Annotated in this window: 41 protein-coding genes (2 of these 41 only partly in view); 19 read left to right on the forward strand and 22 right to left on the reverse strand. The window is 65.0% G+C overall.

Annotated features, from left to right (window positions below; genetic code table 11):
• From ACK2SD_RS22130 to putP, 7 genes are all read right to left on the reverse strand, one after another.
• Positions 1-600, reverse strand: the 5' portion of a protein-coding gene (locus tag ACK2SD_RS22130) for a glycosyltransferase (RefSeq protein WP_412460848.1). It extends 357 nt beyond the left edge of the window; only the first 600 of its 957 coding nucleotides appear in the window; the start codon lies at positions 598-600; its stop codon lies beyond the left edge, outside the window.
• Entirely contained in the window at positions 597-2,048 is a 1,452-nt protein-coding gene (locus tag ACK2SD_RS22135) for a PIG-L deacetylase family protein (protein WP_412460849.1), read from the reverse strand. Before ACK2SD_RS22135 ends, ACK2SD_RS22130 begins: the two co-directional genes overlap by 4 nt.
• Complete coding sequence (locus ACK2SD_RS22140; protein WP_412460850.1) at positions 2,045-2,941, reverse strand: GNAT family N-acetyltransferase; 897 nt, start codon at positions 2,939-2,941, stop codon at positions 2,045-2,047. Before ACK2SD_RS22140 ends, ACK2SD_RS22135 begins: the two co-directional genes overlap by 4 nt.
• A complete protein-coding gene (locus tag ACK2SD_RS22145; RefSeq protein ID WP_412460851.1) occupies positions 2,941-4,071 on the reverse strand; it encodes a glycosyltransferase in 1,131 nt (376 codons plus the stop codon). The genes ACK2SD_RS22140 and ACK2SD_RS22145 overlap by 1 nt, the downstream gene beginning before the upstream one ends.
• Positions 4,055-5,812, reverse strand: coding sequence for a carbamoyltransferase (locus ACK2SD_RS22150; RefSeq protein ID WP_029612817.1), 1,758 nt, complete (start codon positions 5,810-5,812; stop codon positions 4,055-4,057). Before ACK2SD_RS22150 ends, ACK2SD_RS22145 begins: the two co-directional genes overlap by 17 nt.
• Positions 5,813-5,921: 109 nt before the next feature.
• The gene (locus ACK2SD_RS22155; RefSeq protein WP_412460852.1) at positions 5,922-6,758 is read right to left on the reverse strand and encodes a 23S rRNA (adenine(2030)-N(6))-methyltransferase RlmJ; all 837 of its coding nucleotides are present in this window, start codon (positions 6,756-6,758) and stop codon (positions 5,922-5,924) included.
• A 105-nt stretch (positions 6,759-6,863) separates the two neighbouring features.
• Complete coding sequence (gene putP, locus ACK2SD_RS22160; protein WP_412460853.1) at positions 6,864-8,342, reverse strand: sodium/proline symporter PutP; 1,479 nt, start codon at positions 8,340-8,342, stop codon at positions 6,864-6,866.
• 356 nt (positions 8,343-8,698) lie between these two features.
• On the opposite strand from putP, the gene putA reads away from it, so the two are divergent.
• Positions 8,699-12,649 (forward strand): trifunctional transcriptional regulator/proline dehydrogenase/L-glutamate gamma-semialdehyde dehydrogenase, encoded by a 3,951-nt coding sequence (putA, locus tag ACK2SD_RS22165; RefSeq protein WP_412460854.1) that lies wholly within the window; start codon positions 8,699-8,701, stop codon positions 12,647-12,649.
• A 72-nt stretch (positions 12,650-12,721) separates the two neighbouring features.
• Here the strand turns inward: putA and ACK2SD_RS22170 are convergent, their stop codons facing one another.
• Positions 12,722-15,655, reverse strand: coding sequence for an RHS repeat-associated core domain-containing protein (locus tag ACK2SD_RS22170; protein ID WP_412460855.1), 2,934 nt, complete (start codon positions 15,653-15,655; stop codon positions 12,722-12,724).
• A 204-nt stretch (positions 15,656-15,859) separates the two neighbouring features.
• On the opposite strand from ACK2SD_RS22170, the gene ACK2SD_RS22175 reads away from it, so the two are divergent.
• From ACK2SD_RS22175 to yccS, 7 genes are all read left to right on the forward strand, one after another.
• Positions 15,860-17,662, forward strand: coding sequence for an acyl-CoA dehydrogenase (locus ACK2SD_RS22175; protein WP_295486748.1), 1,803 nt, complete (start codon positions 15,860-15,862; stop codon positions 17,660-17,662).
• A gap of 30 nt (positions 17,663-17,692) precedes the next feature.
• Positions 17,693-19,135 carry a TldD/PmbA family protein gene (locus ACK2SD_RS22180; protein WP_412460856.1) on the forward strand — a complete coding sequence of 481 codons (1,443 nt, stop codon included), beginning with the start codon at positions 17,693-17,695 and terminating at the stop codon, positions 19,133-19,135.
• Entirely contained in the window at positions 19,135-20,466 is a 1,332-nt protein-coding gene (locus ACK2SD_RS22185; protein WP_295486742.1) for a TldD/PmbA family protein, read from the forward strand. The genes ACK2SD_RS22180 and ACK2SD_RS22185 overlap by 1 nt, the downstream gene beginning before the upstream one ends.
• A gap of 70 nt (positions 20,467-20,536) precedes the next feature.
• Entirely contained in the window at positions 20,537-21,964 is a 1,428-nt protein-coding gene (gene mdtD / locus ACK2SD_RS22190) for a multidrug transporter subunit MdtD (protein ID WP_295486740.1), read from the forward strand.
• A 111-nt stretch (positions 21,965-22,075) separates the two neighbouring features.
• Complete coding sequence (dbpA, locus tag ACK2SD_RS22195) at positions 22,076-23,413, forward strand: ATP-dependent RNA helicase DbpA (protein WP_304484463.1); 1,338 nt, start codon at positions 22,076-22,078, stop codon at positions 23,411-23,413.
• A 44-nt stretch (positions 23,414-23,457) separates the two neighbouring features.
• On the forward strand, positions 23,458-24,639 hold the full coding sequence (locus ACK2SD_RS22200; RefSeq protein ID WP_412460857.1) for an NAD(P)/FAD-dependent oxidoreductase: 1,182 nt from the start codon (positions 23,458-23,460) through the stop codon (positions 24,637-24,639).
• A gap of 117 nt (positions 24,640-24,756) precedes the next feature.
• A complete protein-coding gene (yccS, locus tag ACK2SD_RS22205; RefSeq protein WP_304484429.1) occupies positions 24,757-26,940 on the forward strand; it encodes a YccS family putative transporter in 2,184 nt (727 codons plus the stop codon).
• 12 nt (positions 26,941-26,952) lie between these two features.
• Here yccS and ACK2SD_RS22210 read toward each other — a convergent pair whose 3' ends face one another.
• The 3 genes from ACK2SD_RS22210 to ACK2SD_RS22220 all read right to left on the reverse strand — a co-directional run bounded on the left by ACK2SD_RS22210 (position 26,953) and on the right by ACK2SD_RS22220 (position 28,658).
• The gene (locus ACK2SD_RS22210; protein ID WP_412460858.1) at positions 26,953-27,690 is read right to left on the reverse strand and encodes a substrate-binding periplasmic protein; all 738 of its coding nucleotides are present in this window, start codon (positions 27,688-27,690) and stop codon (positions 26,953-26,955) included.
• Between the two features lie 159 nt (positions 27,691-27,849).
• Positions 27,850-28,146, reverse strand: a complete 297-nt coding sequence (locus tag ACK2SD_RS22215; protein ID WP_039582792.1) for a winged helix-turn-helix domain-containing protein — start codon at positions 28,144-28,146, stop codon at positions 27,850-27,852.
• Positions 28,147-28,157: 11 nt separating this feature from the next.
• Entirely contained in the window at positions 28,158-28,658 is a 501-nt protein-coding gene (locus ACK2SD_RS22220; RefSeq protein ID WP_029614202.1) for a M48 family metallopeptidase, read from the reverse strand.
• Between the two features lie 105 nt (positions 28,659-28,763).
• On the opposite strand from ACK2SD_RS22220, the gene ACK2SD_RS22225 reads away from it, so the two are divergent.
• The 8 genes from ACK2SD_RS22225 to ACK2SD_RS22260 all read left to right on the forward strand — a co-directional run bounded on the left by ACK2SD_RS22225 (position 28,764) and on the right by ACK2SD_RS22260 (position 38,142).
• The gene (locus ACK2SD_RS22225; RefSeq protein ID WP_412462354.1) at positions 28,764-29,669 is read left to right on the forward strand and encodes an AraC family transcriptional regulator; all 906 of its coding nucleotides are present in this window, start codon (positions 28,764-28,766) and stop codon (positions 29,667-29,669) included.
• Positions 29,670-29,850: 181 nt separating this feature from the next.
• A complete protein-coding gene (locus ACK2SD_RS22230; protein WP_412460859.1) occupies positions 29,851-31,161 on the forward strand; it encodes an ABC transporter substrate-binding protein in 1,311 nt (436 codons plus the stop codon).
• 76 nt (positions 31,162-31,237) lie between these two features.
• A complete protein-coding gene (locus ACK2SD_RS22235; RefSeq protein ID WP_039582788.1) occupies positions 31,238-32,161 on the forward strand; it encodes a carbohydrate ABC transporter permease in 924 nt (307 codons plus the stop codon).
• 10 nt (positions 32,162-32,171) lie between these two features.
• Positions 32,172-33,005 carry a carbohydrate ABC transporter permease gene (locus ACK2SD_RS22240; protein ID WP_412460860.1) on the forward strand — a complete coding sequence of 278 codons (834 nt, stop codon included), beginning with the start codon at positions 32,172-32,174 and terminating at the stop codon, positions 33,003-33,005.
• Between the two features lie 70 nt (positions 33,006-33,075).
• Entirely contained in the window at positions 33,076-34,182 is a 1,107-nt protein-coding gene (locus ACK2SD_RS22245; RefSeq protein WP_412460861.1) for an ABC transporter ATP-binding protein, read from the forward strand.
• A gap of 11 nt (positions 34,183-34,193) precedes the next feature.
• Positions 34,194-35,669, forward strand: a complete 1,476-nt coding sequence (locus ACK2SD_RS22250; protein WP_412460862.1) for a mannitol dehydrogenase family protein — start codon at positions 34,194-34,196, stop codon at positions 35,667-35,669.
• A gap of 14 nt (positions 35,670-35,683) precedes the next feature.
• Positions 35,684-37,174 carry a xylulokinase gene (gene xylB / locus ACK2SD_RS22255; RefSeq protein WP_412460863.1) on the forward strand — a complete coding sequence of 497 codons (1,491 nt, stop codon included), beginning with the start codon at positions 35,684-35,686 and terminating at the stop codon, positions 37,172-37,174.
• Between the two features lie 35 nt (positions 37,175-37,209).
• Positions 37,210-38,142 carry a carbohydrate kinase family protein gene (locus tag ACK2SD_RS22260; protein ID WP_412460864.1) on the forward strand — a complete coding sequence of 311 codons (933 nt, stop codon included), beginning with the start codon at positions 37,210-37,212 and terminating at the stop codon, positions 38,140-38,142.
• A gap of 15 nt (positions 38,143-38,157) precedes the next feature.
• Here ACK2SD_RS22260 and ACK2SD_RS22265 read toward each other — a convergent pair whose 3' ends face one another.
• From ACK2SD_RS22265 to ACK2SD_RS22275, 3 genes are all read right to left on the reverse strand, one after another.
• Positions 38,158-40,944, reverse strand: a complete 2,787-nt coding sequence (locus ACK2SD_RS22265; protein WP_412460865.1) for an RHS repeat-associated core domain-containing protein — start codon at positions 40,942-40,944, stop codon at positions 38,158-38,160.
• Between the two features lie 76 nt (positions 40,945-41,020).
• On the reverse strand, positions 41,021-43,162 hold the full coding sequence (locus ACK2SD_RS22270; protein WP_412460866.1) for a putative bifunctional diguanylate cyclase/phosphodiesterase: 2,142 nt from the start codon (positions 43,160-43,162) through the stop codon (positions 41,021-41,023).
• 287 nt (positions 43,163-43,449) lie between these two features.
• Entirely contained in the window at positions 43,450-44,634 is a 1,185-nt protein-coding gene (locus ACK2SD_RS22275) for an aspartate aminotransferase family protein (RefSeq protein ID WP_412460867.1), read from the reverse strand.
• 209 nt (positions 44,635-44,843) lie between these two features.
• On the opposite strand from ACK2SD_RS22275, the gene ACK2SD_RS22280 reads away from it, so the two are divergent.
• A complete protein-coding gene (locus ACK2SD_RS22280; protein WP_295486705.1) occupies positions 44,844-45,749 on the forward strand; it encodes a LysR family transcriptional regulator in 906 nt (301 codons plus the stop codon).
• A 283-nt stretch (positions 45,750-46,032) separates the two neighbouring features.
• On the opposite strand, the gene ACK2SD_RS22285 is transcribed toward ACK2SD_RS22280, so the two are convergent.
• The 8 genes from ACK2SD_RS22285 to tkt all read right to left on the reverse strand — a co-directional run bounded on the left by ACK2SD_RS22285 (position 46,033) and on the right by tkt (position 55,620).
• Entirely contained in the window at positions 46,033-47,811 is a 1,779-nt protein-coding gene (locus ACK2SD_RS22285; protein WP_412460868.1) for an acyl-CoA dehydrogenase C-terminal domain-containing protein, read from the reverse strand.
• 122 nt (positions 47,812-47,933) lie between these two features.
• Entirely contained in the window at positions 47,934-49,217 is a 1,284-nt protein-coding gene (locus tag ACK2SD_RS22290; RefSeq protein WP_412460869.1) for a diguanylate cyclase, read from the reverse strand.
• Positions 49,218-49,402: 185 nt separating this feature from the next.
• On the reverse strand, positions 49,403-50,467 hold the full coding sequence (gene fba, locus ACK2SD_RS22295) for a class II fructose-bisphosphate aldolase (protein ID WP_029614535.1): 1,065 nt from the start codon (positions 50,465-50,467) through the stop codon (positions 49,403-49,405).
• A gap of 100 nt (positions 50,468-50,567) precedes the next feature.
• On the reverse strand, positions 50,568-50,894 hold the full coding sequence (locus tag ACK2SD_RS22300; RefSeq protein WP_029614536.1) for an MliC family protein: 327 nt from the start codon (positions 50,892-50,894) through the stop codon (positions 50,568-50,570).
• An 86-nt stretch (positions 50,895-50,980) separates the two neighbouring features.
• Positions 50,981-51,199: a hypothetical protein gene (locus ACK2SD_RS22305; protein ID WP_039583343.1), complete on the reverse strand. Its 219-nt coding sequence runs from the start codon at positions 51,197-51,199 to the stop codon at positions 50,981-50,983.
• A gap of 33 nt (positions 51,200-51,232) precedes the next feature.
• Entirely contained in the window at positions 51,233-52,396 is a 1,164-nt protein-coding gene (locus tag ACK2SD_RS22310) for a phosphoglycerate kinase (RefSeq protein ID WP_412460870.1), read from the reverse strand.
• Complete coding sequence (gene epd / locus ACK2SD_RS22315; RefSeq protein ID WP_039582772.1) at positions 52,393-53,469, reverse strand: erythrose-4-phosphate dehydrogenase; 1,077 nt, start codon at positions 53,467-53,469, stop codon at positions 52,393-52,395. Before epd ends, ACK2SD_RS22310 begins: the two co-directional genes overlap by 4 nt.
• Positions 53,470-53,622: 153 nt before the next feature.
• On the reverse strand, positions 53,623-55,620 hold the full coding sequence (tkt, locus tag ACK2SD_RS22320) for a transketolase (protein ID WP_412460871.1): 1,998 nt from the start codon (positions 55,618-55,620) through the stop codon (positions 53,623-53,625).
• Between the two features lie 260 nt (positions 55,621-55,880).
• Between tkt and ACK2SD_RS22325 the strand changes: the two genes are divergently transcribed.
• Together ACK2SD_RS22325 and metK are read left to right on the forward strand one after the other, a co-directional pair.
• Positions 55,881-56,879 (forward strand): ArsR/SmtB family transcription factor, encoded by a 999-nt coding sequence (locus tag ACK2SD_RS22325; RefSeq protein ID WP_116887424.1) that lies wholly within the window; start codon positions 55,881-55,883, stop codon positions 56,877-56,879.
• A gap of 12 nt (positions 56,880-56,891) precedes the next feature.
• Positions 56,892-57,671 carry the 5' portion of a methionine adenosyltransferase gene (metK, locus tag ACK2SD_RS22330; RefSeq protein ID WP_029614541.1) on the forward strand. The gene runs 411 nt beyond the window's last position, so 780 of the gene's 1,191 nt are visible here — the first part of the coding sequence; it begins with the start codon at positions 56,892-56,894; its stop codon lies off the right edge, out of view.

A 57,671-nucleotide genomic window follows, 5' to 3' on the forward strand; every position in this document is an offset into this window, starting at 1 on the left:
GAAAAAACGGATGCGGTTCAGCGTATTGCAATAATCCTCGCCCGACTTGGTGCGCGTGACCACGAGGTTTTCCACTTGCCCCAACTCCTCGAGCAAGGCTTTGCGACCGCTGTAGGCCACACTGGCGGTACTGCCGACAAACGCCAGCTCGATGTCGCGTGGCTGGCCTCGGTCCGTCAGCAAACGCTCATCGTAACCCTTGGGTACGAAGACTGCATCGAAGCCCTCCTGGCGCAGCCGCTCGCTGACCGTGAAGCCGGAGCTGATCACCCGTGCCCATGGCAATTTACGGTAATGCGCGCTGAAGGCGCCCGTGTACTTGCAGGGGATGTAGTTCTGATAGGCATCGTGTTCCAGTATGACCAGGTTCGGCAGAGTGCGGATGAACGCCACTTGGCGGATTTCCTGCTTGAATCGCAGGAAAAACACGATCCGGTCATAACGCGTGACATCCACTTCGCGCTTGAAGTAACGCCGCAGGTTGCGCTGCTCGTCGCTCGACAGCCAGCGCAGATCACAGTCGCAGTTGGCAACGACACCGTCGTACAACCGGTCGAGAATCGCACGTTGCTCCTTCTGGACCAGAAACAGCACTCTCATTTCATGCCTCGCACACGCCTATCATCATGATCGATCATCCCTGCCCCTAGCTCGCGACGCCAGAACAGCTCATGCCTACGTACAGCCTTGCGGAAGAACTCATTGTCTCCATAAGGTGACCAACGACGCCCCACCAGCCAGCGCTGGATCAACCTGCGTATGCGCCGCTTCAAGGGCGTCGGAGGTTGTAGGTCATGCATCATTGCCAGCGCCATGGCCTTGTCACGCTGAGTCGAAAGATCCAGCACAAGCGTGCAGGGCGTCCAGGGCTCGTCGGCCTGAAGCTGCGGCGGCAGGGCTACGCCATCGCCGCTGTCGCCCATAGGCCAGCGATCGTTGTCGTGCAGGTGATTGGCGTAACACAGCAGCGTCTGCGGCTGCCAGGCGCATCCCTGCAACGCCTCGAAAACCGCTGCCTGCGCGCAGATGTGATCAGGATGTGGATCGAGGTGAGGGTGCGGCATCACCACTACCTCAGGTCGAGCCACCTCCATGAGCGTGCGAAGATCAGCGAGCAGGTTGTTCCAAGTCGGTGCACCATCGGCGTCAGCCGGTAGCGCAAGAGTATTGAAGCGGCGCAATGGACGGATGTCGGTCATCTGCGCCTCACGCGAACCTACCGGCTCGCAGGGTGCGGCGCGCATGGCCGCGAGCTGCAGACAAAAGTAGCCGAGCTGAACGCAGCGCGCCTCTGGCACGCCGGCCCACCGCGGCACGGCGATGCTGTCCCAGGCACGCAGACGACCTTTGAGCCGCGCTGCCTCCGTTACGCTCAAGCCCATGCGCTGGTAGTGTTCGGCTTCGATCTCACCCGCTGTCAAGGTGACGACCCACGCTTCTTCGGCCTGGCTATACAGGCCGTAGGCTGCAAGTTCGGCATCATCGGCATGGGGAGCGATCACCATGACGCGTCGGCGACGTAACTCGACCGCCGGTATCACCCACAGCCGCGGCTGGCCATGCAGCCGACAATAGCGACCTTTAATGCGAAGACGCCCCTCGCGCAAAGGCGCGGCCAGCCCCGTGAGCGTCAGCATGCGCACCCCGCCGACACCGCGCTCGAAGGTCTGACGGTCGCCCTGGGTGTCTGTCGTCAGCTCGACACGAGGGTCAAGGATGCGTCCAAGCCAGCTCGACCTCAAGCGAACCTCGAGGATCAGCGTGTCTTGGTCGTCGAACGGCGTATCGCTCTTGAGCGCCCCATGGTCGAGGTGGACGACCGCTTCCTGGGCGTGCGGGCCGAAGTCGAAGACATAGTCATCGCCAGGCGCGTAGAACAGGTGATCGGCAAACCAGGCCTCGTGGGCCACCCACAGCAGCGGCAGCAGCAGCACCGGCAACCACCAGGCGACGAGCACGCCCGCCAGCAGCAAGGCCAGCAGCGTCACCAGCAAGCCGATACGCTTGTTGCGGCGATGGCGCTTGAGCAACTGCTGCTTGCGGCTCATGACTGGTACACCGGCACCGGATGACACCAGCGCTCCTTGTATTCCCGGTCGGCCCGACCGAAGGAAAAGCGCAGGGCTTTGCCGCGCGCCTTGGCGTCTTCCCAGGCGGCCTGGGTGTTGAGGAAGCTGAGCACGCTACCGGGGCTGAACGCCTTAGTTTCAGGATCGACCCCGCCATTGACGTACTCGACGCTGACCCATTGCGGTGACTCGACACGATACACCAGCTGGATGGCGATCGGAGCCGAGTCGAGGAACAGCACCGAACCGATCAGCAGCTCGCGCAAGCGCTCGATCACTTCGGCCATGTGCGCAGCACCCGTGGCGGGGAAGCCCCAACGACGCTGGAACAGATCGCAGTACATGGCGGCGATGTCGCTGGCACTGAACTCGCTAATCGGCCGCACCACCCCGCCCGCCTCTTCCAGCAGGCGCAGCTCGCGACGCTGGTTGTAGCGAAACTTCTTCGACAGGTCTTCGTGCGGGCGCGCCAGGGCCAGTTGCTCGGTCTGCGCGTTGAGGCCGTCGAAGCGACCGTGATTGAGCTCGGACAAGTAACGCCCGGCATGGCGCAGCGGTGCAGCGGCATCGTCAGCGGCGGGCAGGATGATTTCGGCATTGCCCAGGTCGAACAGGCCCTTCTTGCCGTGGCGCTTGAGCACATCTTTGGACAGCGCCAGGTGCCGGCCCCAGGTCGGCACTGCCGCCACGAGTTCGCCGTCACGTTCCCAGCCCAGGTAACGCACGGGAATCTGTGCCAGGTCGGCCAGTTGCTCGAGCACCAGCGGATGACTGGCGACACTGCCACCAAAGCGTTGCCAGGCCTGGGCATAAGCGTTCGCGTCGATGGCGGTCCAGCCGCGTTCGCGCCAGGCGCGCAGATGATTGAGCATCAGACCCGCGCCTCCAGCGCTCGTACCTGGGGCAGTTGCCAGAACACCTGACGCACGGCCTCATCGGAGAATCGCTCATGCAAACGCTGCAGCATCAGGGTGGCGCATTCGCGGCGCTGCTCGTGGCTCAGACCGGCCATGTGCTGCAGCCCCTGGGCCAATTGCCCGGCATCGCCCAGCGCGAACAGCACGCCCACGCCCTCGACCACCTCGCGCGCACCCCCGCAAGCGGTGGCCAGCACCGGCACGCCAGCCACCATGGCCTCCAGCAGGACCATGCCGAATGGCTCATGGTCGGAACTCAGGGCGAACACGTCGAAGGCTTGGAAGTAGCGACGGGCATCGGCCACTTGGCCGAGGAAATCGACGCGCTCGGCAATGCCCAGTTCGGCGGCCAGCGCCTTGAGCGAGTCTTCCAGACGACCCTTGCCCAGCAGCGCCAGTCGAGCGTTCCCGGGCAATCCCGGCAAGGCTTGGGCGAAGCCGCGCAGCAAGGTGGCCTGGTCCTTGTCCGGGTGCAGGCGGCCGACATTGCCGACGATCCACGCCTGAGCGTCCAGCCCCAAGGCACGCCGCGCCTCGTCACGCGGCAGCAGTGCAGCCTGCAGCGCCTCGACGTCGATGCGGTTGTAAAGCGTCTGGATACGCTCGGCTGGCCAGCCGGGCAGACAGCGGCGCATGTCGTCACGCACCGCGTCGGACACGCCCAGCAGGCTGAGGCGCTTGCGCGCCAGGTTGGCAAACAGGCGACGGCCCTGGCGTTGATAGTCGCCGAAGGCATGGTGCACGCCAATCACCGGCAGCGCAGTGCCCAAAAGCGCCACATAGAGGGGCTTGAAGCGGTGGGCGATGCAGAAACTGAACGTGCGTTCTCGGGCGATTCGACGCAAGGCCGCGATGGCGCCAAGCTTGAGCCCGCGCACGGCCTTGGAGCTGAATTCGAGAAACAGCACTTCATCGCCACCACAGCCGGCAGCCACCTGGGGGTCGGCCTTGCCGGTGAGGAACACCGTGGTGACCTTGTAGCCCCGGCCTTCGAACAGGCTGGCGTACTGACGGGCACAATCGAGGAACGGCCCGTCGTAGCCGTGGCAGAACTGCAGGACCCGCAGGTCAGAGCGGCTGGTCATACGCCGCCGCGCCGTCCTTGACCACCAGGATGTCTTCCATGATCAGGTATTGCAGGTCCGAGCCGAAGAACATGTTCAGCGCGTCGGTCGGCGAGCAGATCATCGGCTCGCCACGACGGTTGAGCGAGGTGTTCAGCGACACACCGTTGCCGGTGAGGTCTTCGAGCGCCTTCATCATGTCGTAGTAGCGCGGGTTGTACTCGCGCTTGAGCACCTGGGCCCGCGAGGTGCCGTCTTCGTGGACCACTTCCGGCACACGGGTCTTCCACTCCTCGGCCACCTCGAAGGTGAAGGTCATGAACGGGGCCGGGTGGTCGATCTTGATCATCTGCGGCGCGACGGTGTCGAGCATCGACGGGCAGAAGGGTCTCCAGCGCTCGCGGAACTTGATCTGCTCGTTGATCCGGTTGGCGACGTTCGGCACGCTCGGGCAGCCGATGATCGAACGACCGCCCAGGGCACGCGGACCGAATTCCATACGGCCTTGGAACCAGGCCACCGGGTTGCCATCGACCATGATCTGCGCGATGCGCTGAGGCATGTCGTTGAGCTTGCGCCACTTCGGCGCACTGGGATGGCGCGCGCAGGCGGCGATGACGTCCTCGTTGGAGTACGCAGGGCCGAGGTAGACGTGTTCCATCTTCTCGACCGGCACACCACGGGCGTGCGACACGTAGGCGGCGGCACCGACCGCCGTGCCGGCATCGCCGGACGCAGGCTGGACGAACAGCTCCTTGAGGTCCGGGCGAGCGATGATCTTCTGGTTAAGCTTGACGTTCAGCGCGCAGCCACCGGCAAAGGCCAGCTTGCCGGTTTCCTTGAGGATATCGCCCAGGTAATGGTCGATCATCTGCAGGGCCAGCTTCTCGAACAGGGCCTGCATGCTGGCGGCGTAGTGGATGTAGGGCTCGTCGGCGATGTCGCCTTCGCGCTTGGGACCGAGCCACTCGATCAGCTTGGGCGAGAAGTAGAAGCCCTTGCCCTTCTCTTTATAGCGGCGCAGACCGATGACGTTGGCGTACTCGGTGTTGATCACCAGTTCGCCATTCTCGAAGCTGGCCAGACGGGAGAAATCGTACTTGCTGGCGTCGCCGTACGGCGCCATGCCCATCACCTTGAACTCGCCGTCGAGCATCTCGAAACCGAGGAACTCGGTGATCGCGCCGTACAGGCCGCCCAGCGAATCCGGATCGAAGAACTCCTTGATCTTGTGGATCTTGCCGTTCTCGCCGTAGCCGAAGAAGGTGGTGGCGTACTCGCCCTTGCCGTCGATGCCGAGGATCGCGGTCTTTTCCTTGAAGCCCGAGCAGTGGTAGGCGCTGGAGGCGTGGGCCAGGTGGTGCTCGACCGGCTCGATCTTGATCTTCTTCGGATCGAAGCCCAACTGCTCCAGGCACCAGACGATCTTCTTGCGGTAGCGCTTGTAGCGACGGTTGCCCATGAGGATAGCGTCGAGGGCGCGGTCCGGGGCGTACCAGTAGCGCTTGGCGTAGTGCCAACGGGCCTTGCCGAACAGGCTGATGGGGGCGAACGGAATGGCCACCACGTCCACGTCGGACGGCTTGATGCCGGCCTGCTCCAGGCAGAACTTCGCCGATTCATACGGCATGCGGTTCTTCGCATGCTTGTCACGCACGAAGCGCTCTTCTTCGGCGGCGGCAACCAGTTTGCCGTCGATGTACAAGGCTGCGGAAGGGTCATGGCTGAGGGCGCCGGACAGGCCAAGAATCGTCAATGCCAAGGGACTCGCCTCTTCATTCGATATGAGATGCGCCAGGGGCCGGGTGGGCGGCTGGCGACCAAAGCGCGCGATTATAGCGCAAACAACCTGTATCGCACGGCTGCGCCTGCTACTCGGCGATCAGCCAGTCCATGCGCCAACTACCAGCACTCTGTGCCAGCTCCTTGGCCAGCCACGGCAGCAGCTCGCGCAGCTCGTCTTCCAGGCCCCACGGCGGGTTGGCGATGGCCAGGCCAGAACCGTTCAGGCCCTGCGGGCTGTCCTGATGATGCACGTACAACTCGACCCGCAGCAGCTTGGGCGCGCCGGTACTGGTGAGGTCTTGGTAGAAGCGGGTCAGCGAGCGCTGGTCCTTGATCGGGTACCAGATGGCCGCGACGGTCTGACGCATGCGCCCGATCGCCTCCTTCACCGCCTGGGTGCAGCGTTTGAGCTCATCGGCCTGTTCGAACGGCGGGTCGATCAGCATGATCGCGCGCTTTTCCTGCACCGGCAGCAAGGCCCGCGGCACGTGCCAGCCTTCGCCCAGGTGCACGGTGACGCGCGGGTCTTTCTTCATGTTGTCCTTGAGCAGCGGCCCATCCTCGGGGTGCTTCTCGTTGAGCAGGGCGCGATCCTGCTGGCGCATCAGGCGCCGCGCCAGTTCCGGCGAGCCGGGGTAGAAGCGCAGTTCGCCGTCCGGATTCAGGCGGCGGATGATGCGCAGGTAGTCGTCGGTCAGCGCTGGCAGGTCGTCGCGGCCCCAGAGTCGCGCTACCCCTTCCAGGTACTCGCCGGTGCGCGTCGCCTGATCGCCCTGCAGGTCGTACAGACCGAGGCCGGCATGGGTGTCGAGGTAGGCGAACGGCTGCTCCTTGCGCGACATCAGGGCGATGAGGCGGGTCAGCACGATGTGCTTGAAGACGTCGGCGTGGTTGCCGGCATGGAAGGCGTGACGATAGTTCATGTGGGCTCCTGAGGAACCGGCAAGTTTACCTTGTCGGGCCGACGGCGTCAGGTGCGGTGGTCGGCGCTGGCCGAGTCGCGGGCAAGCCCGCGCTCGGCCTGTCGCTTACTTGTCGGCGTGGTAGGCCGCGTCAGCCGTCTCGAACCGCGAAACCATGCTGGCGCTCGGACGCCCCAGCTTGCTCACCACGACGATCGCGACGGTGGCAAACAGGAAGCCCGGAATGATCTCGTACAGCCCCAGCCCGACGTAGTTCTTCCACAGGATCACGGTCAGCGCACCGACCACGATACCCGCCAGCGCGCCATTACGGGTCATGCCCTTCCACAGCACCGACAGTAGCACCACCGGGCCGAACGCCGCGCCGAAGCCCGCCCAGGCGTAGGCGACCAGGCCCAGCACGCGGTTGTCCGGGTTGGCGGCCAGAGCGATGGCGATCAGCGCCACGGCCAGCACCATCAGGCGACCGACCCAAACCAGCTCGGCCTGCGAAGCGCCCTTGCGCAGGAAGGCTTTGTAGAAGTCCTCGGTCAGCGCACTGGAGCACACCAGCAATTGGCAGCTCAAGGTGCTCATCACTGCAGCGAGAATGGCCGACAGCAGCACCCCGGCGATCCACGGGTTGAACAGGATCTTCGCCAGCTCGATGAAGACCCGCTCATGGTTTTCGGTCACCGGCCCGGCCAGGCCGGGATTGGCCGAGAAGTAGGCGATGCCGAAGAAGCCCACCGCGCAGGTGCCGGCCAGGCACAGGATCATCCAGGTCATGGAGATGCGTCGGGCGTTGGCGATGGACTTCACCGAGTCGGCCGCCATGAAACGCGCCAGGATGTGCGGCTGGCCGAAATAGCCCAGCCCCCAGCCCATCAGCGAAATGATGCCGATGAAGGTGGCGCCGCGGAACATGTCGAAGTTGGCCGGGTTCTGCGCTTCGATGGCCAGCAGGGTGGTGTCGAAGCCGCCGGTGGAGATCAGCACGATGATCGGCGTGAGGATCAGCGCGAAGATCATCAGCGTGGCCTGCACGGTATCGGTCCAGCTCACCGCCAGGAAACCACCGACGAAGGTGTAGGCAATGGTCGCTGCTGCACCGGCCCACAACGCCGTCTCGTAGGACATGCCGAAGGTGCTTTCGAACAGGCGGGCGCCGGCGACGATGCCGGAAGCGCAGTAGATGGTGAAGAACACCAGGATGACGATGGCCGAGATCACCCGCAGCAGGCCGCTGGTGTCTTCGAAACGGCTGGAGAAGAAGTCCGGCAGGGTCAGCGCATCGCCATTGTGTTCGGTCTGTACACGCAGTCGACCGGCGACGAACAGCCAGTTGAGGTAGGCGCCGACGGTCAGGCCGATGGCGATCCAGGCCTCGGACAAGCCCGACAGGTAGATGGCGCCCGGCAGCCCCATCAGCAACCAGCCACTCATGTCCGAAGCACCGGCCGACAAGGCGGTGACCACGCTGCCGAGACTGCGGCCGCCGAGAATGTAGTCGGAAAGATTCTTGGTCGAGCGATAGGCGGCGAAGCCGATCAGCACCATTGCTGCGATGTAGACCACGAAGGTGATCGTGATTGGATTGCCCATGGTTATGTCCTGGCGTTGTTGTTATCTCTGGCAACCGCACACGAGAAAGCGGTTGCACCCAGGCGGCGCATCCTATGCAACAACCTTCATCAGGTGCAACCACTTTTCATTTGCAAGTTGCACCCATAAATGCATTTTCAGATAAAACCGCTTTTTTGCTACTTTTTGCGACAAAAAGCAGGGTTTTAAGACGTTAAGGCAGCAAAAATGGACTACAGAAGATTCCTTTAGAGACCGCCGGACGAGTTGCACCTTTTTCAGAAAAAATTCGGGTTGCACCCGGTTGCACCTGCAAACGCCGCCCGCTAATCTTGCCGCCAGCTTAGCCACTCCCGTGGCAATAACGAGGATAAGAAATGGCGACGACCACCCTTGGGGTCAAACTCGACGACCCGACCCGTGAACGACTCAAAGCGGCTGCGCAGTCCATCGACCGCACCCCGCACTGGTTGATCAAGCAGGCGATCTTCAACTACCTGGAGAAGCTCGAGGGTGGTGCCAACCCCAACGACATCGACGGCCTGGCCGCCAGCAATGGCGACGATGCCGGCGACGTGCCGACCGACCACGCGCACCAATGCTTCCTCGAGTTCGCCGAGAGCATCCTGCCGCAATCGGTGCTGCGCGCGGCCATCACCGCCGCCTACCGCCGTCCCGAGCAGGAAGTGGTACCGATGCTGCTGGAGCAAGCGCGCCTGAGCGCCCCGCTGGCCGAGGCCACCAACAAGATGGCTGCGGGGCTTGCCGACAAGCTGCGCCATCAGAAAAGCGCCAGCGGCCGTGCCGGCATCGTCCAAGGCCTGCTGCAGGAGTTCTCCCTGTCGTCCCAGGAAGGCGTGGCCCTGATGTGCTTGGCCGAGGCCTTGCTGCGCATCCCGGACAAAGGCACCCGCGATGCGCTGATCCGCGACAAGATCAGCACCGGCAACTGGCAACCGCACCTGGGCAACAGCCCGTCGCTGTTCGTCAACGCCGCCACCTGGGGCCTGCTGCTCACCGGCCGGCTGGTGTCCACCCACAACGAGTCCGGCCTGAGTTCTTCGCTCACCCGCATCATCGGCAAGAGCGGCGAGCCGATGATTCGCAAGGGCGTCGACATGGCCATGCGCCTGATGGGCGAGCAGTTCGTCACCGGCGAGACCATCGCCGAGGCCCTGGCCAACGCCAGCCGCTTCGAATCCAAGGGCTTCCGTTACAGCTACGACATGCTCGGCGAAGCCGCGCTCACCGAGCACGACGCGCAGAAGTACCTGGCCTCCTACGAGCAGGCGATTCATTCGATCGGCAAGGCGTCCAACGGGCGCGGCATCTATGAAGGCCCGGGCATCTCGATCAAGCTCTCGGCGCTGCACCCGCGCTACAGCCGTGCGCAGTACGAACGCGTCATGGGCGAACTGTACCCGCGGCTGCTGTCGTTGACCTTGCTGGCCAAGCAGTACGACATCGGTCTGAACATCGACGCCGAAGAAGCCGACCGTCTGGAGCTGTCGCTGGACCTGCTCGAACGCCTGTGCTTCGAGCCGTCGCTGGCGGGTTGGAACGGCATCGGCTTCGTCATCCAGGCGTATCAGAAACGCTGCCCCTATGTGATCGACGCCATCATCGACCTGGCCAAGCGCAGCCGCCACCGCCTGATGATCCGCCTGGTCAAGGGCGCCTACTGGGACAGCGAGATCAAGCGCGCCCAGGTCGAAGGCCTGGAGGGCTACCCGGTCTACACCCGCAAGGTCTATACCGATGTCTCCTATATCGCCTGCGCGCGCAAGCTGCTGTCGGTGCCGGAAGCCATCTACCCCCAGTTCGCCACCCACAACGCCCACACCCTGTCGGCCATCTACCACATCGCGGGTCAGAACTATTACCCAGGACAGTACGAATTCCAGTGCCTGCATGGCATGGGCGAGCCGCTGTACGAGCAGGTGGTCGGCAAGATCGCCGACGGCAAGCTGAACCGTCCGTGCCGCGTCTACGCGCCGGTCGGCACCCACGAAACCCTGTTGGCCTACCTGGTGCGGCGACTGCTGGAAAATGGCGCGAACACCTCGTTCGTCAACCGCATCGCCGATCATTCCATTTCCATCCAGGAGTTGGTCGCCGACCCGGTGCTGAGCATCGAACGCATGGCCACCCAGGAAGGCAACGTCGGCCTGCCGCACCCGCGCATCCCGCTGCCGCGTGAGCTGTATGGCAGCGAGCGGGCCAACTCGGCCGGCATCGACATGGCCAACGAGCACCGCCTGGCTTCGCTGTCCTGCGCCCTGCTGGCCACCGCGCACACCGACTGGAATGCTTCGCCCCTGCTGGCCTGCACGGCCAGCGAAGGTGCCGTCGAGGCCGTGCTCAATCCCGCCGACCACCGCGACGTGGTGGGTCATGTGCAGGAGGCCAGCGTCGCCGACGTCGACAACGCCATCCAGTGCGCGCTGAACGCCGCCCCGATCTGGCAGGCCACCCCGCCGGCCGAGCGCGCGGCGATCCTGGAGCGCACTGCCGACCTGATGGAAGCCGAGATCCAACCGCTGATGGGCCTGCTCATCCGCGAGGCCGGCAAGACCTTCGCCAACGCCATCGCCGAAGTGCGCGAGGCCGTGGACTTCCTGCGTTACTACGCGGTGCAGGCGCGCACCGACTTCAGCAACGACGCCTGCCGCCCCTTGGGCCCGGTGGTGTGCATCAGCCCGTGGAACTTCCCGCTGGCGATCTTCACCGGCCAGGTGGCGGCGGCGCTGGCCGCTGGCAACCCGGTCCTGGCCAAGCCCGCCGAACAGACCCCACTGATCGCCGCCCAGGCCGTGCGCCTGCTGCTCGAAGCGGGCATTCCCGAGGGCGTGCTGCAGTTACTGCCAGGGCGCGGCGAAACCGTCGGTGCCGGTCTGGTCGGCGACGAGCGGGTCAAAGGCGTGATGTTCACCGGCTCCACCGAAGTGGCGCGCCTGCTGCAACGCAATGTCGCCGGGCGCCTCGACGCCCAGGGTCGACCGATTCCGCTGATCGCCGAAACCGGCGGGCAGAACGCGATGATCGTCGACTCCTCGGCGCTCACCGAACAGGTGGTGATCGACGTGGTGTCCTCGGCCTTCGACAGCGCCGGCCAGCGCTGCTCGGCCCTGCGCGTGCTGTGCCTGCAAGAGGACTGCGCCGACCGGGTCATCGAAATGCTCAAAGGCGCCATGGCGCAGAACCGCATGGGCAACCCCGAGCGCCTGTCGGTGGACATCGGCCCGGTGATCGACGCCGAGGCCAAAGCCGGCATCGAGAAGCACATCCAGGCCATGCGCGAGAAGGGCCGCAGCGTCTATCAGGTGGCCCTGGCCGAGGGCGAGGAATGCAAGCGTGGCACCTTCGTCATGCCGACCCTGATCGAACTGGAGAGCTTCGACGAGCTCAAGCGCGAAATCTTCGGCCCGGTGCTGCACGTGGTGCGCTACAACCGCAAGCACATCGACCAACTGATCGAACAGATCAACGCCTCTGGCTACGGCCTGACACTGGGCGTACACACCCGCATCGACGAAACCATCGCCAAGGTGGTGGACAAGGTCAATGCCGGCAACATGTACGTCAACCGCAACATCGTCGGCGCCGTGGTCGGCGTGCAACCGTTCGGCGGTGAAGGCCTGTCCGGCACCGGTCCCAAGGCCGGTGGTCCGTTGTACCTGTACCGGTTGCTGTCGACCCGCCCGGCCGACGCCATCGCCCGGCACTTCCAGCGTACCGACGCACACGGCAAGGCCGACAACGCGCTGCACGAGCAACTGCTCAAACCACTGCACGCACTCAAGACCTGGGCGTCCAGCCACCAGCCTGAGCTGGTCGCCCTGTGCGAGCAGTACGTCGAGCAGTCGCAGAGCGGCATTACCCGTGTGCTGCCTGGCCCCACCGGCGAGCGCAACACCTACAGCGTGCTGCCCCGCGAGCACGTGCTGTGCCTGGCCGACAACGAAGCCGACCTGCTGACGCAGTTCGCAGCGGTGCTGGCGGTCGGCAGCTCAGCGCTGTGCAGCGATGGCGAGCCGGCCAAGGGCCTGCGCAGCCGCCTGCCGAAAGAGCTGCAAGGCAAGCTCAGACTGGTGGCCGACTGGACCAAGGATGACGTGGCATTCGACGCCGTCATCCACCACGGTCACTCCGACCAGCTCCGCGCAGTGTGCCAGCAGGTGGCCAAGCGTGCCGGTGCCATCGTCGGCGTGCACGGGTTGTCCAGCGGTGACCAGCAGATCGCCCTGGAGCGGCTGGTGATCGAGCGGGCGGTCAGCGTGAATACGGCTGCGGCGGGCGGTAACGCGAGCTTGATGACCATCGGCTGAGGCCGAGCGTGTCGATGAAAGCAGGCGCGTCTCGGGCGCGCCTGCTTTCGTTTGGCCACCGTTCAAGCCTGCTCACTGTTTGCTGGACGATCGCCAGAATTTTATCTTTGAGGCAAGTGAACGTTTGGTACTGACGGGCGCGACGGGAGTTACGTAGGAAATCTGCAACTTCTGAATCGTCGGATGTGCGTCCTGATAGTGGTAGGTAATCTCATTGCTCTGAGTTTCTACCCGCAATGCCGTCATCTGTTCGGTAGTCAAGCTCAGATCGGCCTCCAGTTGCTCGGTACTCGTGTACTTGAGGCTGAAGATCTGCCGCGAGGTGATGGTGAGCGACCTGTCACCTGAAGAAGGCTTTCGAATGATGTGCTCAGGCTCAGCGCCGGGAGCCTGCACCCAAGACGCACGGAACTGATTCTGCTCATCGAACGCGCCGCCAGCCGGTTCGATGCCATAACTCAAAACGGCCAACTCGGCTGCGTGGGCTTGATGAGCAATCGTCGAAATGATCCCTTTCTGTTGCCGGGTAAAAAGCTGATCGATGGTGTGTCTCACCAACGGTGTCTCCTGATCCCCCTCGATCACGGTGTAGACACTACGATGCAAGTCCTTGGCAAATTGCTCGGTGACGCCAAGCGTCCTCGCAAGCTCGGCATCGGGGCCGAGACGTTCACGTCCATCGTCGCCCACCGCACCAATCTCTCGCTCAGAAGCCATGGGCTGATAGGCGGGTACCTCCTGCTGCCAGAACACCTTCAACCTCAATCGCCCCGGCGAATGCTCACTGACATTGCCAATGAACGCTGTCCCTTCCTTCAAACTCTTGAAGATATCCGGAAACTCGATGACCTTGTCCAAGGCGGCAAAGGTGGGTCCGAACTCGCTCTCGAAACTCTGCAAGCCGTCGGGGTCTCGGCGGGTAACAGGGTTGTTGCGCACCATGCAGTAGAGATTGAAACCATCCACCGGACCTGCCGGATCGGCGCTCAACCACCGGCCGCTCCACGGCTGGTAGTAGCGATGCCCATAGTAATAAAGCCCGGTCGAATCTCGCTCTTTGCCGGCATGACGCACCGTCTTGTAGGACGCTTCAAGACGATTGCGAGCCAGACAGAACGCCGTACCACCATAGGGGTAATAGTCTTCGTGGCTGATCAGGCGGCCGTCGCCGTCGATTTCCAGGAGGCTGCTGCCCAAGGGGGTGTCGTAGCTGTAGCGCAACTGATCGTTCTGCAGGCCGTCAGGAACATCGTTGCTCCAGTGCAGCAGCCGGACCTGGGCGTACCCGCCCTCTCCGACCGTCAGGGTCTGCAGCGTTTCTTCGACACGCGCACCACTGTCGGTACGACGCCACTCAAGTCCCGGCAAGTAGATGACGCGCTGCCTGCGCCGGCAGGCTCCGGCCCACTGTGTGTGGAGCTTCATGACGCGTTTGCCGTCACTGTCGTAGCGGTAGTGCTCGCTGTCGTGCTGATCCGCCGTTTCGCGCTGCATCGAAATCACCTGGCGTAGTTCGCCGCTCGACGTCCAGCACAATGGCTGATGAGGCAACAGCAGGGCCTGCTGCCCGCTCGCGGTGAATGAAGCCTCGGCCTCTACCGGGGAGCTCGCCATTGTGTCGAGTACCGCGCGATTACTGCGGTCACTGACCATCATGTCAACGGCGTAGCAATGGTTGCTGGCAGGCGCGAGGTGCACCATCCGGGTCAAATTGCCAGCCGCATCATAGGTGAAGTCACGGGTGTAACGAGTCAGGAGCGTCTGGTCACCTCCGCCAACCTGGCTGCCGGTGGGCGTTCCCGGCGTAGCCTCGCCCTCGGCGCGCTCGCGCCCCGAAGCGCTGACCAATTGATAGAGACTGTCGTAGCGAAAGCGCTTTTGCGGTTCGACCTTCTGGTTTCGCCAGAAGCTGGCAGCGTCGGTCAGATCCTGTTCGCCTAACAGGTTACCGACCGGATCGAAGGTGTAGCGCACCTCCTGCAACACCTTCACCCCTCGCGCATGGCCGGCTGGCCGCTCGATGCGCCGGCCGGACTGACGTCGTGTGGTGGGTTCGTAAAAGTACTGGGTCGATACACCGTTACCGTGGCGCTCACACGCTTTGGCGCCACAGGCCAGGTAACTCAGCGAGCGCACGATTTCGCGTTCCGGCGCCCCTTTGCGGGTCAGCCACGCGGCCTTGAGGTGACCCGCAATGTCGCAAGCCACGCGCTGCCGGTTTCCGGCGGCATCGGTGACACTTGAAACGGCTGCGCAGGCATCCACCACCGCGCACGTCGTGTAGGCGAACTCGACCGATTCCAGCGCCCGGTCCCAGTCACTGGCCGTCTCCCCTTGCCAGTGCGCAGTGGTCTGCTCATCATCACCGTGCTCAAGAAGCCGCCGCGTGAACGCAATAGGTGTGCCGGTAAGGGCAGCCCCCTCGAGCAGCGCAAGTCCAGCACCGTCATAACGGCCGACACACCGCCCCGCCAGGTTCAGCGCACGTTTCGATGCACTGCCATCGGCGTAGACGAACCGCTGGACGATGCGCGGATCTGCGCCCCCTTGGGTATCGGTGATACTCACCGGCCGCCCGGGCAAACCGGCAGGTTCATAGGCCAGGCTACGCACGACCACCTGGCCGTAGTCGTCGTGCCCGCCTGCATCGCAGGCGATCGCACTGAACCGTACCAGGGGGCGACCGTTGACATCGGCGAGGGCCACAGCAATGCCGGCGTCAGCATGCTCAGCGCGCACTGGCCTGCCGACAAGATCGTTGAGGAAGGTGAAATTCGCCAAGCCCCTTTCAGCCAAGCGTGGATCGACACTGCGTTGCAGATAACCCCGGCGATCATAACCGTGACGGGTGACGCGCTGATCGGTCCGTTCCAAGGTCAGGGGGTGCCGATGATAGGCCAGCTCCCGGACGGTCAGTCTCCCTGCAAAGACTTGTACTCGGGGCGTGTTGTGGGCAACCAGTGGCGCAGAGCAGGTCATCGAGCGTCCTCCAATCTTCATACGCATCCGCGCCAATCTCAACCACGGTGTGCTTTGCATACTAGCGTCGCAAAACCTCGGCGGCACCTGGCAGAACTGTCAGTCCCCGCAGCACCACCTGACCCAGCACCGCCATCGTGCTTTTGAAGCGCTATCACCCACATCCATTAGCCTGTGCGGTAACAGTCACCGCCACTAGACTCGGCGCATCCCGATTCCAGGAATGCCGCCATGTCCGAGCAACTCCTCAGCAGCCGCAACCTTGCGTTCGAACTCTATGAAGTCCTCGATGCCGAGGCCCTGACCGCCCGCCCGCGTTTCGCCGAGCACAACCGCGAAACCTTCGACGCCGCGCTGGGCACTGCGCGCAGCCTGGCGGAAAAGTACTTCGCCCCGCACAACCGCAAAGGCGACGAGCACGAACCGCGCTATGTGGACGGCCGGGCTGAGTTGATCGCGGAGGTCAAACCCGCCGTGCAGGCGTTTCTCGACGCGGGCTTGCTCAATGCCAACCGCGACTTCGACGTCGGCGGCATGCAGTTGCCGAGCCTGGTCTCGCAAGCCTGCTTCGCCCACTTTCAGGCCGCCAACGCCGGCACCACCGCCTACCCGTTCCTGACCATGGGCGCGGCCAACCTGATCGAAAGCTTCGGCGACGAAACGCAGAAGCGGTTGTTCCTGCAACCGATGATCGACGGCCGCTTCTTCGGCACCATGGCCCTCACCGAACCCCATGCCGGCTCGTCGCTGGCAGACATCCGCACCCGCGCCGAGCCCGTTGGCGACGGCAGCTACCGGCTCAAGGGCAACAAGATCTTCATCTCCGCCGGCGACCACGAGTTATCGGAGAACATCGTGCACATGGTCCTGGCCAAGCTGCCGGACGCCCCGGCCGGGGTGAAGGGCATTTCCCTGTTCATCGTGCCCAAGTACCGGGTCGATGCCGACGGTCGCCTCGGCGCGCGCAACGACGTGACGCTGGCCGGGCTGTTCCACAAGATGGGCTGGCGCGGCACCACCTCCACGGCGCTGAACTTCGGCGATAACGGCCAGTGCATTGGCTATTTGGTCGGCCAGCCGCACCAAGGCCTGGCCTACATGTTCCAGATGATGAACGAGGCGCGCATCGGCGTCGGCATGGGCGCGGTGATGCTCGGCTACGCCGGCTACCTGTACTCGCTGGACTATGCTCGCCAGCGCCCCCAGGGCCGTCAGGTGGACAACAAAGACCCGCACAGCCCGCCGGTGCCGATCATTGAGCATGCCGACGTGCGGCGCATGCTGCTGATGCAGAAGGCCTACGTGGAAGGCGCCTTCGACCTGGGGCTGTACGCCGCGCGGCTGTTCGACGACACCCACACCGCGCCCGATGCAACCACTCGCGAGCAGGCCCAGCAACTGCTCGACCTGCTCACCCCCATCGTCAAATCCTGGCCATCGGCGTTCTGCCTCAAGGCCAACGAACTGGCGATCCAGATCCTCGGCGGCCACGGCTACACCCGCGACTATCCGGTGGAGCAGTACTACCGCGACAACCGCCTGAACCCGATCCACGAGGGCACCGAGGGTATCCAGTCGCTCGACCTGCTGGGGCGCAAGCTGGCGCAGAACGGCGGTGCCGGGCTCAAGCACCTGATCCGCCTGATGGCCGCCACCGCCGAACGTGCCAGCCATCACCCCAACCTGGATGCGCTGCGCCAGCCGCTGGAGCAGTTGGTCAATCGCTTGCAGGCCGCAACCCTGGCCCTGCTCGGCGATCTGGCCCAGGGCAAGGCGGCGGCTGCGCTGGCCAATTCTGCGCTGTACCTCAAGGTGTTCGGTCACTGCGTGATCGGCTGGCGCTGGTTGGAGCAGGCGATCCATGCCGAGCTTGGGTTGCTCAAGGAAGTTGAAGCCGATCGCGATTTCTATCAGGGCAAATTGCAAGCGGCGCGTTATTTTCTGATCTGGGAGGTGCCAGGCTGCCATACTGAGCTCGCCTTGCTCGAGGCACGTGACGACACGTGCCTGGGCATGCACGAGGGGTGGTTCTAGGGGGAGCCACCGTGTACCGGAGGTTCTTGCATGTTCGATTCCAGCGCCCTGCTGCGCCAGCGCTTCGCCGGGCTGCGCAGCACGGCCGACGTCTTTTCGCTGCGCCACGTCAAGCAAGCGCACCAATCGCTGTCGGTGCGGCGTAACGTCGCCGAGCCACCGTCGTTCAGCCAGGACGAGGGCGCCATGCTCAGCGTTCGGCTCAACGGCGTGGAAGCCTACGCGGCCACCGCCGACCTGTCGCAAGCCGGACTGCAACGTGCGCTGGAGCAGGCCGAGGCCCTGGCCCAGCAGATCGCCGGCCACCACCTGCTCGATCTGCGCCAGCAGCCGGTGCCCAGCCAACGTCACGACCACGTCTCGCCCAACTTCGAGCAGGCCCTGCCCAACCTGGCCGACTGCCTTGAGCTGCTGGCCGCCGAATCGGCCAGCGTGCCCAAGGACGCACGCCTGGTGGACTGGCAGGCAAGCCTGGGCATCACCCTCGTCGAGCAGACCTACCTGAACTCGGCCGGTGCGCAGTTGCGCCATGCGCAGCGCTTCGTCTTCCCCGGCTTGGGGGTCACCGCCAGCGATGGCCAGGACAGCCAGAGCCGCACCCTGGGCCGGGAGAACTTCGGCCAACAGGGCGGCTTCGAGGTCATCGAACGCTGCGGCCTGGTAGGCGCGGCCCGACGCGTGGCCGACGAGGCCCTGCAGTTGCTGCTGGCGCCCAACACCCCCAGCGGCGTGCGCGACCTGCTGTTGATGCCCGACCAGATGATGCTGCAGATCCACGAGTCCATCGGCCACCCCTTGGAGATGGACCGCATCCTCGGTGACGAGCGCAATTACGCCGGCACCAGCTTCGTCAAGGCCAGCGACTTCGGCCATCTGCAATATGGCTCGGCGCTGCTCAACGTCACCTTCGACCCGACCCTGCCAGAAGAGCTGGCCAGCTACAGCTTCGACGACGACGGCACACCCGCCAGCAAGCAGTTCCTGATTCGCCAGGGCACGCTGTTGCGGCCGCTGGGCGGCGCCCTCTCGCAACTGCGCTCCGGCCTCGACGGCGTGGCCAACAGCCGTGCCTGCGGCTGGAACCGCGCCCCCATCGACCGCATGGCCAACCTCAACATCGAACCGGGCGAGCACTCGCTGGAGCAACTCATCGCGGGCATCGAGCACGGCATCCTCATGCGTACCAACCGTTCCTGGTCCATCGACGACGCGCGCAACAAGTTCCAGTTCGGCTGCGAATGGGGCCAACTCATCGAGCACGGCCAACTCAAGGGCGTGGTCAAGAACCCCAACTACCGCGGCATCTCCGCGCAGTTCTGGCGCAACCTCTCGGCGGTGGGCGACCGCAGCACCTTCCAGGTGCTCGGCACCCCGAACTGCGGCAAGGGCGAGCCCAACCAGGTCATCCGCGTCGGCCACGCCTCGCCGGCCTGCGTGTTCCGCCAGATCGACGTATTCGGAGGAGACGCCTGATGAGCACTTCGTATCGACATCGCTTCGAGCACCTGCACGGCGCCCTGCGCGACGCCGTGCATCCCGGCGAGCAGTTCACCCTTGGCTACAGCGCCGAACAGTCGCGTTTCGTGCGCTTCAACCAGGCCAAGGTGCGTCAGGCCGGCGATGTCAGCCAGGCCAGTGCGAGCCTGCGCCTGGTGCGTGACGGCCGTCAGGCCGAGCAGCAGTTCACCCTGGGCGACGACCCGCAACTCGACCGCCAACGCCTGCACGACGCGCTGGCGCAACTGCGCCAGACCTTGCCGCTGCTGCCCGCCGATCCCTACCTGAAACTGGACGAGCGCGCCTGGCACAGCCACAGCGTGCAAGAGGAGCCCCTGCCCGACTTCGACGAAGTGCTGGCGCTGATCGAGCAGCAGGCCGGCGACCTGGACCTGGTCGGCATCTATGCCGCCGGTCCCCTCTGCCGGGGCTTCGCCAGTTCCTATGGCGCCTTCGGCTGGCACCAGGCCAACAGCTTCAATTTCGACTGGAGCCTGTTCCACGCCAACGGCCAGGCGGTGAAAGCCAACTATGCCGGCCAGGCCTGGAGCGCCGAGGCCTTTGCCACGCGCCTGCGGCTGGCGCGCGAGCAACTGCAGCACCTGGGTCGCCCGGCCATCACCCTCGAACCCGGCAGCTACCGCGCCTACCTGGCCCCCGCGGCCATGGACGAGATCGCCGGCATGCTGGGCTGGGGCGGCTTTTCAGCCCAGGCCCTGGCCACTGGCAACAGCCCGCTGCAACGCCTGTACAACGGCGATGCCCGGCTCAGCCCGCTGGTGAGCGTCGCCGAACAGGTCAGCGGCTCGCTGAGCCCAGCGTTCTCCGACGAAGGCTCGCCCCGCCAAGACCTGACCCTGATTGGCGAAGGCCGCGCCCTCGAGCGCCTGACCAGCGCGCGCAGCGCCGCCGAATTCGCCCTGCTGGCCAACGGTGCCGACAGTTACGAGGCGCCCTGCGCGCTGAGCCTGGCCCCCGGATCGCTGGCCACGGCGGACATCCTGGAACACCTCGGCACTGGCCTGTACATCAGCAACCTGTGGTACCTGAACTACTCCGACCTGCCCGCCGCGCGCATGACCGGCCTGACCCGCTTCGCCACCTTCTGGGTAGAGGACGGGCAGATCCAGGGACCGGTGAGCACCATGCGCTTCGACGACAGCCTGTACAACCTGCTGGGCGACCGTCTGGAAGCGCTGACCTGCGAGCGCGAGCTGATCCTGTCCACCAGCACCTACGGACAGCGGCAGACCGGATCGAGTCATTTGCCCGGCGCGCTGGTCAGAGGACTGACATTGACATTGTGATTGGCCCTGCCGGCCCTATCGCCACCGCGATCGATCCGCGCCAGGGCCGGCACAGGCAGAAGAGGACGTCATGCCCGAACGCGCCCCGCTCGACCCCACCACCGCCCGCTGGCTCCCCTGGGTGGTGGCCATCGCTTTCTTCATGCAGTCGCTCGACGGCACCATCCTCAACACCGCGCTGCCCGCCATGGCCCGCTCGCTGGCCGAAGACCCGTTGCGCATGCAGGGCGTGATCATCGCCTACATGCTCACCGTGGCCCTGCTGATCCCCGCCTCCGGCTGGATCGCCGACCGCTTCGGCACCAAGCGCATCTTCTTCGGCGCGATCCTGCTGTTCAGCGTCGGCTCGCTGCTGTGCGCGGCGGCCAACAGCCTGGGCTTTCTGATCTTCGCGCGGGTCATCCAGGGTCTGGGCGGTGCGCTGATGCTGCCGGTCGGGCGCCTGGTGGTGCTGCGCGCCTACCCGCGCTCGGAACTGGTGCGGATCATGAGCTTCATCACCATCCCCGGCCTGCTTGGGCCGCTGCTCGGCCCGACCGTCGGCGGCTGGCTGGTGGAAATCCTCAGTTGGCACTGGATCTTCCTGCTCAACCTGCCGGTTGGCGCGCTGGGCTGCTATGCGGTGTGGAAATTCATCCCGGACCTGCGCGGCAGCGAGCGCACCACCTTCGACGGCCCAGGCTTCCTGCTGTTCGGCGCGGCGATGGTGCTGATCACCATCGCCATGGAAGGCCTGGGCGAACTGCACCTGCCGCACCTGCGGGTGATGTTGTTGCTGTTCGCCGGCATGGCCTGCCTGGCCGCTTACTGGCTGCGCGCCGGACGCGACCCCGAGCCGCTGTTCTCGCCCAGCCTGTTCCGCGTGCGCACCTTCGCCATCGGCATCCTCGGCAACCTGTTCGCCCGCCTGGGCAGCGGCGCCTTGCCCTTCCTGGTGCCGCTGCTGCTGCAAGTGGCGCTGGGCTACTCGCCGGCGCAGGCGGGCATGAGCATGATCCCGCTGGCGGCCGCAGCGATGCTGGCCAAGTCGGTGGCACGTCCGCTGATCGAGCGCCTGGGCTACCGCATCATCCTCACCGGCAACACCCTGCTGCTCGGCGTGATGCTGGCCAGCCTCGGCCTGGTCGACGAGCAGACGCCGTACTGGCTGCTGCTGGTGCAACTGGGCGTGTTGGGCGCGGTGAACTCGCTGCAGTTCACGGCCATGAACACCGTGACCCTGATCGACCTGGACGATGTCAGCGCCAGCAGCGGCAACAGCCTGCTGTCGGTGGTCGCGCAACTGTCGCTGAGTCTGGGCGTGGCCTGCGCCGGCGCCCTGCTCGGTGGTTTCACGGCCTCGGGCAACGCTGACGGCGTGGAAACCACCTTGGGGGCGTTCCAGCTCACCTTCCTGACCATCGGTTTGATGGCGATGCTGGCTGCGGCGATCTTCCTGCAGCTTTCGCCGACAGACGGCCGGCGTACCCGTCGTCCGGAAGAGCACGTGGAAACGTAGGGGGAATCGCCATGGGCTGGTAGACTGTGCGGCATTTTTCGCTTCGCACCGCAGGCCAGTCCCGTGACCACCGACTCCACCGCTTTCGCTTCCCTGCCGCTGTCCGCCGCCATGCTGGCCAATCTGGATGCCCTGGGTTATGCCGCGATGACCCCGATCCAGGCGCAGAGCCTGCCGGTCATCCTCAAGGGCCAGGACCTGATCGCCCAGGCCAAGACCGGCAGCGGCAAGACCGCCGCCTTCGGCATCGGCCTGCTCAACCCGATCAACCCGCGCTACTTCGGCTGCCAGGCGCTGGTGCTGTGCCCCACCCGCGAGCTCGCCGACCAGGTGGCCAAGGAACTGCGCCGCCTGGCCAGGGCCGAGGACAACATCAAGATCCTCACCCTGTGCGGCGGCGTCTCGCTCGGCCCGCAGATCGCCTCGCTGGAACACGGCGCGCACATCATCGTCGGCACCCCAGGGCGCATCCAGCAGCACCTGGACAAGGGCACCCTGGACCTCAAGGGCCTCAACACCCTGGTGCTGGACGAAGCCGACCGCATGCTCGACATGGGCTTCTTCGACGCCATCGCCGCGATCATCGGCAAGACCCCCTCGCGGCGCCAGACCCTGCTGTTCTCGGCCACCTACCCAGCCGGCATCGAGCAACTGGCCGCCGACTTCATGCGCGCGCCGCAGCAGGTCAAGGTCGAGAGCCAGCACAGCGACAGCCAGATCGAGCAGCGCTTCATCGAGATCGATCCACAGCAGCGCCTGGAGGCGGTCACCCGCGTGCTCGGTCACTACCGTCCGCAGTCGTGCGTGGCGTTCTGCTTCACCAAGCAGCAGTGCGAAGACCTGGTCATCCACCTGACCGCCAAGGGCATCGTCGCCCAGGCCCTGCACGGCGACCTGGAACAGCGCGACCGCGATCAGGTGCTGACGATGTTCGCCAACCGCAGCAGCTCGGTGCTGGTGGCCACCGATGTGGCCGCGCGCGGCCTGGACATCGATGGCCTGGACCTGGTGATCAATGTCGAACTGGCGCGCGACGCCGAGATTCACGTGCACCGCGTCGGACGTACCGGCCGCGCCGGTGAGAAAGGGATGGCGATCAGCCTGGTGGCGCCGGCCGAAGGCCATCGCGCCCAGGCCATCGAAGACTTGCAGAAGCGCCCGCTGCGCTGGGAACCGCTGGATGGCCTCAAGCACAAGGGTGGCGAGCCCCTGCTGCCGCCGATGACCACCCTGTGCATCGGTGCCGGGCGCAAGGACAAGCTGCGCCCAGGCGACATCCTCGGTGCGCTGACCGGCGACGCCGGGCTGCCGGGCAAGCAAGTGGGCAAGATCGCCATCTTCGACTTCGTCGCCTTCGTGGCGGTGGAGCGGGCGGTGGCCAAGCAGGCGATGCAGCGGCTCAACAGCGGCAAGATCAAGGGCCGCGCGCTCAAGGTCCGCATCATCTAACCCCCTTGGCAAGCTCCCTTTTCGACTCCAGACAGGTTCACACCGTGCACTCCACCGACGTGATCATCATTGGCGCTGGCGCCGCCGGCCTGATGTGCGCACACCTCAGCGCGCGCCGCGGTCGCCGCGTGCTGCTGCTCGACCATGCCAACAAGCCCGGCAAGAAGATCCTCATGTCCGGCGGCGGGCGCTGCAACTTCACCAATATGTACACCGAGCCGGCCAACTTCCTGTCGCAGAACCCGCACTTCTGCAAGTCGGCCCTGGCCCGCTACACCCAGTGGGACTTCATCGAACTGGTGGCCCGCCACGGCGTGCCGTACCACGAGAAGAAGCTCGGCCAACTGTTCTGCGACAACAAGTCCAGCGACATCCTCGACATGCTCCTGGCCGAGTGCGACGCCGCCGGTGCCGAGCTGCGCATGAACACGCAGATCGAACGGATCGACAAGACCGACGACGGCTACCGCCTGCACACCAGCGCCGGACCGTTCGCCTGCCAGTCGCTGGTGATCGCCACCGGCGGCCTGTCGATCCCGACCTTGGGCGCCACCGGCTTCGGTTACCAGGTCGCCCGCCAGTTCGGCCACACCCTGCTGCCGACGCGCGCTGCGCTGGTGCCGTTCACCGTCACCGAGCCCCAACTCAAGGCACTGTGCAGCGAGCTGTCCGGCACCTCGCTGGACTGCATCGCCCAGTGCAATGGCGTGAGCTTTCGCGAAAACCTGCTGTTCACCCACCGTGGCCTGAGCGGCCCGGCGATCCTGCAGATTTCCTCGTACTGGGAAAGCGGCGACACCGTCGAGCTCAACCTGCTGCCCGACCACGACGCGCTGCAATGGCTGCAACAACAGCAGGCCGAGCGCCCCAACAGCGAGCTCAAGACCGTGCTGGCCGAGGTATTCACCCGCAAGCTGGCGAACTTGCTGGCCGAGCAGTGGTTCGTCTCCAGGCCGTTGAAGCAGTACACCCCGGCGGAACTGGCGCAGATCGCCGAAAAGCTGTCGGCCTGGCAGGTGGTGCCGGCCGGCACCGAGGGCTATCGCACGGCGGAAGTGACCCTGGGCGGCGTGGACACCCGCGAAGTGTCGTCCAAGACCCTGGAGTCGTTGAAGAGTCCGGGGCTGTACTTCATTGGTGAGGTGCTGGATGTCAGCGGCCACCTGGGCGGCTTCAATTTCCAGTGGGCCTGGGCCTCGGCCAACGCCGCGGCGCAGTTCGTCTGAGGTAGAATCCGCTGCGCACGGAACGGTTATTGCTGGATCGTGCAAGGCTACTTCCGGGGCCGCTGTGCGGCCCCGAACCCGATCAGAACTCCCTCTCGCTCACAGCCCAGGGCCACTATGTCATCGAGTTCGTTGCGCCATTCATTGCGTCGCCTGTGGGGCCAGGACAAGTTCAGCTACGCCATCCGGGTGACCATCGCCCTGACCGGCTCCATGGCCTGGTGCTGGTACCACAACGAGATGAGCCTGCTCATCCCGCTGTTCCTGGGCATCATCGCCAGCGCCTTGGCCGAGACCGACGACGGTTGGCAAGGCCGCCTCAGCGCCCTGGCCGTGACCCTGGTGTGCTTCGCCATCGCCGCCCTGGCGGTCGAGCTGCTGTTCCCCTACCCCTGGATCTTCGTCGTCTCGCTGGCCCTGGCCGCCTTCGGCCTGACCATGCTCGGCGCCCTGGGCGAGCGCTATGGCGCGATCGCCTCGGCGACCTTGATCCTGTCGGTGTACACCATGATCGGCGTCGACCAGCGCGGCGGCCAGGTCAGCGACTTCTGGCACGAACCCTTGCTGCTGGTGGCCGGCGCGGCCTGGTACGGCCTGCTCTCGGTGCTGTGGCAGGCGCTGTTCTCCAACCAGCCGGTGCAGCAGAGCCTGGCCAAGCTGTTCTTCGAGTTGGGCAGCTACCTCAAGCTCAAGGCCAGCCTGTTCGAGCCGGTGCGCACCCTGGATGTCGAAGCCACGCGCCTGGAGCTGGCCAAGCAGAATGGCCGGGTGGTCGCGGCGCTGAACACCGCCAAGGAAATCATCCTGCACCGGGTTGGCAACAGCCAGCCCAACTCCAAGGTCAGCCGCTACCTGAAACTGTACTTCCTGGCCCAGGACATCCATGAGCGGGTCAGCGCCTCGCACTACCCTTACAACGCCCTGAGCGAGACGTTCTTCCACAGCGACGTGATGTTCCGCTGCCAACGCCTGCTGCGCAAACAGGGCTCCTCCTGTCAGGAACTGGCCCGTTCGATCCGCCTGCGCCAGCCGTTCGTGCTCGCCAGCGGCTACCCCGAGGCCCTGGAAGACCTCAACGCCTCGCTGGAGTACCTGCGCCAGCAGAACAACCCGGCCTGGCGCGGCCTGTTGCGCTCGCTGCGCGCCCTGGCGGCGAACCTGGCGACCCTCGATCGCCTGCTCGGTGCGGCGAGCAACCCCGACAGCCTGGTCGCCGCCAGCGACAGCAGCCTGCTGGACCGCTCGCCGCGCACCTTCAAGGAAGTCTGGAAACGCCTGCGCACCCAGCTCACCCCCACCTCGCTGCTGTTCCGCCATGCCTTGCGCCTGCCGCTGGCACTGTCGATCGGCTACGGCATGGTGCACCTGATCCACCCCACACAGGGCTACTGGATCATCCTCACCACGCTGTTCGTCTGCCAGCCCAACTACGGCGCGACCCGACGCAAGCTGGTGCAGCGGATCTTCGGCACCGCCATCGGCCTGACGGTGGGCTGGGCGCTGTTCGACCTGTTCCCCAACCCGGTGGTGCAATCGCTGTTCGCGGTGGTGGCCGGTGTGGTGTTCTTCGTCAACCGCACCACCCGCTACACCTTGGCCACGGCGGCGATCACGCTGATGGTGCTGTTCTGCTTCAACCAGATCGGCGATGGCTACGGGCTGTTCCTGCCGCGCCTGTTCGATACCCTGGTCGGCAGCCTGATCGCCATCCTCGCGGTGTTCCTGTTCCTGCCCGACTGGCAGGGACGGCGCCTGAACAAGGTGCTGGCCAACACCCTGAGCTGCGCCAGCGAGTACCTGCGCCAGATCATGCAGCAGTACGCCGTGGGCAAGAGCGACGACCTGGCCTACCGCCTGGCCCGCCGTAACGCGCACAACGCCGACGCGGCGCTGTCGACCACGCTGTCGAACATGCTCATGGAGCCCGGGCACTTTCGCAAGGAAGCCGACGTGGGCTTCCGCTTCCTGGTGCTCTCGCACACCCTGCTCAGCTACCTGTCGGGCCTCGGCGCGCACCGCGACACGGCATTGCCCGCCGAGGTGCACGAGCAGTTGATCGATGGCGTGGGCAGCAGCCTGGCGCGCAGCCTCGACGAGATCGCCAGCGGCCTGGCGGCGCGCTCGCCGGTGGCCATCCACAGCGACGCGGAGGAGGCCCTGGCCCAGCAACTGGAGCAGATGCCCGAAGAGCTGGACGAGCACCAGCGCCTGGTGCAGTCGCAACTGGCGTTGATCTGCAGGCAATTGGGACCGCTGCGCACGCTGGCGGCGCATTTGATCAAGGACAGCGAGCCGGCCTGAGGTGCCGGCGCGTCAGAAGCCGTACTGGCGCATGATCCGCGCGTAGCTGCCATCGGCCTTCATCGCCTGGATCGCGCGGTCGAAACCCTGGACGATCTGGTCATGCTGCGGGTTCTTCAGGCTGACCAGTATGTGCAGGCTGTTCTCGCCCAGGGGCTGGGCGACGAAGTCCACCTGCCCGCGCACCTCGGGCGGCTCGTGTTGCAGCAGGTAGCGCGCCACCAGTTCGTCTTCCACCGCCAGGTCGACCCGGCCGGCAGCCAGCATGCGGATGGCCGACGAGAAGCTGCGCACCGGCACCTTGTCGAGTCGGCTGTCGCTGTCGAAGGCCGGGGAATAGGCATAGTCACGCACCACGGCGATGCTGTAGGGGTACAGGTCGGCCAACTGGGTGAAGCTGAAGGGTCGATCCTTGCGCCCGAGCAGGCGGATGCGGTTGCTCAGGTAAGGGCTGGAGAATTCACCGAGTTGGGTACGCGATTCGGTGTACCAGGCGTTGATCAGCACGTCGTAGCGGCCCTCGCCCACGCCCATCAGCGCCCTGGCCCACGGCACTTCCTCGAATTCGCTGGCATACCCGGCGCGCGCCAGCGCCGCGCTGACCAGACCGGTCGCCAGGCCGCCGCCGGGCAAGCTGCTGTCGGAGAACGGCGGCCATTTATCGGCCACCAGGCGCAACGTCGGCTGGGCCACGGCAGGTGCCATCGCCAACACCGCGATCAACCCCACAACGCCAAGCAGTGAGCGCATGCACAGTACCTCTCGCGGTCTGGAGGGATCGCAGCCGATGGCTCGAGGGTACACAAAGCCGACCGCCGACGGCAGCAGGCAATAATGTCATTTAGCCTCTATTTTGGCCGAATCGCTGAGCGGCGCTGGCGCTGCGCGACGGCGAACGCTGCTCGCGCCTCAGGGATAGCCCAGCACCTGACGGATGTGCGCCAGATGGGCTTCGATCCACTGTTTGTCGATCGCCCCCCAGTCGCGGATGCGGTACTGCCCGGCATGGTTGCGCGCGCCGCTTAGCTGCTCGAATTCACAGACGATGTCCAGGTCGGCCAGGGCGGTGAGGGTGTCCTGCGCGGTGCGCCGGGGCATGCCGGTGGCCTCCATCAGTGCCGGCACGCTGGTCGCGGTCTGGCTGTCGATCAGCCAGGCGACGTACAGCCGGCGGTAGAAACTGCTCTTGGTCTTGCTTACGTCCATGCTCGGGAGCCTCAGGCGATACCCGGCAGTTCACGCCAGGTCAGGTAGACACGCAGGTCGAATTCCAGCTGATGGTAGTCCGGCTCCATGTGCTGGCACAGTTGGTAGAACGCCTTGCTGTGGTCGCGCTCGCGCAGGTGGGCCAGTTCGTGGACCACGATCATGCGCAAGAACTGCGGCGCTGCGTCCTTGAACAGCGACGCAATGCGGATTTCCTTCTTGGCCTTGAGCTTGCCGCCCTGCACCCGGGTCACCGCGGTGTTCAGCCCCAGGGCGCGGTGGGTGAGGTCCAGGCGATTGTCATAGAGCACCTTGTCCAGCGGCGGCGCGCTGCGCAGGAACTGCTGGCGCAGGTCCTGGGCGTAGAGGTACAGCGCCTTGTCGTTCTGCACGTCGTGGCGCTGCGCATAGCGCTGCTGCAGGTAGTCGCCCAGGCGATCGCGGGCGATCAGTTGGCGGACCTGTTCCTGCAGATGCGGCGGGTAGGCTTGCAAGTAGCGTAGGGGCGTCATGGCCGGGGAGTTTACCCAATCGCCGCGTCCCTGTGTGCGTGCTGCCAGCGCTCGGCGCCATTGTTGGCTACGATGATCCCTTCATCCCCGCTCGAAGCACTGACCATGCCCAAAGCCAGTAAAGTCATCGACCCCTCCTACGAACTGATGGACGACCATGAAGGCCACTCGCTGATCTACCGCCAGCATGGCTTTCCCAGCCCGCTGGTGCGCTGGCATTTCCACAAGGAATACGAGCTGCACCTGATCGTCGCCAGCGCCGGCAAGGTGTTCATCGGCGACTACATCGGCAACTTCGCGCCCGGCACCCTGTTCCTCACCGGCCCCAACCTGCCGCACAACTGGATCAGCCAGGTGACTGCCGACGAGGTGGTGGACACCCGCGACATGCTGGTCAATTTCACCGAAGAGGTGCTCGAACACGGCAGCCAGGTGTTCTCCGAGCTGAACCAGTTGGCGCCCCTGCTGGCCCGCGCCAGCTACGGCATCGAGTTCCGCGACCCGGTGCTGATCGACCAGAGCCGGCTGTTGCTGCAATGCATCGCCGACAGCCGGGGCATGGCCCGCCTGGGATACTTTTTTATCCTCATGGAAAAACTCGCGGCCTGCGACGACTACCAACTGCTGTCCACCGTCACCTCCTCGCACCTGGCCGACGAGCACAACGTCGACCGCATCAACCGGGCCGTGGACTACATCTTCGAGCACTACGCCCAGGACCTCACGCAACGCGAAGTGGCCGAGCACCTGGGCATGACCACCACCTACTTCTCGCGCTTCTTCAAGCAGGCCGCAGGCCGGGGGTTCGTCGAGTTCGTCAACCGCCTGCGGGTCAGCAAGTCCTGCGAACTGCTGGCGCGCAGCGAGCTGCCGGTGACCGAGGTGTGCTTCGAGTCGGGCTTCAGCAACCTGTCCAATTTCAATCGGCGCTTCCAGCAGCTCAAGGGCATGACCCCCTCCGGCTACCGCAGCCTGGTGACCCAGCGCCTGACCGAGCAAAACCGCGCCTGAGCCTGAGCGCGAGCTGTTTGGCAGCACACCACGCGCCAATGACGCACAGCAAAAAAGTATCGGTCAGGGTGCAGGCCAGGCTTTGTCGCTGAATCCCGTCACAGGTGTAATCGGTGGCGAGCATGACAAAAACAATAATGTCTCCTGCGCCGTCCTGCGGTCCGGGAGGGGAGTTCACCGCATGAACGACTCGATCAAGGCCTGCCTGGCCGTCGCCTGCCTCGGCCTGATGCCACTGGCCCAGGCCGCTGAAACCCTGACCATCGCCACCGTCAACAACAGCGACATGATCCGCATGCAGCGTCTGTCCAAGGTGTTCGAACAGCAGCACCCGGACATCGCGCTGAAGTGGGTGGTGCTCGAAGAAAACGTGCTGCGCCAGCGGCTGACCACCGACATCGCTACCCAGGGCGGGCAGTTCGACGTGCTCACCATCGGCATGTACGAAGCCGCGTTGTGGGGCGCCAAGGGCTGGCTGGAGCCGATGCAGGACCTGCCGGACGACTACCATCTCGATGACGTCTTCCCCTCGGTGCGCGACGGCCTTTCGGTCAAGGGCACGCTCTACGCCCTGCCCTTCTACGCCGAAGCCTCGATCACCTACTACCGCAAGGATCTGTTCCAGCAGGCCGGCCTGAGCATGCCCGAGCAGCCGACCTGGACCCAACTGGGCGAGTTCGCCGCCAAGCTCAACAAGCCCCAGGACGGCCAGTACGGTATCTGCCTGCGCGGCAAGGCCGGCTGGGGCGAGAACATGGCCCTGATCGGCACGCTGGCCAATGCCTTCGGCGCACGTTGGTTCAACGAACGATGGCAGCCGGAGTTCACCGGCAGCGAATGGACCCAAGCGCTGAACTTCTACGTCGACACGATGAAGCACTACGGGCCGCCCGGCGCGTCGAGCAACGGCTTCAATGAGAACCTGGCGCTGTTCAACAGCGGCAAGTGCGCGATGTGGGTCGATGCCAGCGTCGCCGGCTCGTTCGTCACCGACAAATCCCAGAGCAAGGTGGCCGATGTCACCGGCTTCACCTTCGCCCCCAAGCAAGTCACCGACAAAGGCGCGAGCTGGCTGTACTCCTGGGCCCTGGCGATCCCCACCAGCTCCAAGTCCAAGGACGCGGCGAAGGCCTTCAGCACCTGGGCCACTTCACAGGCCTACGCCCAACTGGTGGCCGACAAGGACGGTGTGGCCAACGTGCCACCCGGCACCCGCGCCTCCACCTACAGCGAGGCGTACTTGCAGGCTGCGCCGTTCGCCAAGGTGACCCTGGAGTCGCTCAAGCGGGTGGACCCCAACAACCCCACCCTCAAGCCGGTGCCCTATGTGGGCATCCAGTTGGTGACCATCCCTGAGTTCCAGGCCATCGGCACCCAGGTCGGCAAGTTGTTCGCCGCTGCCCTGACCGGGCAGATGAAGCCCGAGCAGGCACTGGCCGCCGCCCAGGCCTCCACCGAACGCGAGATGAAACGCGCCGGCTACCCCAAGTAGTCCGAACGGATCCGTCGGCGCGCCCGCCAGGGCGCGTCGACGCTCGCCCGCCCTGCCTGCCGCCTGAGGAATCGTGATGAAGACGTCGGCCCTGGACACCCCGACCCTGGCCCCCGAGCGCCGGGGCAAACGCCGCATCGGCCCCGGCTGGTTCCTGGTCAGCCCCTCGGTAGCGCTGTTGCTGCTGTGGATGATCGTGCCCCTGGGCATGACCCTGTACTTTTCGCTGATCCGCTACAACCTGCTGTACCCCGGCGAAAACGACTTCGTCGGCCTGGAGAACTTCAGCTTCTTCGTCACCGACGCGGGCTTTCTGCCCGGTGCGCTCAACACCCTGACCCTGGTGGGCAGCGTGCTGGCGATCAGCATCGTCTTCGGCGTGCTCATCGCCGCGCTGCTGGAGGCTGGGGAGTTCTGGGGCCGCGGCGTGGTGCGGGTGCTGTTGATCTCGCCGTTCTTCATCATGCCCACGGTCAGTGCGCTGCTGTGGAAGAACCTGATCCTGCACCCGGTGTCCGGCATTCTCGCCGCGCTCTGGCGCCTGTTCGGCGCGCAGCCGGTGGACTGGCTGGCGCATTACCCGTTGCTGTCGATCATCCTGATCGTGTCGTGGCAGTGGCTGCCGTTCGCCATCCTGATCCTGATGACCGCCATGCAGTCGCTGGACCAGGAACAGAAGGAAGCTGCACGCCTGGACGGCGCCGGCCCGCTGGCGATCTTCTGGCACCTGACCCTGCCGCACCTGGCACGGCCCATCGCCGTGGTGCTGATGATCGAGACCATCTTCCTGCTGTCGGTGTTCGCCGAGATCTTCACCACCACCAGCGGCGGACCGGGCTACGAGTCCACCAACCTGGCCTACCTGATCTACAACCAGGCGCTGCTGCAGTTCGACGTCGGCATGGCGTCGGCCGGTGGCCTGATCGCCGTGCTGATCGCCAACGTCGCTGCCATCGTGCTGGTGCGCATGATCGGCAAGAACCTCACCGAGCGCAGCTGAGGAGCCCGCCATGCTGACACTCAAGCAAACCCGCCGCCTGCGCGACGCGCTGCTCGGCCTGCTGTGCTGGGGCATCGCCCTGGTGATCTTCTTCCCGATCTTCTGGATGCTGCTGACCAGCTTCAAGACCGAACTGGACGCCTTCGCCACGCCGCCGCAGTTCACCTTCCAGCCGACGCTGGAGAACTACCTGCACATCAACGAGCGCAGCGACTACTTCGCCTATGCCTGGAACTCCGTACTGATCTCGGCCACGGCGACACTGCTGTGCATGCTGATCGCAGTGCCGGCCGCCTATTCCATGGCTTTCTTCGAGTCGCGCCACACCAAGCGCACCTTGCTGTGGATGCTTTCGACCAAGATGCTGCCGCCGGTGGGCGTGCTGATGCCCATCTACCTGCTGGCCAAGCAGTTCGGCCTGCTCGACTCGCGCCTGGCGCTGATCATCGTCTACACCCTGATCAACCTGCCGATCGTGGTGTGGATGATCTACACCTACTTCAAGGACATCCCCGTGGACATCCTCGAGGCGGCGCGCCTGGACGGGGCCGGCACCTGGCAGGAGATCGTCCGCGTGCTGCTGCCAATCGCCCGCGGCGGCCTGGCCTCCACGGTACTGCTGTCACTCATCCTGTGCTGGAACGAGGCGTTCTGGTCGCTCAACCTCACCTCGTCGGCCGCTGCTCCGCTCACCGCGCTGGTAGCGTCCTATTCCAGCCCCGAAGGCCTGTTCTGGGCCAAGCTCTCGGCCGTCTCCACCCTGGCCTGCGCGCCGATCCTGATCTTCGGCTGGATCAGCCAGAAGCAACTGGTGCGCGGGCTTTCGTTCGGAGCGGTGAAATGAAACGGCTCAGTGCCGCTGCTGCGCAGCCCAATCCCCAATCGAACCCCTGCCGCCACGGAGCGCACTCGACATGGCTGATCTGAAGATCCGTAACCTGCACAAAGGCTTCGATGGCCACGCCATCATCAAAGGCATCGACCTGGACGTTCACGACCGCGAGTTCGTGGTGTTCGTCGGCCCGTCGGGCTGCGGCAAGTCGACCCTGCTGCGCCTGATCGCCGGCTTGGAAGAGGTCAGCAGCGGCACCGTTGCGCTCGATGGCCGCGACATCACCGACACCGCCCCGGCCAAGCGCGACCTGGCCATGGTGTTCCAGACCTACGCCCTGTACCCGCACATGACCGTGCGCAAGAACCTGTCGTTCGCCCTGGACCTGGCCGGGGTGGCCAAGGCCGAGGTCAGCCGCAAGGTCGAGGACGCCGCGCGCATCCTCGAACTGCAACCGCTGCTTGAACGCAAGCCGCGCCAGCTCTCCGGCGGCCAACGCCAGCGCGTGGCCATCGGCCGGGCGATCGTGCGCAACCCGAAGATCTTCCTGTTCGACGAGCCGCTGTCCAACCTCGATGCCGCCCTGCGCGTGCAGATGCGCCTGGAACTGTCGCGCCTGCACAAGGAATTGGCCGCAACCATGATCTACGTGACCCACGATCAGGTCGAAGCCATGACCCTGGCCGACAAGGTGGTGGTGCTCAACGGCGGCCGCGTCGAGCAGGTCGGCTCACCGCTGGAGCTCTACCGCCACCCGGCCAACCTGTTCGTCGCAGGCTTTCTCGGCACGCCGAAGATGGGCTTTCTGCGCGGCCACCTGAGCCGCAATCATGGCGAGCGCTGCGAAGTGGCGCTGGAGTGCGGGACGCGCCTGGACGTGCCGCTGAGCGCCGGCGAGCTGGCCACCGGCAGTCCGCTGACCCTGGGCATTCGCCCCGAACACCTGAACATCGCCAGCCCCGGTGAGCCCGGCGCCCTGCAGGTGATCGCCGATGTCAGCGAGCGGCTGGGCAGCGACAGTTACTGCCACGTGCGCAGCGCCTGCGGAGAAATGCTCACGGTACGGGTGCGCGGCGACTTCGCGCCGACCTTCGGCGAGCCGCTGCACCTGCACCTCGATCCCCAGCACTGCCACCTGTTCGACAGCCAGGGCCAGGCGCTGAGCAAACCCCTGCAAGTGGCCGCCTGAAGGAACTCCCGATGAAACTCGACCCGCGTACGCTCGACCAACTGCCAACCACCGTCGCCCGCCCGACCTACGACCCCGCGCAACTGCGCCAGGGCATCGTGCACATCGGTGTCGGTGGATTCCACCGCGCCCACCAAGCGGCCTACACCGACGCCCTGATGAACCTCGGCGAAGCCCACGACTGGGCGATCTGCGGCGCCGGCCTGCGCAGCGAAGACCGCGCCATGCGCGATGCCCTGGCCAGCCAGGGCCACCTGTACACCCTGTTCGAGCTGGGCGATGGAGCCGATACCGAGGTCCGCGTGATTGGCGCGATCAACGGCATGCTGCTGGCCGAGGACGATGCCCCGGCGCTGCTCGACACTTTGGCCGACCCGGCCATCCGTATCGTCTCGCTGACCATCACCGAAGGCGGCTACTGCATCGACGACAGCACCGGCGAGTTCCTCGACCAGTTGCCCGCGATCCAGCACGACCTGGCCAGCCCCGAGCAACCGCGCAGCGTGTTCGGTTTCCTCTGCCAGGCGCTGCGACGCCGACGCGAGGCGGGCAACGCGGCATTCACAGTGATGTCCTGCGACAACCTTCCGCACAACGGCGAAGTGGCGCGCAAGGCCCTGCTGGCCTTCGCCCGCTTGCTCGACGCCGACCTGGCCGAGTGGATCGCCCGCCACGTCAGCTTCCCCAACGCCATGGTCGATCGCATCACGCCCATGACCAGCGCCGCCCACCGCGAGCAACTGGCCAAGCGGCACGGCATCGAGGACGCCTGGCCGGTGGTCTGCGAGCCCTTCCTGCAATGGGTGCTGGAAGACCAGTTCGTCAGTGGCCGACCGGCCTGGGAAAAGGTCGGCGTGCAGTTCACCGACGACGTCACGCCCTACGAGGAGATGAAGATCAAGCTGCTCAACGGCAGCCACCTGGCCCTCACCTACCTGGGCTTTCTGCAGGGCTACCGCTTCGTCCACGAAACCCTGGCCGACCCACTCCTGCGCCGCTACATGCGCACCTTCATGGACCTGGATGTGACGCCACAGCTGGCACCCGTGCCGGGCATCGAACTGGCGCACTACAAGGAAGCACTGATCGAGCGCTTCGCCAACCGCGCCATCGCCGACCAGCTCGAGCGCGTGTGCTCGGACGGCTCGTCGAAATTCCCCAAGTTCATCGTGCCCACCGCCAACCGCCTGATCGCCGACGGCCGGCCGCTGGAACGCGTGGCGCTGGTGGTCGCGGCCTGGGCGCTGTACCTGGGCGGCGTGGACGAACAGGGCAACCACTACGCTATCCCCGACCCTCGCGCCGCCCAGTGCCAGGCCCGCGTGGTACAGCGCGACGGACTGGCTGCACGGGTGTTGGGCGACGAGACCCTCTTCGGCACGGCCATCCCGGCGTCACGCGAATTCGTCGTCGCCTTCGAGCGTCTGTATGACAGCTTGCGCGAGGTCGGCGTCAGCGAAACCCTGCGCCGGGTACTGGGCGACTGACACGGAGCGCGACAATGGACGGACTATTTCTCGGTATCGACTGCGGCACCCAGGGCACCAAGGCCCTGGTACTCGACGCCGGTAGCGGTGCGGTGCTGGGCCTGGGCAGCGCCGCGCATGCCCCGCCCGAGGGCGAGCAGGGTCGCCGCGAGCAGGACCCGGCGGACTGGCTGCGGGCCTTGCGCACGGCCGTGGCCGAGGCCTTGGCCTGCGCTGGTGTGTCCGGCTCGGCCATTCGCGCGCTGGCCGTCTCCGGCCAGCAGCACGGCCTGGTCATGCTCGATGGCCAGGGCCAGGTGCTGCGCCCCGCCAAGCTGTGGTGCGACACCGAGAGCAGCGCCGAGAACGAGGATCTGCTGGCGGCGCTGGGCGGACCGGCCGGCTCGCTGGAGCGACTCGGACTGGTGATCGCGCCGGGCTACACGCTGTCCAAGCTGCTGTGGAGCAAGCGTCACCACCCCGAGCTGTTCGCCCGCGCCGAACACCTGCTGCTGCCCCACGACTTCCTCAATCACTGGCTCACCGGCCGCGCCTGCACCGAGCCGGGCGATGCGTCCGGCACCGGCTATTACGATGTGCGCCAACGCGCCTGGGCCACCGATGTACTGGAGTTGGTCGAACCCGGCACGCGCCTGGCGGCGGCGCTCCCGCAACTGCTGGCGTCGGGTGACTGCATCGGCACGTTGCAGACAGCAGCGGCCCAGGCGCTTGGGCTCGACGCCAGCACCTGGGTGGCCAGCGGCGGCGGCGACAACATGCTCGGCGCCCTCGGCACGGGCAATATCCGCCCCGGCCTCATCACCTTGAGCCTGGGCACCTCCGGTACCCTCGCCGCGCACACCGACCTGGCGCAGATCAGTCCCCAGGCCGAAGTCGCCACCTTCTGCGGGTCTTCCGGCGGCTGGCTGCCGCTGATCTGCAGCATGAACCTGACCGGTGCCTGCGCGCTGATTCAAGACCTGCTGCAACTGGACCTGCAGCAATTCGGCGAACTGGCTGGCCAGGCGCCAATCGGTGCCGGCGGACTGCTGATGCTGCCGTTCTTCGATGGCGAGCGGGTGCCGGCGCTGCCCGACGCCAGCGCCAGCCTGCTGGGCATGACCAGCGCCAACCTCACCCGCGCCAACCTGTGCCGGGCGGTGCTGGAGGGCACGTGCTTCAGCCTGCGCTACGGGCTCGACCTGCTGCGCGAGGTCGGCCTGCTGGGCCAGGAAATTCGCCTGGTCGGCGGTGCGGCGAAGAGCCCGCTGTGGCGCCAGACCCTCGCCGACCTGCTCGGCGTGCCGCTGGTTTGCCCGCGCCAGACCGAAGCCGCAGCGCTCGGTGCGGCGATTCAGGCGGCCTGGAGCCTGGGGCGTCAACTGGGCAGCGGGGACGACCTGCCGACGCTGGTCGAGCGCTGCGTAGCGCTCGACCCCAGCACCCGGACCGAGCCACAGCCCGCGCAACAGGCGGCTTTCGAGACCGCCTACCAACGTTATCGGGCGCACCTGCCGACGCGCTGAGCGCGGCCCGCGTTCATGTTTGCTCGGAGACCTTCATGTATCTGGTTTGTGGCGAAGCGCTGTTCGATGTGTTCAGCCAGGCGGACAACCCCCGCAGCAGTGAGCTGGATTTCAAGGCGATTGCCGGCGGCTCGCCGTTCAACGTCGCGGTCGGCCTGCGCCGCCTCGGCGCGGAGTCGGCATTGTTCGGCGGCCTGTCCAGCGACTACCTGGGCGCGCGACTGCGTCGGGTGCTGCAACAGGAACAGGTCGATTGCAGCCATCTGGTCGTCAGCGAGGCGCCCACCACACTGGCCATGGTCGGCTTGAATGCCGATGGCTCAGCACAGTACCAGTTCCGTGGCGACGGCTGCGCCGACCGTCAGGTACGCCTGGAGCACCTCCCTGTGCTGGATCCTCAGGTACGCGGCATTCATGTGGGTTCCTACACCTTGGTGGTGCAGCCGGTGGCGGACAGCTTGCTGGCGCTGGTGCAGCGTGAAAGCGAGCGCCGGCTGATCAGCCTCGACCCCAACGTGCGCCTGAACACGCAGCCCGACGTGGCGCTGTGGCGCCGCCAGGTCGAGGCATTCGCCGCGCATGCCCACCTGATCAAGGCCAGCGAGGAAGACCTGACCCTGCTCTACCCGCAGCGCGATCCCGCCGAGGTTGCACGGGGCTGGCTCAACCCGCGCTGTCGGCTGGTGTTCGTCACCCACGGGGCGAACGGCGCCAGCGCGCACACGGCGCAGGGCTCATGGACGCGCCCGGCGGACACCTCGCGGCCCTTGCGCGACACCGTCGGCGCGGGCGATACCTTTCAGGCGGCAGTGTTGAGCGGTCTGGCCACGCTGAACGCGGACAGTCCACAGGCACTGGCGGCGCTAACGCGCGAAGCGATCGACGACCTCCTCGAATTCGCCATTCGCGCGGCGGCCATCACCTGTTCGCGGGTGGGGCCGGATCTGCCATTTGCCCGGGAGCTTTAATCAAAGGTTACGCCATCAGCTACGTTCGCGTCGCAATGACTGCCAGCGTGCATATCGACCTCTGCGCTCTGAATGCGGTTTGTAAGCGCTCCACCGCCACGGCGCCGTGTGCCAAGGCGCTGGAACTTCCCAACCACCCTTGTAGAAATGAATCTGCCCCGCTAGCGCCGCTCTGTTACGAAACGCATAGCGCAACTCGCTGGCTGTAATGGACCATCCGAATTCACCTCTTTTATTGATAACGGCCGATTCACTCAGGTCGTCAAGGACAAAGTGGATCTTAGGTCCTGCCTGATTGGCTGCCATTTGAAGACCCAGTTTGGATCCCCGCTTCCAAAGTAACAACGGGCCGATATCATCCTGTATCCAATAGTGAAATCTACTGGCTCCCCACTGCGTGGCTACGCTCTCGTAGATGCTTGGAATATTAAACTTCGGATTCTTTTCGCCCGCCGTAAGATAGCTGTCCCAATGCACATAGGTCCCAAACGTCTCCCGAGCGACCGCGAAACTTCGAGTGCCCGGAGCTGCCGCCTTTAGTAGTTGGTGTGGTGAAGCGTTCTCTGGCAGTTTGAACTTTACCAAGGCTTCAATGCGCACGGCTTTAGCGATGGCTATGTTGTAGTGATCAATGGTCAACGCAGCGTCATCCTCCAACTCTCGATACCCCTCTATCGCGACCCTCAGATAGTTATGACGGGGATCGCACAATCCATAAACGAGATCACCTCGCCCTCGATCGAGATTCATGCTCGTCGCGAGCAAGCCTGCGGCATCGAAATATGTTACGGGGCTATTTCGCACCATGGCGTATAGATTGGCCCCATCGACGACCCCTGCCGGATCCGCACTCAGCCAACGCCCCGTCCAGGGTTGATAATACCGATAGCCGTAGTAATACAGCCCCCCCGCGTCCCGCTCTCGCCCGGAATACCGAACCGCTTTATTGGTTGCTTTGATCTGATGACGCGCGGCCAAACTGGCCGTTCCACCAAACGGGTAAAACGCTTCACGGCTTATGACCTCACCCACGGCATCGAGCTCCAACCCGACACTGCCGATCACGTCGTTATAGCCATAGCGAATGTCGTCGCTATCGACACGCTCCGGCACTTGCGACAGGCCACGCACGGCCCGTGCCTGAGCGTTACCTGCCTTGCCCATCACCACAACGTGCACACGCTCCTTAACATCACCGGCGGCACACTCAAGATGCAACTCCACGCCCGGGAGGTAAACCACGTGATGTTGCTTCAGCGAACGCCCCTGCCGCTGTCCGCAGACCTTGAGCACACGCTGCCCGCCTGCGTCATAGCGATAGTGCTCCACGCCCTCTCCTGACACTTGCTGCAACTCGCCACGCGCCGTCCAGACCACCGCCTGTCCCGGCAGCAACGCCCGTTGTTCGCCCCCGGCAGTGAACAGCGCTTGCACGCCCTCCGGCTCCTCGCACAGCACATCCCACACACCGCGGTTGCTGCGAGGACTCACGGTGATTGCCGTCACATAATGATTGTTGGTCGCTGGCGCGCTGTGCTGGATGCGGATCAGGTTGCCCGCGCTGTCGTAGGTAAAACGCCGCGTATATCGCGTGTAGAGCGAGTCATCCACCGGCAGCGGTACCAGCGCCTCAGGCAACAGATTGCCTTCTCGCCCGACATTGACCATCTCCCGACCGCTGGCGAAGACCAGTTGGTAGAAGCTGTCGTAGCGGTACTCGTACTCGGCGGCGACGCGCTGGTTGCGCCAGAACCGGGTCGGTTCGGCGTCGTTGTTCGTCCCGATCACGTTGCCGACAGGATCATAGCGATAGTGCAGCGCTTGCACACGTCGAGGCAGCACCGCTTGGCGGCTGGTCTGAACGCACGCCAACCAAGAGGTCCTGGGCTGGTAACGATAAACCGTCACCGCGCCATTACCATGGGCCTCGCGCAGCTTGCGGCCCTGCGCCGAGTAGTCCACGGACACTACGATGGCGCGCTCAGGCTTGCTCTCGAGCGTCAGCCAAGTAGCGTTAAGCGCGCCCGCCACATCGTACGCCATGCGCTGCCGATGCCCGGCACAATCGAGCGACCACAGCGGCCTGCCCGTGGCGTCGCTGCCGCTGCATGTGCGGTAGGCATCGGTGTCCAGCAGATGGTCCCAATCCTGAGCTGAATCGCCGCGCCAGTCGGCGTGGACATCAACGTCGTCGGCCTCGCGCAACAACTGCCGTGACACACAGGTCGGCGTCCCCACCAGAGCCTTGCCTTGCGTGATGAGCCGCCCGGCAGGGTCGTAGTGACTCACCAGATCGCCCGACAGATTACGGTCTTTGTCCGCAGCGGCGTGCCCGGCATAGCACAAGCGTTCGCTGACCCGCGCTGGCGCTCCGACCACCTGCTCGCTGACGCTCAGTAGCCGACCTGCCAGCGTCGGCGGCTCATAGTCCCGGCGGTGCATCACCGCTTGCGTGAAATCGTCCTGATCGGCCGTGCCGACGCCCACCTGATTGACTGCGAACAGCGCACGTCCGGCGCAGTCGTCAAGCGTTAGCCGAGTACCGGCATCGGCACTCTGCACCCGCAGGGTCTGCCGAGCCAACCCCTGCCGATACAGGAAATTGGCCCGACCGGCAGCATGCAAACGCGGATCAGCCATCTGGCTCGGCAAGCCCGATGGGCCGTAACCGTGACGCGCAATACGGATCTCGGCGGCGGCTGTCAGCGCCTCGCGCCGGTAATACTCGATCTGACGCACGGGCAGACGACGATTGTCGTATACCTTGACAGAAGGTGTGTGATGGAACAGTTCGCCGCCCATGCCCTGCTTCCTGTATTTGGCGTGTCGTCGGCCACACAGTCAACCGCGCCACAGGGCACGACAACTAGCAGTTTTGTCAGTTCGTGGGCGACGGTAAGCACGTCGACGGCCAGGCATACACCGACGAGAACCCCTGGGCGTCGGCAGCCATCATCGGCCGTGCCACCAGAAAACCCTGGACGTAGGCGCAGCCGTTGTCGCGCAGCCACTGCGCCTGCGCCGTCGTTTCCACACCTTCGGCGATCACGGTGATGGTGTAATCGGCGCACAGGGCAATGACACTGCGCACCAACGCCGCATCGGCCAGCGACTCGGGCAAGCGCGCGACCAGGTGGCGATCGAGCTTGAGGGTGTCGATGGGCAAGTCGCGCAACATGCGCAGCGAACAGTCACCAGCGCCGAAGTCATCCAGCGCCACGCGCACCCCCAACTCGCGCAGGCGCTTGATCTGCTTTGCCGCGGCGTCGATGTCGTACATCAGCGAGGTTTCCGCCACCTCCACTTCCAACTGCGCCGGCGCCAGCCCGTGTTCCTCGATGGCCCGGCGCAATTCGTCGACCAGGTTCGGTTGGGTGAACTGGGCGCGGCTCAAGCTGATGCCCAGCACCAGATCGTCGGCGAACACGTGTTGCCAGTCCCGGCGCTGGGCAGCGCCCTTGCCGTAGATCCAACTGGCCAGGCGATGGATCAGGTGCGCCTCCTCCAGCAGTGGGATGAACAGCCCCGGCGGCACGTCGCCGACACTGGGGTGCTGCCAGCGCAACAAGGCTTCGAAGCCACGCAGATGTCCATCGGCGAAGCCGACCTGGGGCTGGTAGACCAAGGTGAAATCCTGATGATTGATGGCGGTGCGCACGCTGTCTTCGAGCATCAACCGCGAGCGGGCCCGGCCATTGAGCTCCTGGGCGTAGAAGCGGTACTGCTGGCGACCGGCGCGCTTGGCTGCGTACATCGCCGTGTCGCCTGCGCGCAGCAGGCCTTCGACGGTGGCGCCGCAGTCGGGGTAGGTGGCAATGCCGATGCTGATGCCCAGGCACACGTCCTGGCCGTCAACCTGCGGACAACTGGACATGCGTTCGATCAGCGCCTCGGCATAGCGACCTGCCTGTTCCGGATAGGGCAAGCCGTCGAACAACGCGGTGAACTCGTCACCGCCCATGCGCCCGAGCAGCGCCTGGGCACCCAGACAGTCCCTGAGCTGTTCGGCGACCCAGCGCAGTACACGGTCGCCCGCCTCGTGCCCAAACGTGTCGTTGATCTGCTTGAAGCCGTCGAGGTCCATGTACATCAGCGCCTGGACCTTGTCTGCGCGCTCGTTGCGCACCAGCGCAGCTTCGGCGGTCTGATAGAAACCGCGCCGGTTGAGCAGGCCGGTCAGGGGATCGGTCACCGCCTGATGCTCCAGTTGCTGGTGCAGGCTGTTCACCACCGACATATCCAGCACCGTCACCACCATGGCCTTCTGCTCGACCGACAATGGCGCACAGGACAGCGCTACCGGTATCAGCGAACCGGCTGGGGTACGCAACTGGGCATCGTGGACCCGGAAGATCTCCCGGCTCAGGTAGGCATGGTAGAAGTCCGAGTCGCGCCACAGCGCAGCACTGGGCAACTGGATCAGGTCCAGCACATGGGCACCGCGCAAGCGCGCCACCGGCACCTGGAGCAGCCGCGAAATGGCCGGGTTGGCGAAGCCGATGATGCCGCAGTCATCCACCACCACGATGCCCTCGGCAGCATTTTCCAGCACCGATGTGCTGAACGCATGCGCTGCCTCCAGTGCCTGGCTCAAGCGTTGCAGCGCGCGCTGGTTGCGCTGCTGCTCCAGAATGGCCTGTACCTTGGGCTTGAGAATCTGCGGGTCGAACGGTTTGAACAGATAGTCCACCGCCCCGCTGGCGTAGCCTTTGAGCACAGCGGCCTGGCTCTGCTCGTTGGCGGTGAGGAAGATGATCGGCGTGAGGCGCGTGCGCTGACTGCCGCGCATCAGCCGAGCGACTTCGAAACCGTCCATGCCGGGCATCTGCACGTCCAGCAGGACGAGGTCCACCTCGTGTTCCAACAGTGCGCTCAGGGCTTCCCTGCCTGAGCTTGCGGTGATCACCTGCCAATCCTGGCCGGCCAGCAAGGCGCGCATGGTGATCAGATTTTCCGGGTAGTCATCGACTACCAGCAGCACGGAGCTGCCTTGCGGTGCCGCGTATTGAGCTCCATCCATGCCACTTCTCTTCGCGAACGTCTTTGTCTTGTAGTTGGATCCGATGTCGACTCGGCAGCGGAGTTCACTGTCAGCGATGCAATCAGTTCGCTATCAATGAATTAAATCAGAATAGCCGATCAACGGAGCCCTGCAGGGCCGATGGAATGGGCCTTACGAGGGTATCGGGCGGTGGCGGCTATCCAGATGAAGGGGCACGCGCGACAGGCAAAAAAACGCCCCTGACCAAACACAGCAGGTCAGGGGCGATGCGCAGATACGCCAGACGGTTCGTTGAAAATCAAAAATCAGCCGAATGCTTCACCCAAGCGCTGTTGACGAGGCTGCAGGTGGGCGAACGATCGCGCCAGACGCTGCAGCATGTCGTCGATATTGCCGCGACTGACATCCAGTGCCGGGGAAAAGCGCACGACGTCAGGTTTCACCGCAGCGAGCAGCAAGCCTTCGCCCAAGGCGGCCTCGACCAGTGCCTGGGCCTGGGCTTCACGCAGGTGCAGCGCCCACAGCAAGCCCCGGCCACGCACCTCGCCGTGGCTGTAGCGCCGCGCCACTCGGCTCAGGCCATCGCGCAGGTGACGGCCGCTGTCCTGCACCTGGTCGAAAAAACCCGGCGCGAGCAGGGTATCGAGCACGGCCAGCCCGGCCGCGCTCATCAAGGCGTTATCGGCCTGCCTGATGGGCGTGGCGCACGCCTCGGTGCAAAGGGCGGTGCCGCGTGCCAGCAGGGCGGCCAGCGGCACACCGCTGCCCAGGCCACTGCCGAGAATGACGATATCGGCACGCACGCCATACGTCTGCTCGGCCAACAACGCTCCACAACGGCCGCTGCCGGTCTGCGTCTCGTCGAGGATCAGCAGGATGCCGAGTTCGCGGCAAAGCTGTTCGGCGCCGAGCAGGTAGTCTCGGGTCGCCGGAATCACGCCCGCGTCAGCCTGGAGCGGTTCGAGCATGATGGCCACGGTGCGCGAGTCGACTTGCGCGTGCAGCGCCGCCAGGTCGTTGAACGGCACCTGACTCACACCCGTCCCGCGGGTCCGGCCGGCGGTGATGATGCCTTCGGCGCCGCTGCGGTGCCGTCTGCCCCACTCACGGGCGAGCCTGAGCGCGTCTTCGCAGGCCTGGGCACTGCTGTCCAGCACCCAGGCCTGATCGCTGCCGGTGGCCTGGCACAGGCGCTGGATCAAGGCCTGCGCGGGCGCGCTGGCGAAATGACGGCCGGGATTGATCAGGGCCTGGGCCTGAGCGCCGAGCGCGTTGACCAGCACTGGCGGGCTGTGCCCCAGGCTGTTCATCGCCCCCGCCTGGTCGAAATCCAGGCAGGCATGTCCACGGTCGTCCCACAGCCAGGAACCCTGGCCGCGTACGAAGGCCCGGGCACACACGTTGGGCACTACCGCTGCAGTTTGGCCACGCTGCGCCTGGCGCGACTCGACAACGGCGAGCGTCGGGCGACGCCGCTTGAACAGGTTCATGGTGGCTCCACGGCATTCAGGCATGCAGGCAAGGCGCCTCGGTCTGGGCCGCAGGTCGTTGTTTTGCTCTGCCTATCGAAAACGAATACTCATCACCATCAAGATCAAGCCTATCGTTCACTTAATCCTGCTGATTGACGGCGCTAGACTAGGCGTCTCGGCGCGCCGGGGCCATTTCGTTTTCCCAGCTTTTTCGATAAGTGAATCTTATGGATTTTCGCCAACTGCGTTATTTCGTCGCGGTGTATGAAGAAGGCCATGTGGGCCGAGCCGCCGAGCGACTGTCGCTGTCGCAACCCGCGCTGTCGCAGCAGATCCGCCAGCTCGAGCACAGCCTCGACCTGAGCTTGTTCGAACGCAGCAACAAGCGTCTGTTGCCGACTCTGGCCGCGCACACCCTCTACAACCACGCGCTGCCGCTGCTCGACGGCCTGCAACGCGCCCAGGAGGCGATGCTCGGTTTCAAAGGGCAATCGCTGCGCACTCTGGCCATTGGCGTGCTGCAGACCGTGCGCCCGAGCCTGGTGCCCCGACTGCTGGAAAAGCTGCGCAGGGCGCAGCCGCATCTCGTGGTGCAGATCTATGAACTGTCGGGCCTGGAGATCGAGCGGCGGCTGCTCAACGGCAGCCTGGATATCGGCATCAGCTACCTGCCGCCGCGCCAGCCAGGGCTGCACGGTCAGTTGCTGTACGAAGATGAACTGCAACTGGTCATCCCCAACACCCACCCGTTGAAGGACTTCAAGAAAGTCTCGATCCGCCAGGCCGCCGAGCTGCCGCTGTTGATGCTGGGCGAAGAGTTCCAGATCCGCCAGATCTGGCAGGCGCAACTGGCCAATCTTGGGCGTCGGCCACAGGTTCAGGCGGAAATGAACAACATGGGCGGGATCCTCGACAGCCTGGCGAACACTGCGTTGGCGACCATTCTGCCTGGGCGGGCGAAGGAAGCGGCCGAAGACGAACAGGCGCTGCTGTGGAAGCCGCTGAGCGAGCCACGGGTGCCGCTGAAGGTCGGTTTGGTGTTTCGCGATGCACAACGTCAGCAGGCCTCGGTGGAGCTGCTGCGAACAGTGCTGGAGGAAGAAACTGACGCCCGACATGGCGCGATGCCGTAGGACGTGCATGGGAAATAAAAACCCCAGACGAAGGAAACCCCGCCGAAGCGGGGTTATCCAGACTGTTTCCCTGACATCCCTATCGTCCCACCATCCTGGCGGGAAATCCTCTTGTGTCCCTGTTCTGTCCTTTGCGCTTCCTGCGCTGCGTCCATGTGAGAAAGATTAACCCTGGATCCAATCTTAGGAAAGAGGCGAAAAGTCACCACGCAGCGTAGGAAAAAGCTTACAAGGCCGAGGATTCCGAGACGTCAGAGACGTCTCACATTACCCGTCCCGTCCATCAGAATTGCGCCGCATCCAGCAGGTACAGCGGCTCGCTGCCCGCCTTCACCGCCGCCACCAGCGAATCGACCCTGGGCAGCAGGCGTGCGAAATAGAAGCGTGCGGTGCCGAGCTTGGCGCCGTAGAAGGCCTCGTCGCCCTCGCCGACCTGTGCGGCGTGGGCCATCAAGGCCCACATGTAGGCGTAGGCGACATAGCCGAAGGCATGCAGGTATTCGACCGAGGCGGCGCCGATTTCGTTCGGATTGTCCTTGGCCTGCTGCAGCACCCATTCGGTCAGGCCGTCGAGCTGATCCAGGGCCACGCCCAACGGACGTGTGAATTCTCCGACATTAGCGTCGGCCGAATCGATGAACTGACGGACCTCATCGGCGAACAGCCGGTAGTAGGCGCCACCACTGGCCACCACCTTGCGCCCCATCAGGTCCAGCGCCTGGATGCCGTTGGTACCCTCGTAGATCTGGGTGATGCGCACGTCGCGCACCAGTTGCTCCTGCCCCCACTCGCGGATGTAGCCGTGACCACCGAACACCTGCTGGCCATGCACCGTGCACTCCAGCCCCAGGTCGGTGAGGAAAGCCTTGGCCACAGGCGTGAGCAGCGCGACCAGTTCCTCGCTGCGCTTGCGGGTGGCCGGGTCTTCGCTGAACTTGGCGCTGTCCAGTTGCAGGGCCACGTAGGTGGAGAACGCGCGCCCCCCTTCGTTCAGCGCTTTCATGGTCAGCAGCATGCGCCGTACGTCCGGGTGGACGATGATCGGATCCGCCACCTTGTCCTTGGCCTGCGCGCCGGTCGGTGCGCGGCTCTGCAAACGGTCACGGGCATACTCCACAGCGTTCTGGTAGGAGCGCTCGGCCGACGCCAGGCCCTGGATACCCACGCCCAGGCGTTCGTAGTTCATCATGGTGAACATCGCCGCCAGCCCTTTGTTCGGCTCACCGACGAGGTAACCCAGCGCCTGGTCGAAGTTCATCACGCAGGTGGCCGAGGCCTGGATGCCCATCTTGTGCTCGATGGAGCCGCAGTTGGCCGGGTTGCGCGCGCCGAGGCTGCCGTCTTCGTTGACCAGGAACTTGGGCACCAGAAACAGCGAGATACCCTTGGGGCCGGGCGGAGCGTCCGGCAGCTTGGCCAGCACCAGGTGAATGATGTTCTCGGTCAGGTCGTGCTCGCCGCCGGTGATGAAGATCTTGGTGCCGCTGACCTTGTAGCTGCCGTCGGCCTGAGGCTCGGCACGGGTGCGGATGATGCCCAGGTCGGTGCCGGCGTGAGGCTCGGTGAGGCACATGGAACCGGCCCAGACGCCTGCGTACATGTTCGGCAGGTAGCGCTGCTTGAGCGCCTCGCTGGCATGGGCGTTGATGGACAGGCAGGCCCCGGCGGTGAGCATCGGATACAGGCCGAACGACAGGCTCGCCGCGTTGACCATCTCCTCCACTTGGGCGGAGACGACCTTGGGCATGCCCATGCCACCGAACAGCGGGTCGCCGCCGACGCCGACCCAGCCCCCTTCGGCATAGGTGCGATAGGCCTCGATGAAGCCTGCCGGAGTGCGTACTGCACCGTTGTCCCAGTGGCAGCCTTCTTCGTCGGCGGCGCGGCTGAGCGGAGCGATGCTGCGACTGGTGACCTTGCCCGCTTCTTCCAGCACAGCCATGGCGGTGTCGAGGTCGACGACCTCCGCCAGGCCCGGTAGCCGAGCCCACAGATCGGCCACATTGAAGACTTCATTGAGTACGAAGCGCATATCGCGCAGGGGCGCTTTATAGTCGGCCATGACAACCTCTCGCTAGTAGAGTCGGAGCGGCCCGCCGGGGCCGCACACTGGGTTGCAGGCAGTGTAACCGAACAACTTTTACGAGACATAGGGTCATCAAGCGACCGAATGGTCATAGATGGTCACACCGTGCGTACAGCGCCACGCCGCACCGTCTGCCCGGTCTGCATCACGCAGTTGCGCCCCGCCGCCTTGGCGCTGTAGAGCGCCTGGTCGGCCGACTTGAGCACCTCATCGGGATTTCGATGCTCCGGCAGACGCTCGGCGACACCGATGCTGATGGTCACCGACACCGTATTACCCGCCGATCCGGCGCGCCGCTGGCGACCGGCGGTGTCGTTCTGCGGTCGGCTGTTCTGATCGCGTAGCTGGATGGCGTAGTTGGCGATCATTTCGCGTACCGCCTCCAGGTGCGGCAGGCACTCTTCGAGGGTCTGCCCGGCGAACACCAACGCGAACTCTTCACCGCCGTAACGATAGGCACGACCACCGCCGGTCACTTTCGACAGGCGGCTGGCGACCAGCCGCAGCACTTGGTCGCCGACATCGTGGCCGTGGGTGTCGTTGAATTTCTTGAAGTGATCCACATCGGTCATGGCGATCACATAGCTGCGCCCCAGGCGCTGCATGCGCTCGTTCAGCGCTCGACGCCCCGGCAGGCCGGTCAGCTCATCGCGGAATGCCATCTGATAGGCCTCATGGGACACCGCGGCGGCGATCATCAGCATCACCTGGCTGCACATGATGTTCAGGGTGAAGGGCAGGATGAAGGTCTGCGGCAACATCCAGAAAATGCCGATCAGACCGACGATCTGCGCCGCATGCAAAGGCCGTGGCTGGCGCAGGTACTGCACCACGAGCAGCACGAACACTCCGAAGAACAGCGGGTAGGCGAGTTGAATCAGGCTCATCCACTGGCCATGCAACGACGGCCAGCGAATTTCCGCCAGCCAGCCCAGCAACGCCTGCGGGTAGCTCTGCTCCAGGGCCAGGGCCACACCGCCGACCGCGAACAGCACGGCAAAGCGCGCAAGCATGTCCTGGGCCAGGTGAGTGCGTTCCTGCCAGGCGCCGAACAGGCCATACAGCCCCGGCAGCAGCAGGCACACCAGGTGAAACACCACCGCAGCATCTTCGCGCACCTGGCCGTGGTCGCGGTAGTAGTCGGTCTGGGTGTCGAGCAGAAAATAGGCGATGTACACCGTGACCATCAGGAACAGCTCGCGCTGGCGACGGTAGACCGCACAGTACGCGCCGCCGAGCAGCAGCACCATGGTCGGCAGTACGTTGAACAGGGAGGTGAAGAACACGCTCAGGTCGCGCACGTACGCGGCTGCGAGCCCGAACAGCAGCAGCAGGATCGAAGGCAGGAAGTGGCTCGGGCGGACAGCGGATAGGCGAAACACGGGCAATCTCCGACCCGGAAGGTCAATAATAGCATTGTGCCTTAATTCATCGGCCGCGCGCATGAATAGATGAATACAGGTGGGCGATTTACCGACCTTGGCGCATCTGCCAGGTTCCTCCAACTCAGACATGCAGGCATGAAAAAACCCGCATCGCTGCGGGTTTCTTCAGTGCGCTCGAACGATCAGTTGACCTTGGCGGCCAGCTCGCCTTTGGCGTAGCGCAGGTACATGGCGTCCAGGGAGATCGGTTTGATCTTCGAGGCGTTGCCTGCGGTGCCGAAGGCTTCGTAGCGGGCGATGCAGATGTCACGCATGGCCACGACGGTCTGGGCGAAGTATTTGCGTGGGTCGAACTCGGACTTGTTCTGCTCCAGGAAGCGACGGATCGCACCGGTGGAGGCCAGGCGCAGGTCGGTATCGATGTTGACCTTGCGCACACCGTGCTTGATGCCTTCGACGATTTCTTCGACCGGCACGCCGTAGGTTTCTTTGATGTCGCCGCCGAACTCGTTGATGATCGCCAGCCAGTCCTGCGGTACAGACGAAGAACCGTGCATCACCAGGTGAGTGTCGGGGATGCGCTGGTGAATGGCCTTGATGCGATCGATCGCCAGGATGTCGCCGGTCGGCGGCTTGGTGAACTTGTAGGCGCCGTGGCTGGTGCCGATGGCGATGGCCAGGGCATCGACCTGGGTCTTCTTGACGAAATCAGCGGCTTCTTCCGGGTCGGTCAGCATCTGGCTGTGGTCCAGGATGCCTTCGGCGCCAACGCCGTCTTCTTCACCGGCCTGACCGGTTTCCAGGCTGCCCAGGCAACCCAGCTCGCCTTCGACCGACACGCCGCAGGCGTGGGCGAACGCGACGGTTTGCTGGGTCACGCGCACGTTGTAGTCGTAGTCCGACGGGGTCTTGCCGTCTTCCTTGAGCGAGCCGTCCATCATCACCGAGCTGAAGCCCAGCTGGATCGAGCGCTGGCAGACGTCAGGGCTGGTGCCGTGGTCCTGGTGCATGCACACCGGGATGTGCGGGAATTCTTCGATGGCCGCCAGGATCAGGTGACGCAGGAAGGGAGCGCCGGCGTATTTGCGCGCACCGGCGGAGGCCTGGACGATGACCGGAGAGTCGGTCTTGTCGGCCGCTTCCATGATGGCGCGCATCTGCTCGAGGTTGTTGACGTTGAAAGCTGGAACGCCGTAGCCGAACTCGGCGGCGTGGTCCAGCATCTGGCGCATGCTAATGAGTGCCATTGTGTATCTCTCTCCCGACAAGCGTCGTTGTTTCGTGCAAGCCTGCCGCAGGGGCGGTTGCTGTTCAAGTAGTTGTGGACCGCCGTGACGGTCCGGCCAATCACGGTGCCTTGCAGCCCCGCCCAATCAGATCGTTGGTCGCTTCCCAGTACACCAGGCCTTCGTCGCCCTTGGTGTGGAAGGCGAGCACGCCATCGCTGTACAACGCACCCGAAGCGCCGGGCTCGGCCTTGAGCCGGTAGACCTGGTCGGCGCCGCCGAGGCGTACGTCCACCGCTTGCTGCGAGGCGTCGGCATAGCGCCACAACACCTCGGCCTGGCTGTCACAGACCCAGCGGGTCCAGGTGTCCGCCGGAGCGGAGGTCGGTTGCAGCAACGAGCAACCGGCCAGGGTTGCCAGGGCCAGTGCGGCCAGCAGCGCTTTCATTCAGCTTCCTCGCGTGGGGCCGGGGGTGACGCCACCGACCCACTGTTCAAGACCACAAAACCACCCATCGGTTGCCCACGACCCGATCAAGGGCAGCCGGGCGCCTTGCGCTGGTACTCGTCGTCATACTTCTCCAGACCGTCCGGCCCCAGGCGCTTGTTGATCACCGGAACCGTCTCGGCCTGCCACTGCGACTGATAGCAGCCGCCCTGGGGCGCGTGCGCCGGCTCGCTGTCCGTCGCACGATCGCTGGAACAGGCGCCGAGCAGCGCGAACAGGACCAGCACAGGCAATTGCTTGACCATCAGGTCGCTCCCTTTGCCAGGCGCCATCGCCGATCAGCCCTTGGCCCGCTCTTCGAGCACGGCCACCGCAGGCAGTACCTTGCCCTCGACGAACTCGAGGAAAGCACCGCCACCGGTGGAAATGTAGGAGATATCGGCACCGACGCCATATTTGTCGATAGCTGCCAGAGTGTCGCCACCGCCGGCGATGGAGAACGCCGCACTGTCGGCGATGGCCTTGGCCAGCACTTTGGTGCCGTTGCCGAACTGGTCGAATTCGAACACCCCGACCGGACCGTTCCACAAGGTGGTCTTCGACGACTTCAGCAGCTCGGCGAACTGGGCGGCGGTTTGCGGGCCGATGTCGAGAATCATGTCGTCGTCCGCCACGTCGGCGATGGCCTTGACCGTGGCCTCAGCGCTCTCAGCGAATTCCTTGGCCACCACCACATCCACCGGCAGCGGCACGCTGACCTTGGTGGCGATGGCCTTGGCGGTATCGACCAGGTCAGGTTCGTACAGCGACTTGCCGACCGGGTGACCGGCGGCAGCGAGGAAGGTGTTGGCGATGCCGCCACCGACGATCAGTTGGTCGCACACGCCGGACAGGCTGTTGAGCACATCGAGCTTGGTCGAAACCTTGGAACCGGCGACGATGGCCGCCATCGGCTTGGCCGGCGCCTTCAGCGCCTTGCCCAGGGCATCGAGCTCTGCAGCCAGCAGCGGGCCGGCCGCCGCAACCTTGGCGAACTTGGCCACGCCATGGGTGGAACCTTCTGCGCGGTGGGCGGTGCCGAACGCGTCCATCACGAATACATCGCACAGGGCCGCGTACTTCTGCGCCAGCTCGTCGGCGTTCTTTTTCTCGCCCTTGTTGAAGCGCACATTCTCGAACAGCACCACCTCACCGGCCTTGATCTCGACGCCGTCGAGGTAGTCGGCCACCAGCGGTACGTCGCGGCCCAGGGCCTTGCTCAGGTATTCGGCCACGGGCTTCAGGCTGTTTTCCTGGGAGAACTCGCCTTCGCTCGGGCGCCCGAGGTGCGAGCAGACCATCAGCGCCGCGCCCTTCTCCAGGGCCAGCTTGATGGTCGGCAACGCAGCCTGGATACGCGCATCGCTGGTAACCACACCGTCCTTCACAGGCACGTTGAGGTCTTCGCGGATCAGTACGCGTTTACCTTGCAGGTCGAGGTCGGTCATCTTCAACACGGTCATGAATGCAGTCCTTCAGGGCTGTTTGCGGCGGTTTGGTGGACGACGTGCAGGTAATGCCCCGCGACGTCGAGCATACGGTTGGCGAATCCCCATTCGTTGTCGAACCAGGCCAGCAGGTTGACGAGCCGAGGGCCGCTGACGCGCGTCTGGCTGGCATCGACGATGGCCGAATGCGGATCATGGTTGAAATCACAGCTGGCGTGGGGCAGCTCGGTGTAGGCCAGCAGGCCTTTGAGCGGACCGTCCAGTGCGGCCTCGCGCAGCACCCGGTTGACCTCGGCGGCGCTGGTGTCGCGAGCGGTCAGCAGGGTGATGTCCAGGCACGACACGTTGACGGTCGGCACGCGTACCGCTTTGGCCTGGATTCGCCCGGCAAGTTCCGGCAGCAGGCGCTCGATGCCGCGTGCCAGCCCGGTGGACACCGGGATCACCGACTGGAACGCCGAGCGGGTGCGGCGCAGGTCTTCGTGATGGTAGGCATCGATCACCGGCTGGTCGTTCATCGCCGAGTGGATGGTGGTGATCTGCACGTAGTCGATACCGAAGGCCTGATCCAGCACCCGCAGCAGCGGCACGCCGCAGTTGGTGGTGCAGGAGGCGTTGGAGACCAGGCGTTCGTGACCGGTCAGGCAGTGCTGATTGATGCCGTAGACCACGGTGGCATCGACATCCGCCTCGCTGGCCATGGGCTGGGAGAACAGCACGCGCGGCGCCCCGGCCTGGAGAAAACGCTGGCCGTCGACTCGGCTGTGGTAAGCGCCAGAGCATTCGAGCACCAGGTCCACGTCCAGTGCCGCCCAGTCGATGCCTTCGGGAGTGGCACTGCGCATGACTTTCACGCAGTCGCCGTTGATGTGCAGACAATCGCCATCGACCTTCACCTCGCCGGGGAAGCGGCCATGGGTGGAGTCGAAGCGGGTCAGGTATTCCAGACTGGCCTGATCGGCCAGGTCGTTCAGCGCGACGATCTCGAAGCCGGCCTTCGCCCCTCGCTCGAACAGCGCGCGCAGGACACAACGGCCGATGCGGCCGTAACCGTTGAGTGCAACTTTGTAGGGACGATCGTGGGTCATTCGCGACTCGCTAATGCAGGATGGCCATCGGGGCCGCCATGCAGCCCAGCGCGGCACAAGGCCGCTTCCACAGGGCACGGTGCAAGCAGTGCCTTGTGAAAGCGGCCTTGTGTCGCGAGACGAGGGCATCGCCCTCGCCTCGCCAGGCATGAATCAGTCTTCCAGCAGCTCTTCGGCGGTGCCCAGGATGTTCTCCAGGGTGAAGCCGAACTCCTCGAACAGCGCGGAGGCCGGGGCCGACTCGCCGTAGGTGGTCATGCCGATGACGCGGCCTTCGAGCCCGACGTACTTGTACCAGAAGTCGGCATGGGCCGCTTCGATGGCGATGCGCGCACCGACTTCCAGCGGCAGTACCGATTGCTTGTAGGCGGCGTCCTGGGCGTCGAACACGCTGGTGCTCGGCATCGATACCACGCGGACCTTGCGGCCCTGCTCGCTGAGCGCGTCGAAGGCCTGAACGGCCAGACCCACTTCCGAGCCGGTGGCGATGAGGATCAGTTCCGGCTCGCCGGCGCAGTCCTTGAGCACGTAGCCGCCACGCGCGATGTCAGCGATCTGCTGGGCGCTGCGCGGCTGATGCTGCAGGTTCTGCCGGGAGAAGATCAGCGCGGACGGACCGTCGTTGCGCTCCAGCGCGGCTTTCCAGGCCACGGCCGACTCGACCGCATCGCCCGGACGCCAGGTGTCCAGGTTCGGCGTGCTGCGCAGGCTGGTCAGTTGCTCGACCGGCTGGTGGGTCGGGCCGTCTTCGCCCAGGCCGATGGAGTCGTGGGTGTACACATGCACCACACGCTGCTTCATCAGCGCCGACATGCGCACCGCGTTGCGGGCGTACTCCATGAACATCAGGAAGGTGGCGCCGTAGGGCACCAGGCCGCCGTGCAGGGCCAGGCCGTTCATGATGGCGGTCATGCCGAACTCGCGCACGCCGTAGAACACATAGTTGCCGCTGGCATCGACGGCATCGACGCCCTTGCAGCCCTTCCACAGGGTAAGGTTGGAGCCGGCCAGGTCGGCCGAACCGCCGAGCAGTTCAGGCAGCAGCGGACCGAAGGCGTTCAGGGTGTTCTGGCTGGCCTTGCGGCTGGCGATGGTCTCACCCTTGGCGGCCACTTCCTCGATGTACTGCTGAGCCTTCTGGCTGAAGTCGGCAGGCAACTCACCGGCGCTGCGGCGCTTGAACTCGGCGGCCAGTTCCGGGAAGGCCTTGGCGTAGGCCTCGAAGCGCTGGTTCCACTCGGCTTCGGCCTTGGCACCGGCGTCCTTGGCGTCCCATTCGGCGTAGATGTCGGCCGGAATCTCGAACGGACCGTAGTTCCAGTTCAGTTCCTTGCGCGCCAGGGCGATTTCGTCGTTGCCCAGTGGGGCGCCGTGGCAGTCTTCCTTGCCCTGCTTGTTCGGCGAACCGAAGCCGATGATGGTCTTGCAGCAGATCAGCGTCGGACGGTCGCTCTTGCGCGCCGTCTCGATGGCGGTCTTGATCTCTTCGGCATCGTGGCCGTTGACGTTGCGAATCACCTGCCAGTTGTAGGCTTCGAAACGCGCCGGGGTGTTGTCGGTGAACCAGCCGTGCACTTCGCCGTCGATGGAGATGCCGTTGTCGTCGTAGAAGGCGATCAGCTTGTTCAGGCCCAGGGTGCCGGCCAGGGAGGCGACTTCGTGGGAAATGCCTTCCATCATGCAGCCATCGCCCATGAACACATAGGTGTGGTGGTCGACGATGTCGTGGCCTTCACGGTTGAACTGCGCCGCCATGATCTTCTCTGCCAGGGCGAAGCCCACGGCGTTGGCGATGCCCTGGCCGAGCGGACCGGTGGTGGTCTCCACCCCTGGGGTGTAGCCATATTCCGGGTGACCTGGGGTACGGCTGTGCAGTTGGCGGAAGCCCTTGAGGTCGTCGATGGACAGGTCGTAGCCGCTCAGGTGCAGCAGCGAATAGATCAGCATCGAGCCATGGCCGTTGGACAGCACGAAGCGGTCGCGGTCGGCGAAGCTGGGGTTGCTCGGGTTGTGCTTGAGGTAGTCGCGCCAAAGCACTTCGGCGATATCCGCCATGCCCATGGGGGCACCGGGGTGGCCGCTGTTGGCCTTTTGCACGGCATCCATGCTGAGGGCACGAATGGCGTTGGCACGATCACGACGGCTGGGCATCGCAGGTCTCCTGAGGCTTGAAGAAGTGGTGAAACGGGAAAAAGACGACCATTTTCCCCCACTGTGCGGCCAGGGGCAAACATTTCGAGCTTCAAGCGGCAAGCTTGAAGCTGCAAGACGCCGGTTCCCCCCTTACGGACCGCGTCGGACGTGCCGCCTGAAGCTCGAGGCTTGCCGCTGGCGGCGAACGGCCGCCCAATATCAAAACTTTTTGATATTGGCCTTGCGGGGGCACGGTTGGCTGTCTAGACTCCCGCTCCATGAATCTTCAAGCGCCCATCACCTCTCACCGCAGCGACGAGCTGACCGCCCTGTGCAAGGCCGGCGGCGATCCGCTGCGCCTGAACGTGCTGCGCGCGCTGGCCAGCGACTCGTTCGGCGTGCTGGAGCTGGCGCAGATCTTCGACATCGGCCAGTCGGGCATGAGCCATCACCTCAAGGTGCTGGCCCAGGCCGACCTGGTGGCCACCCGCCGTGAGGGCAATGCCATCTTCTATCGCCGCGCCCTGCCGGACAGCCAGCGCCTGGGCGGGCGCCTGCATTCGGCGCTGCTCGAAGAAGTCGACGGCCTGGCGTTGGCCCAGGAGGTGCAGGCCCGCATCGCCCAGGTGCAGCAGCGTCGCGCGGCCACCAGCCAGGACTTTTTCCTGCGCGTCGAAGAGAAATTCCGTGCCCAGCAGGACCTGATCGCCGGCTTGCCGCAATACCGGGAAAGCCTGCTGGCGCTGCTCGACAAGCTGCACTTCGGCGCCCACACCAGCGCCCTGGAGGTCGGCCCCGGCGATGGCGGTTTCCTGCCCGACCTGGCCCGGCGCTTCGCCCACGTCACGGCACTGGACAACAGCCCGACCATGCTCGAGCTGGCCCGCCAGGTGTGCGAGCGCGAGGCTCTGGACAACGTCACCCTGCACCTGGCCGACGCCCTCGGCGCCGCGGACGTGCAGGCCGACTGCGTGGTGCTGAACATGGTGCTGCACCATTTCCCCGACCCGGCCCAGGCGCTGCGCCAGTTGGCCGCACGGGTGAAGGCCGGCGGCAGCCTGCTGGTCACCGACTTGTGCAGTCACGATCAGGCGTGGGCCCGCGAAGCCTGCGGCGACCTGTGGCTGGGCTTCGAGCAGGACGATCTGGCCCGTTGGGCCACCTTGGCCGGGCTCACCCCCGGCGACAGCCTCTATGTGGGCTTGCGTAACGGTTTCCAGATCCAGGTCCGGCATTTCCAGCGGGCCGCTGGCAACACACACATCGGTACATTTTAGGAACCCTTCGAGATGAGCGAATACTCCCTTTTCACCTCCGAGTCCGTGTCCGAAGGGCATCCGGACAAGATCGCCGACCAGATTTCCGATGCCGTCCTGGACGCGATCATCGCCCAGGACAAGTACGCCCGCGTGGCCTGTGAAACCCTGGTCAAGACCGGCGTGGCGATCATCGCCGGCGAAGTCACCACCTCGGCCTGGGTCGACCTGGAAGAGCTGGTGCGCAAGGTCATCATCGACATCGGCTACAACAGCTCCGACGTCGGCTTCGACGGCGCCACCTGCGCCGTGATGAACATCATCGGCAAGCAGTCGGTGGACATCGCCCAGGGCGTCGATCGTTCCAAGCCGGAAGACCAGGGCGCTGGCGACCAAGGCCTGATGTTCGGCTACGCCAGCAACGAAACCGACGTGCTGATGCCGGCGCCCATCTGCTTCTCGCACCGTTTGGTCGAGCGCCAGGCCGAAGCGCGCAAGTCCAAGCTGCTGCCGTGGCTGCGCCCGGACGCCAAATCGCAGGTCACCTGCCGCTACGAAAACGGCAAGGTAGTGGGCATCGACGCGGTGGTGCTGTCGACCCAGCACAACCCCGAGGTGTCGCAGAAAGACCTGCAGGAAGCGGTGATGGAGCTGATCGTCAAGCACACCCTGCCGGCCGAACTGCTGCACAAAGGCACCCAGTTCCACATCAACCCGACCGGCAACTTCATCATCGGTGGCCCGGTGGGCGACTGCGGCCTGACCGGCCGCAAGATCATCGTCGACTCCTACGGCGGCATGGCCCGCCACGGC

Origin of the sequence: Pseudomonas sp. SC11 (genome assembly GCF_047039205.1) — a bacterium.
In the GTDB taxonomy this organism is placed as follows: domain Bacteria; phylum Pseudomonadota; class Gammaproteobacteria; order Pseudomonadales; family Pseudomonadaceae; genus Aquipseudomonas; species Aquipseudomonas boreofloridensis.

Bases quoted from the DNA above. Each gene is read 5' to 3' on its own strand.
- ACK2SD_RS22240 (WP_412460860.1), top strand. From the start codon at position 32,172: ATGCTGACACTCAAGCAAACCCGCCGCCTGCGCGACGCGCTGCTCGGC.
- fba (WP_029614535.1), bottom strand. From the start codon at position 50,467: ATGGCACTCATTAGCATGCGCCAGATGCTGGACCACGCCGCCGAGTTC.
- ACK2SD_RS22235 (WP_039582788.1), top strand. From the start codon at position 31,238: ATGAAGACGTCGGCCCTGGACACCCCGACCCTGGCCCCCGAGCGCCGG.
- ACK2SD_RS22180 (WP_412460856.1), top strand. From the start codon at position 17,693: ATGTTCGATTCCAGCGCCCTGCTGCGCCAGCGCTTCGCCGGGCTGCGC.
- ACK2SD_RS22155 (WP_412460852.1), bottom strand. From the start codon at position 6,758: ATGAACTATCGTCACGCCTTCCATGCCGGCAACCACGCCGACGTCTTC.
- ACK2SD_RS22230 (WP_412460859.1), top strand. From the start codon at position 29,851: ATGAACGACTCGATCAAGGCCTGCCTGGCCGTCGCCTGCCTCGGCCTG.
- mdtD (WP_295486740.1), top strand. From the start codon at position 20,537: ATGCCCGAACGCGCCCCGCTCGACCCCACCACCGCCCGCTGGCTCCCC.
- ACK2SD_RS22250 (WP_412460862.1), top strand. From the start codon at position 34,194: ATGAAACTCGACCCGCGTACGCTCGACCAACTGCCAACCACCGTCGCC.
- putA (WP_412460854.1), top strand. From the start codon at position 8,699: ATGGCGACGACCACCCTTGGGGTCAAACTCGACGACCCGACCCGTGAA.
- ACK2SD_RS22245 (WP_412460861.1), top strand. From the start codon at position 33,076: ATGGCTGATCTGAAGATCCGTAACCTGCACAAAGGCTTCGATGGCCAC.
- ACK2SD_RS22140 (WP_412460850.1), bottom strand. From the start codon at position 2,941: ATGCTCAATCATCTGCGCGCCTGGCGCGAACGCGGCTGGACCGCCATC.
- ACK2SD_RS22280 (WP_295486705.1), top strand. From the start codon at position 44,844: ATGGATTTTCGCCAACTGCGTTATTTCGTCGCGGTGTATGAAGAAGGC.
- ACK2SD_RS22145 (WP_412460851.1), bottom strand. From the start codon at position 4,071: ATGACCAGCCGCTCTGACCTGCGGGTCCTGCAGTTCTGCCACGGCTAC.
- dbpA (WP_304484463.1), top strand. From the start codon at position 22,076: ATGCTGGCCAATCTGGATGCCCTGGGTTATGCCGCGATGACCCCGATC.
- ACK2SD_RS22270 (WP_412460866.1), bottom strand. From the start codon at position 43,162: ATGGATGGAGCTCAATACGCGGCACCGCAAGGCAGCTCCGTGCTGCTG.
- ACK2SD_RS22265 (WP_412460865.1), bottom strand. From the start codon at position 40,944: ATGGGCGGCGAACTGTTCCATCACACACCTTCTGTCAAGGTATACGAC.
- ACK2SD_RS22310 (WP_412460870.1), bottom strand. From the start codon at position 52,396: ATGACCGTGTTGAAGATGACCGACCTCGACCTGCAAGGTAAACGCGTA.
- ACK2SD_RS22305 (WP_039583343.1), bottom strand. From the start codon at position 51,199: ATGGTCAAGCAATTGCCTGTGCTGGTCCTGTTCGCGCTGCTCGGCGCC.
- ACK2SD_RS22185 (WP_295486742.1), top strand. From the start codon at position 19,135: ATGAGCACTTCGTATCGACATCGCTTCGAGCACCTGCACGGCGCCCTG.
- ACK2SD_RS22275 (WP_412460867.1), bottom strand. From the start codon at position 44,634: ATGAACCTGTTCAAGCGGCGTCGCCCGACGCTCGCCGTTGTCGAGTCG.
- tkt (WP_412460871.1), bottom strand. From the start codon at position 55,620: ATGCCCAGCCGTCGTGATCGTGCCAACGCCATTCGTGCCCTCAGCATG.
- epd (WP_039582772.1), bottom strand. From the start codon at position 53,469: ATGACCCACGATCGTCCCTACAAAGTTGCACTCAACGGTTACGGCCGC.
- putP (WP_412460853.1), bottom strand. From the start codon at position 8,342: ATGGGCAATCCAATCACGATCACCTTCGTGGTCTACATCGCAGCAATG.
- ACK2SD_RS22210 (WP_412460858.1), bottom strand. From the start codon at position 27,690: ATGCGCTCACTGCTTGGCGTTGTGGGGTTGATCGCGGTGTTGGCGATG.
- yccS (WP_304484429.1), top strand. From the start codon at position 24,757: ATGTCATCGAGTTCGTTGCGCCATTCATTGCGTCGCCTGTGGGGCCAG.
- ACK2SD_RS22215 (WP_039582792.1), bottom strand. From the start codon at position 28,146: ATGGACGTAAGCAAGACCAAGAGCAGTTTCTACCGCCGGCTGTACGTC.
- ACK2SD_RS22285 (WP_412460868.1), bottom strand. From the start codon at position 47,811: ATGGCCGACTATAAAGCGCCCCTGCGCGATATGCGCTTCGTACTCAAT.
- ACK2SD_RS22225 (WP_412462354.1), top strand. From the start codon at position 28,764: ATGCCCAAAGCCAGTAAAGTCATCGACCCCTCCTACGAACTGATGGAC.
- xylB (WP_412460863.1), top strand. From the start codon at position 35,684: ATGGACGGACTATTTCTCGGTATCGACTGCGGCACCCAGGGCACCAAG.
- ACK2SD_RS22170 (WP_412460855.1), bottom strand. From the start codon at position 15,655: ATGCGTATGAAGATTGGAGGACGCTCGATGACCTGCTCTGCGCCACTG.
- ACK2SD_RS22300 (WP_029614536.1), bottom strand. From the start codon at position 50,894: ATGAAAGCGCTGCTGGCCGCACTGGCCCTGGCAACCCTGGCCGGTTGC.
- ACK2SD_RS22175 (WP_295486748.1), top strand. From the start codon at position 15,860: ATGTCCGAGCAACTCCTCAGCAGCCGCAACCTTGCGTTCGAACTCTAT.
- ACK2SD_RS22220 (WP_029614202.1), bottom strand. From the start codon at position 28,658: ATGACGCCCCTACGCTACTTGCAAGCCTACCCGCCGCATCTGCAGGAA.
- ACK2SD_RS22325 (WP_116887424.1), top strand. From the start codon at position 55,881: ATGAATCTTCAAGCGCCCATCACCTCTCACCGCAGCGACGAGCTGACC.
- ACK2SD_RS22135 (WP_412460849.1), bottom strand. From the start codon at position 2,048: ATGAGCCGCAAGCAGCAGTTGCTCAAGCGCCATCGCCGCAACAAGCGT.
- ACK2SD_RS22260 (WP_412460864.1), top strand. From the start codon at position 37,210: ATGTATCTGGTTTGTGGCGAAGCGCTGTTCGATGTGTTCAGCCAGGCG.